The organism is Sphingomonas sp. P3_C6 (assembly GCF_056402595.1).
The window spans coordinates 112,023-162,796 of the sequence record NZ_JBFUHB010000007.1; the positions used below are offsets into that span (position 1 = coordinate 112,023).

Annotated in this window: 53 protein-coding genes, 1 tRNA gene, 2 pseudogenes and 1 riboswitch; of the genes and pseudogenes, 27 read left to right on the forward strand and 29 right to left on the reverse strand. The window is 65.5% G+C overall.

All coding sequences use genetic code 11. The features are described 5' to 3' along the window. Positions 1–156 precede the first annotated feature (156 nt). The 3 genes from AC1DT7_RS10185 to AC1DT7_RS10195 all read right to left on the reverse strand — a co-directional run bounded on the left by AC1DT7_RS10185 (position 157) and on the right by AC1DT7_RS10195 (position 4,120). A complete protein-coding gene (locus tag AC1DT7_RS10185) occupies positions 157–2,988 on the reverse strand; it encodes a M16 family metallopeptidase (protein WP_478035830.1) in 2,832 nt (943 codons plus the stop codon). Positions 2,989–3,067: 79 nt separating this feature from the next. Beyond that, complete coding sequence (locus tag AC1DT7_RS10190; protein WP_478035831.1) at positions 3,068–3,571, reverse strand: EF-hand domain-containing protein; 504 nt, start codon at positions 3,569–3,571, stop codon at positions 3,068–3,070. Positions 3,572–3,688: 117 nt separating this feature from the next. After that, the gene (locus AC1DT7_RS10195; protein WP_478035832.1) at positions 3,689–4,120 is read right to left on the reverse strand and encodes a winged helix-turn-helix transcriptional regulator; all 432 of its coding nucleotides are present in this window, start codon (positions 4,118–4,120) and stop codon (positions 3,689–3,691) included. A gap of 111 nt (positions 4,121–4,231) precedes the next feature. Here AC1DT7_RS10195 and AC1DT7_RS10200 point away from each other — a divergent pair, with 111 nt between their 5' ends. After that, positions 4,232–4,978 carry an SDR family oxidoreductase gene (locus AC1DT7_RS10200; protein ID WP_478035833.1) on the forward strand — a complete coding sequence of 249 codons (747 nt, stop codon included), beginning with the start codon at positions 4,232–4,234 and terminating at the stop codon, positions 4,976–4,978. A gap of 156 nt (positions 4,979–5,134) precedes the next feature. After that, a complete protein-coding gene (locus AC1DT7_RS10205) occupies positions 5,135–5,737 on the forward strand; it encodes a 2OG-Fe(II) oxygenase (protein ID WP_478035834.1) in 603 nt (200 codons plus the stop codon). A 132-nt stretch (positions 5,738–5,869) separates the two neighbouring features. On the opposite strand, the gene AC1DT7_RS10210 is transcribed toward AC1DT7_RS10205, so the two are convergent. Further along, a complete protein-coding gene (locus tag AC1DT7_RS10210) occupies positions 5,870–8,263 on the reverse strand; it encodes an FtsX-like permease family protein (protein WP_478035835.1) in 2,394 nt (797 codons plus the stop codon). Further along, positions 8,260–8,931, reverse strand: a complete 672-nt coding sequence (locus AC1DT7_RS10215; protein ID WP_478035836.1) for an ABC transporter ATP-binding protein — start codon at positions 8,929–8,931, stop codon at positions 8,260–8,262. The genes AC1DT7_RS10210 and AC1DT7_RS10215 overlap by 4 nt, the downstream gene beginning before the upstream one ends. A gap of 172 nt (positions 8,932–9,103) precedes the next feature. Between AC1DT7_RS10215 and AC1DT7_RS10220 the strand changes: the two genes are divergently transcribed. From AC1DT7_RS10220 to AC1DT7_RS10235, 4 genes are all read left to right on the forward strand, one after another. Continuing rightward, positions 9,104–9,634 (forward strand): response regulator, encoded by a 531-nt coding sequence (locus AC1DT7_RS10220; RefSeq protein ID WP_478035837.1) that lies wholly within the window; start codon positions 9,104–9,106, stop codon positions 9,632–9,634. 43 nt (positions 9,635–9,677) lie between these two features. Then, on the forward strand, positions 9,678–10,850 hold the full coding sequence (locus AC1DT7_RS10225) for a sensor histidine kinase (RefSeq protein WP_478035838.1): 1,173 nt from the start codon (positions 9,678–9,680) through the stop codon (positions 10,848–10,850). A gap of 213 nt (positions 10,851–11,063) precedes the next feature. Continuing rightward, positions 11,064–11,651, forward strand: coding sequence for a glycine-rich domain-containing protein (locus AC1DT7_RS10230; protein WP_478035839.1), 588 nt, complete (start codon positions 11,064–11,066; stop codon positions 11,649–11,651). Position 11,652: 1 nt separating this feature from the next. After that, a complete protein-coding gene (locus tag AC1DT7_RS10235) occupies positions 11,653–12,480 on the forward strand; it encodes a TIGR04222 domain-containing membrane protein (RefSeq protein ID WP_478035840.1) in 828 nt (275 codons plus the stop codon). Between the two features lie 16 nt (positions 12,481–12,496). Here AC1DT7_RS10235 and AC1DT7_RS10240 read toward each other — a convergent pair whose 3' ends face one another. Continuing rightward, the gene (locus AC1DT7_RS10240; protein WP_478035841.1) at positions 12,497–12,697 is read right to left on the reverse strand and encodes a hypothetical protein; all 201 of its coding nucleotides are present in this window, start codon (positions 12,695–12,697) and stop codon (positions 12,497–12,499) included. A 1-nt stretch (position 12,698) separates the two neighbouring features. Beyond that, a complete protein-coding gene (tgt, locus tag AC1DT7_RS10245) occupies positions 12,699–13,838 on the reverse strand; it encodes a tRNA guanosine(34) transglycosylase Tgt (protein ID WP_478035880.1) in 1,140 nt (379 codons plus the stop codon). Positions 13,839–13,910: 72 nt separating this feature from the next. Here tgt and AC1DT7_RS10250 point away from each other — a divergent pair, with 72 nt between their 5' ends. Further along, positions 13,911–14,630 carry a hypothetical protein gene (locus AC1DT7_RS10250; protein WP_478035842.1) on the forward strand — a complete coding sequence of 240 codons (720 nt, stop codon included), beginning with the start codon at positions 13,911–13,913 and terminating at the stop codon, positions 14,628–14,630. Between the two features lie 154 nt (positions 14,631–14,784). On the opposite strand, the gene AC1DT7_RS10255 is transcribed toward AC1DT7_RS10250, so the two are convergent. From AC1DT7_RS10255 to AC1DT7_RS10300, 10 genes are all read right to left on the reverse strand, one after another. Beyond that, complete coding sequence (locus AC1DT7_RS10255) at positions 14,785–15,690, reverse strand: bifunctional helix-turn-helix transcriptional regulator/GNAT family N-acetyltransferase (protein ID WP_478035843.1); 906 nt, start codon at positions 15,688–15,690, stop codon at positions 14,785–14,787. A 43-nt stretch (positions 15,691–15,733) separates the two neighbouring features. Continuing rightward, positions 15,734–16,537 carry a nucleotidyltransferase domain-containing protein gene (locus AC1DT7_RS10260; RefSeq protein WP_478035844.1) on the reverse strand — a complete coding sequence of 268 codons (804 nt, stop codon included), beginning with the start codon at positions 16,535–16,537 and terminating at the stop codon, positions 15,734–15,736. Between the two features lie 3 nt (positions 16,538–16,540). Next, complete coding sequence (locus AC1DT7_RS10265) at positions 16,541–17,245, reverse strand: HAD hydrolase-like protein (RefSeq protein ID WP_478035845.1); 705 nt, start codon at positions 17,243–17,245, stop codon at positions 16,541–16,543. Between the two features lies 1 nt (position 17,246). Beyond that, entirely contained in the window at positions 17,247–17,777 is a 531-nt protein-coding gene (locus AC1DT7_RS10270; protein ID WP_478035846.1) for an EF-hand domain-containing protein, read from the reverse strand. A gap of 240 nt (positions 17,778–18,017) precedes the next feature. Continuing rightward, entirely contained in the window at positions 18,018–19,076 is a 1,059-nt protein-coding gene (queA, locus tag AC1DT7_RS10275; protein ID WP_478035847.1) for a tRNA preQ1(34) S-adenosylmethionine ribosyltransferase-isomerase QueA, read from the reverse strand. 37 nt (positions 19,077–19,113) lie between these two features. Then, positions 19,114–19,860, reverse strand: coding sequence for a peptidylprolyl isomerase (locus AC1DT7_RS10280; RefSeq protein ID WP_478035881.1), 747 nt, complete (start codon positions 19,858–19,860; stop codon positions 19,114–19,116). Between the two features lie 157 nt (positions 19,861–20,017). Beyond that, positions 20,018–20,518 carry a pantetheine-phosphate adenylyltransferase gene (gene coaD / locus AC1DT7_RS10285; protein WP_478035882.1) on the reverse strand — a complete coding sequence of 167 codons (501 nt, stop codon included), beginning with the start codon at positions 20,516–20,518 and terminating at the stop codon, positions 20,018–20,020. A gap of 91 nt (positions 20,519–20,609) precedes the next feature. Continuing rightward, positions 20,610–21,215 (reverse strand): GH25 family lysozyme, encoded by a 606-nt coding sequence (locus AC1DT7_RS10290; RefSeq protein ID WP_478035848.1) that lies wholly within the window; start codon positions 21,213–21,215, stop codon positions 20,610–20,612. An 80-nt stretch (positions 21,216–21,295) separates the two neighbouring features. Beyond that, positions 21,296–22,195 (reverse strand): polyprenyl synthetase family protein, encoded by a 900-nt coding sequence (locus AC1DT7_RS10295; protein ID WP_478035849.1) that lies wholly within the window; start codon positions 22,193–22,195, stop codon positions 21,296–21,298. A 4-nt stretch (positions 22,196–22,199) separates the two neighbouring features. Further along, on the reverse strand, positions 22,200–22,439 hold the full coding sequence (locus tag AC1DT7_RS10300; protein ID WP_478035850.1) for an exodeoxyribonuclease VII small subunit: 240 nt from the start codon (positions 22,437–22,439) through the stop codon (positions 22,200–22,202). A 105-nt stretch (positions 22,440–22,544) separates the two neighbouring features. Between AC1DT7_RS10300 and AC1DT7_RS10305 the strand changes: the two genes are divergently transcribed. Both AC1DT7_RS10305 and AC1DT7_RS10310 read left to right on the forward strand, forming a co-directional pair. Beyond that, a complete protein-coding gene (locus AC1DT7_RS10305) occupies positions 22,545–22,802 on the forward strand; it encodes a ribbon-helix-helix domain-containing protein (RefSeq protein ID WP_478035851.1) in 258 nt (85 codons plus the stop codon). Then, positions 22,799–23,065, forward strand: a pseudogene (locus AC1DT7_RS10310) (type II toxin-antitoxin system RelE/ParE family toxin); the annotation flags it as partial. The gene AC1DT7_RS10305 and the pseudogene AC1DT7_RS10310, both read left to right, overlap by 4 nt. A gap of 12 nt (positions 23,066–23,077) precedes the next feature. On the opposite strand, the gene AC1DT7_RS10315 reads toward AC1DT7_RS10310, so the two are convergent. Genes AC1DT7_RS10315 through AC1DT7_RS10325 form a run of 3 tightly spaced genes read right to left on the reverse strand, consistent with a single transcriptional unit; the run spans position 23,078 to position 26,778 of the window. Further along, positions 23,078–24,787 (reverse strand): long-chain-fatty-acid--CoA ligase, encoded by a 1,710-nt coding sequence (locus AC1DT7_RS10315; RefSeq protein ID WP_478035852.1) that lies wholly within the window; start codon positions 24,785–24,787, stop codon positions 23,078–23,080. 39 nt (positions 24,788–24,826) lie between these two features. Next, entirely contained in the window at positions 24,827–25,024 is a 198-nt protein-coding gene (locus AC1DT7_RS10320) for a hypothetical protein (RefSeq protein WP_478035853.1), read from the reverse strand. A 53-nt stretch (positions 25,025–25,077) separates the two neighbouring features. Next, entirely contained in the window at positions 25,078–26,778 is a 1,701-nt protein-coding gene (locus tag AC1DT7_RS10325; protein WP_478035854.1) for a GGDEF domain-containing protein, read from the reverse strand. Between the two features lie 164 nt (positions 26,779–26,942). Here AC1DT7_RS10325 and AC1DT7_RS10330 point away from each other — a divergent pair, with 164 nt between their 5' ends. Both AC1DT7_RS10330 and AC1DT7_RS10335 read left to right on the forward strand, forming a co-directional pair. Then, positions 26,943–27,467, forward strand: coding sequence for a rhodanese-like domain-containing protein (locus AC1DT7_RS10330; protein ID WP_478035855.1), 525 nt, complete (start codon positions 26,943–26,945; stop codon positions 27,465–27,467). A 93-nt stretch (positions 27,468–27,560) separates the two neighbouring features. Continuing rightward, positions 27,561–27,998: a UrcA family protein gene (locus tag AC1DT7_RS10335; protein ID WP_478035856.1), complete on the forward strand. Its 438-nt coding sequence runs from the start codon at positions 27,561–27,563 to the stop codon at positions 27,996–27,998. A gap of 67 nt (positions 27,999–28,065) precedes the next feature. On the opposite strand, the gene clpA is transcribed toward AC1DT7_RS10335, so the two are convergent. Continuing rightward, a complete protein-coding gene (clpA, locus tag AC1DT7_RS10340) occupies positions 28,066–30,381 on the reverse strand; it encodes an ATP-dependent Clp protease ATP-binding subunit ClpA (protein WP_478035857.1) in 2,316 nt (771 codons plus the stop codon). Between the two features lie 124 nt (positions 30,382–30,505). Further along, a complete protein-coding gene (locus tag AC1DT7_RS10345) occupies positions 30,506–30,703 on the reverse strand; it encodes a DUF1192 domain-containing protein (RefSeq protein ID WP_478035858.1) in 198 nt (65 codons plus the stop codon). 75 nt (positions 30,704–30,778) lie between these two features. Here AC1DT7_RS10345 and AC1DT7_RS10350 point away from each other — a divergent pair, with 75 nt between their 5' ends. The 8 genes from AC1DT7_RS10350 to AC1DT7_RS10385 all read left to right on the forward strand — a co-directional run bounded on the left by AC1DT7_RS10350 (position 30,779) and on the right by AC1DT7_RS10385 (position 38,123). Next, entirely contained in the window at positions 30,779–31,780 is a 1,002-nt protein-coding gene (locus tag AC1DT7_RS10350) for an NAD(P)H-quinone oxidoreductase (protein ID WP_478035859.1), read from the forward strand. Between the two features lie 112 nt (positions 31,781–31,892). Further along, on the forward strand, positions 31,893–32,510 hold the full coding sequence (locus AC1DT7_RS10355; RefSeq protein WP_478035860.1) for a glutathione S-transferase family protein: 618 nt from the start codon (positions 31,893–31,895) through the stop codon (positions 32,508–32,510). Between the two features lie 86 nt (positions 32,511–32,596). Continuing rightward, complete coding sequence (locus AC1DT7_RS10360) at positions 32,597–33,487, forward strand: UDP-2,3-diacylglucosamine diphosphatase (protein WP_478035861.1); 891 nt, start codon at positions 32,597–32,599, stop codon at positions 33,485–33,487. 5 nt (positions 33,488–33,492) lie between these two features. Further along, entirely contained in the window at positions 33,493–34,518 is a 1,026-nt protein-coding gene (locus AC1DT7_RS10365; protein ID WP_478035862.1) for a glycosyltransferase family 4 protein, read from the forward strand. A gap of 106 nt (positions 34,519–34,624) precedes the next feature. Further along, entirely contained in the window at positions 34,625–35,305 is a 681-nt protein-coding gene (locus AC1DT7_RS10370) for a cell cycle transcriptional regulator TrcR (protein WP_478035863.1), read from the forward strand. A 215-nt stretch (positions 35,306–35,520) separates the two neighbouring features. Then, positions 35,521–36,609 carry an MBL fold metallo-hydrolase gene (locus tag AC1DT7_RS10375; protein WP_478035864.1) on the forward strand — a complete coding sequence of 363 codons (1,089 nt, stop codon included), beginning with the start codon at positions 35,521–35,523 and terminating at the stop codon, positions 36,607–36,609. 281 nt (positions 36,610–36,890) lie between these two features. Further along, entirely contained in the window at positions 36,891–37,358 is a 468-nt protein-coding gene (locus AC1DT7_RS10380; RefSeq protein WP_478035865.1) for a dienelactone hydrolase family protein, read from the forward strand. A gap of 129 nt (positions 37,359–37,487) precedes the next feature. Then, complete coding sequence (locus AC1DT7_RS10385) at positions 37,488–38,123, forward strand: glutathione S-transferase family protein (RefSeq protein ID WP_478035866.1); 636 nt, start codon at positions 37,488–37,490, stop codon at positions 38,121–38,123. 50 nt (positions 38,124–38,173) lie between these two features. Here the strand turns inward: AC1DT7_RS10385 and AC1DT7_RS10390 are convergent, their stop codons facing one another. The 3 genes from AC1DT7_RS10390 to AC1DT7_RS10400 all read right to left on the reverse strand — a co-directional run bounded on the left by AC1DT7_RS10390 (position 38,174) and on the right by AC1DT7_RS10400 (position 40,421). Further along, complete coding sequence (locus tag AC1DT7_RS10390; RefSeq protein WP_478035867.1) at positions 38,174–38,365, reverse strand: DUF1289 domain-containing protein; 192 nt, start codon at positions 38,363–38,365, stop codon at positions 38,174–38,176. A gap of 7 nt (positions 38,366–38,372) precedes the next feature. After that, positions 38,373–39,848 (reverse strand): DEAD/DEAH box helicase, encoded by a 1,476-nt coding sequence (locus AC1DT7_RS10395; RefSeq protein WP_478035868.1) that lies wholly within the window; start codon positions 39,846–39,848, stop codon positions 38,373–38,375. A gap of 123 nt (positions 39,849–39,971) precedes the next feature. Next, a complete protein-coding gene (locus AC1DT7_RS10400) occupies positions 39,972–40,421 on the reverse strand; it encodes a hypothetical protein (RefSeq protein ID WP_478035869.1) in 450 nt (149 codons plus the stop codon). A gap of 89 nt (positions 40,422–40,510) precedes the next feature. Between AC1DT7_RS10400 and AC1DT7_RS10405 the strand changes: the two genes are divergently transcribed. After that, positions 40,511–41,959: an FAD-binding oxidoreductase gene (locus AC1DT7_RS10405; protein WP_478035870.1), complete on the forward strand. Its 1,449-nt coding sequence runs from the start codon at positions 40,511–40,513 to the stop codon at positions 41,957–41,959. A 58-nt stretch (positions 41,960–42,017) separates the two neighbouring features. Beyond that, positions 42,018–42,791: a SapC family protein gene (locus tag AC1DT7_RS10410; RefSeq protein ID WP_478035871.1), complete on the forward strand. Its 774-nt coding sequence runs from the start codon at positions 42,018–42,020 to the stop codon at positions 42,789–42,791. A gap of 428 nt (positions 42,792–43,219) precedes the next feature. On the opposite strand, the gene AC1DT7_RS10415 is transcribed toward AC1DT7_RS10410, so the two are convergent. Continuing rightward, positions 43,220–44,077 (reverse strand): N-formylglutamate amidohydrolase, encoded by an 858-nt coding sequence (locus AC1DT7_RS10415; protein WP_478035872.1) that lies wholly within the window; start codon positions 44,075–44,077, stop codon positions 43,220–43,222. 137 nt (positions 44,078–44,214) lie between these two features. On the opposite strand from AC1DT7_RS10415, the gene cpdR reads away from it, so the two are divergent. Both cpdR and AC1DT7_RS10425 read left to right on the forward strand, forming a co-directional pair. After that, positions 44,215–44,592, forward strand: coding sequence for a cell cycle two-component system response regulator CpdR (gene cpdR / locus AC1DT7_RS10420; RefSeq protein WP_478035873.1), 378 nt, complete (start codon positions 44,215–44,217; stop codon positions 44,590–44,592). Positions 44,593–44,663: 71 nt separating this feature from the next. After that, a tRNA-Val gene (locus tag AC1DT7_RS10425) sits at positions 44,664–44,738 on the forward strand. 52 nt (positions 44,739–44,790) lie between these two features. Here the strand turns inward: AC1DT7_RS10425 and AC1DT7_RS10430 are convergent. Beyond that, a complete protein-coding gene (locus AC1DT7_RS10430) occupies positions 44,791–45,048 on the reverse strand; it encodes a hypothetical protein (RefSeq protein ID WP_478035874.1) in 258 nt (85 codons plus the stop codon). 106 nt (positions 45,049–45,154) lie between these two features. Then, positions 45,155–45,355, forward strand: a riboswitch (cobalamin riboswitch). A 238-nt stretch (positions 45,356–45,593) separates the two neighbouring features. Here AC1DT7_RS10430 and AC1DT7_RS10435 point away from each other — a divergent pair. Genes AC1DT7_RS10435 through AC1DT7_RS10450 form a run of 4 tightly spaced genes read left to right on the forward strand, consistent with a single transcriptional unit; the run spans position 45,594 to position 50,288 of the window. After that, positions 45,594–47,489 carry a TonB-dependent receptor plug domain-containing protein gene (locus tag AC1DT7_RS10435; protein WP_478035875.1) on the forward strand — a complete coding sequence of 632 codons (1,896 nt, stop codon included), beginning with the start codon at positions 45,594–45,596 and terminating at the stop codon, positions 47,487–47,489. Then, a complete protein-coding gene (locus AC1DT7_RS10440) occupies positions 47,489–48,562 on the forward strand; it encodes an ABC transporter substrate-binding protein (RefSeq protein WP_478035876.1) in 1,074 nt (357 codons plus the stop codon). Before AC1DT7_RS10435 ends, AC1DT7_RS10440 begins: the two co-directional genes overlap by 1 nt. Before the next feature lie 14 nt (positions 48,563–48,576). Further along, complete coding sequence (locus tag AC1DT7_RS10445) at positions 48,577–49,521, forward strand: FecCD family ABC transporter permease (RefSeq protein ID WP_478035883.1); 945 nt, start codon at positions 48,577–48,579, stop codon at positions 49,519–49,521. Beyond that, positions 49,512–50,288 (forward strand): ABC transporter ATP-binding protein, encoded by a 777-nt coding sequence (locus tag AC1DT7_RS10450; RefSeq protein ID WP_478035877.1) that lies wholly within the window; start codon positions 49,512–49,514, stop codon positions 50,286–50,288. The genes AC1DT7_RS10445 and AC1DT7_RS10450 overlap by 10 nt, the downstream gene beginning before the upstream one ends. Positions 50,289–50,392: 104 nt before the next feature. Here AC1DT7_RS10450 and AC1DT7_RS10455 read toward each other — a convergent pair. After that, a pseudogene (locus AC1DT7_RS10455) lies at positions 50,393–50,548 on the reverse strand (IS630 family transposase); the annotation flags it as partial. A gap of 28 nt (positions 50,549–50,576) precedes the next feature. Beyond that, a partial coding sequence (locus tag AC1DT7_RS10460; protein ID WP_478035878.1) for an integrase core domain-containing protein occupies positions 50,577–50,774 on the reverse strand: 198 nt, incomplete at its 5' end.

Here is a 50,774-nt window from a genome sequence, read left to right on the forward strand (position 1 = left end):
CTCTCTGGAGATCGCGACCCATCCAATCGCGACCTCGTCCCCCAGGACCTGTCCCGGGCGCCAAGGTTCCGCGTACGCAACTGAAGCGTGTGTGCGGAAGCTTGGATGCCGGAACAAGTCCCGCATGACGGACGGAGAAATGACGCCTTGAAGAGGTTATTTCAGCGCCGCCGTGTCCAGTTTCAGCGCGCTGGCCGGGATCAGTTCCAGGTTCGGATAGGCCTTGCGCAGGGCATCGATGAAGTCCTTCGCATCGCCGACCACGACGATGCTCGCCCGGGCCGGATCGAGCAGGCTGGCCGCGGCGGCCTGGACCGCGGCCGGATCGACCGCGGAAACCTTGGTGGTGAAGGCCTTGAGCTCGCTCAGCGGCACGTCCTGCACAACATAATTGCCGAGCACGTCGGCAATGCCGTCGGTCGTCTCCACCCCGCGCCCGAAATCGCCGATCAGTGTCGCCTTGCGCGGTTCGAGCTCGTTCGCCGGCACTGGCTCGGTGCCGAGCCGCTTCATCTCCGCGACCATGATCGCGACCGTCTCGGGCGCGGTCGGGTTCTTGGTCTGGGTGCGTGCCGAGATCGAACCGGGTTCGCGCCGCGCCGACAGCGAGCTGTTCGCACCGTACGCCAGGCCGCGCTTGATCCGGATCTCCTGGTTGAGCCGCGACGAAAATCCGCCGCCGAGCACGGTGTTCGCGACGCTTGCCGGATAGAAAGCGGCATCGCGGCGCGCGATACCCGGCCGCGCGACGACCACGCCTGCCTGACCGGCGCCGGGCATGTCGACCACGACCACGCGCGGCTCGGGTAGCGGCTGAGCCACCGGAGCGGTCGCCACTTGTTGCCCGGTGGAACGCCAGCCGGCAAAATTCTTCTCCACCAGCGCGCTGGCAGCGGCGGGGGTGATGTCGCCGACCAGGATCAGCGTCGCCTGGCCGGGCTGCCATGTCCGGCCATAAGCAGCGCGGATGTCGGCGGCCCTGATCGCCTTGAGCGATTCGGGCGTACCCGACAGCGCATGGCCATAGGACCGGTTGCCGAAGACGGCACGCGCCGCGACCAGGTTGGCAAGCTGCGCCGGATCCTTGATGGTGACCGAGACGCCGTCGATCTCCTGCGTGCGGGCGCGCTCGATCTCCTCATCGGCGAAGGCGGGATTCTGCGCGACATCCGCCAGGATGGCCAGCGCGGGCGCCGCCTGATCCGACTTGACCGTCACGTCGATCGACGATCCGTCCCAGTTCGCGCTGCTGCCGATCGATCCGCCCAGCGCCTCGATCTGCGCGGCGATCTGGGTGGCCGAACGGGTCTTCGTCCCCTTGGTCAGCAGGCCGGCGGTGAGGTTGCCCAGGCCGGCGCGGTCGGCCGGGTCCGACGCACCGCCGCCTGCCGTGACCAGCGAGGCGGTCAGCAGCGGCAGGTCATGCTTCTCGACCACCAGCACGTGCAGGCCGTTGGCAAGCCTGAACTCCTGCGGAGACGGCATTGCGGCGGCGACGGGCGCGCCGGCGGCGGGCGGGGCGATCCGCTCGCTGTCCGGCGCGGGCGTGACGATGGCGACATCGGACGGCGCGACCAGCGGCGCGACCTGGACGGTAGAGGCGATCGTCACCGTGTCGCCCTTGGCACCCGCCGGCGCGCTCTCGGCCGGCAGATAATGGATCGCGGCCGAGCGTTCGTCGCGAAGATATTTGCGGGCGACACGCTGGATATCGGCCGTCGTCACCTTGGCGATCTCGGCGATCTGCCGGTCGGAGGCGCGCGGATCGCCATTGATGATGACCGAGGTGGCGAGCGCCGACGCCTTGCCCTCGGCCGTCTCACGGCCGCGCAACACGCCGGTCAGGATCTCGTTCTTGGCCTCGGCCAGCTCGGCTGCGGTGACGGGCGTATCGCGCAGCCGCGCTACCTCGCGCCGCAGTGCCGCCTCGCCGGCATCGGCGGTCTTGCCGCCGGCCAGGATCGCGAAGACGGCGAGATTGCCGGGGCCCTGCTTGGTGTCGAGATAGGTCTCGGCGCTCTGCGCGAGCTGGTCGCGATAGACGAGGGTCTCGTACAGGCGTGAGCTTTCGCCCTGCGACAGCACCGCGTTGAGCACACCCAGGGCGGGAATGTCGGGATCATTGTCGGACGGCAGGGGATAGCTGATCATCACCGCCGGCAGCGGCGTGTTCTGTTCGTAGACGGTGACATGCGTCGCCTTGGTTCGCTCCGGCTCGGTGACGGTCACGCGCGGGATCGGGCGGTCGGGTTTCTTGATGCCGGCGAAATACTGATCCACCCAGGCGTCGAGCTGCTTCGGGTCGAAATTGCCCGAGACGACCAGGATGGCATTGTCCGGCCGGTAATAAGTCGCGTGGAAGGCGCGGACATCGTCGATCGTCGCGCTTTCCAGATTCTCCAGGCTACCGATGCCCGGCCGCGCATAGGGGTGCCTGGTGTAGGAAATCTCCGGGAAATAGATCGAGAACAGCTTGCCATAGGGTTGCGCGAGCGTGCGCAGGCGAAGCTCCTCCTTCACCACGTCGCGTTCGGAGGCGAAGCTCTTGGGTTCGACCACCAGGCTCGCCATCCGGTCTGCCTCGGCGAACAACAGGCGCCGCAGATGGTTGGCCGGCACCACCTCGTAATAATTGGTGTAGTCGTCATTGGTGGAGGCGTTGTTGTAGCCGCCGACATCCTCGGTCAGCCGGTCCATCTGTTCGGAGACGAGGTTGCGCGTCGCCTTGAACATCAGATGCTCGAACATGTGTGCAAAGCCCGAGCGGCCGGCGGGATCATCCTTCGATCCGACATCGTACCAGACCTGCACCGAGACGTTGGAGGTGCCAGTGTCGCGGATCGCATAGACGCGCAGGCCATTGGCGAGGGTCCGTTCGGTGAAGTCGAGCGGCTTGACCGCACTTGCCGGCGCCGGTGCCTTCTGGGCCTGGGCTGAAAGGGGAAGCAGGGCGGCGCCGAGCAGAAGGGCGGCACGGTAAAGGCGCATGGACGACTCCGGTGACGGGAGAGATGATGGTCGAAGGTGTCGCCCGGGTCTGGCAGTGTCAATCAGATGCGTCGGCCGCCTAGCGGCCGGCCGGTTTCCTCGCAGGGTTGGCGGGGCCGTTCGGCCCGACCGGGCCGATCGCCACCGCATCGTTGCTGGCCGCGCGCTTCTCGGCGAGGGTCACGATGCCATCATGGTTGGTGTCCATGGCGTCGAACGCGGCCAGGGCGCGTGCGCCGGCTTCCTTCCGGCTGAGCTTGCCGTCGTGATTGGCGTCGACCGCGTTGAAGGCGGCGGTCGCCGCGTTGAGCAGGCGCTGCGCTTCCTCGGGCGTGGGCGCGCCGGGCGTCCCCGGTGGCGTGCGGTTCAGCACTATGCCCATGCGCTTGCCGAACTCGGCCCGGCTCATGAAATTGTCCTTGTTGGTGTCGGCCCGGTCGAACACCTCCTTCACCTGCGCCTCGATCTGCGCGCGCGTCACGGCGGTGGCCGCCGGCCCTGGCTTCTTCACCTGGGCAGAAAGCGGAAACGCGGTCGTCAGGGCGGCGATGGCGGCCAGCCCGGCGAGATCGATGGAACGCATGACAATCCTTTCACAGGCGCCGGCAGACCGGCGCGAGACGGTTCTCTAGGGCCGCGATAGACGCGGCAAGCTATCTGGCGCGTGAACGCGCCGGGACGAGGCCGAGGTCCGGCGGGATCAGGAGGTGCGGGCGTCGAATGCCTGCCGCGCTTGCTCGACCTTCTCCAGATGATCGGCAGCCCAGATCCACACCCCGCAAAAAGCGGCCCCGAGGCTCATGCCGAGCTCGGTCAGGCGATACTCCACCCTTGGCGGGACGACCGGATGGACCGTGCGGATCAGCAGCCCGTCGCGCTCCATCTGGCGCAACGTCTGGGTCAGCATCTTCTGGCTGATGCCGCCGACGAGCCTGCCGACCTGAGTGAAGCGAAGCTCGCCCTGTTCGGCGAGGACCTCGAGGATCAGCATGGTCCATTTGTCGGCGACGCGGCCGATCAGCTCGTTGACGAGCTGCTCGACACGAGGGTCGACATCGTCGGGCGGCACCTGCGCAGTCTGCTCGCGGGCAACGGCGATCTCGGCGTCGCTGAAGGGAAGATGCGCGACCATGTCCATACTCTCTTTCGGGTAAGTATAAATCTTTTGGGTGCCTTCTTTCGTTGAGAGAGCTTGAGCGTACATCCGCCCCGGTATCAAGCTTCAATCGTGAGGAGACCGATCATGAATCCCACCGGCAACACCATCCTGATCAGCGGCGGCACCTCCGGCATCGGGCGTGCGCTGGCCGAGGCGTTCCAGCGCCAGGGCAACAACGTCATCATCGCCGGCCGCCGCCAGCAGCTGCTCGACGAAGTGACCGCAGCGAATCCGGGCATGGCCGGCTATGTACTCGACGTCGAAGATCCCCAGGCGATCCTGGACGTGACCGCGCGGATCGCCGCGGAGCATCCGGCGCTCAACGTGCTGATCAACAATGCCGGCGTGATGACGGCGGAGGACGTGCCGGGCGGCACCTATCTCGCCACCGCCGAGGCGACCATCACCACCAACCTGCTCGGGCCGATCCGCCTCACCGCGGCGGTGCTGCCGCATCTCCGCCGGCAGGCGCAATCGGCGATCGTCAACGTGACGTCGGGCCTCGCCTTCGTGCCGCTGGTCGCGACGCCGACCTATAGCGCGACCAAGGCGGCGCTCCATTCCTACACCATGTCGCTGCGCCGCCAGCTTGCCGACACGACGATCGACGTGATCGAGCTGGCGCCCCCGGCGGTGCAGACCGACCTGATGCCCGGACACGCGCAGGATCCGCACGCCATGCCGCTCAAGGCCTTTATCGACGAGACGATGGCGCTGTTCGGCCAGCAGCCGACACCGGCCGAGGTCCTGGTCGAGCAGGTCAAGTTCCTGCGCAACGCCGAAGCCGAAGGCCGGTTCGAGCAGACCCTCGCGGCGGTCAATGGCGGCTGATCGGCCTTCCGATCGTCTGGCTGACTGATGGGGCGGTTCCGGGAGGGGCCGCCTCCCGTTCCTGAAAACTCATGGGACGTTCTCGCGATGCGCGCTTCTCCATGAGCCGCTCATGTTCGGGTTGCGCGCGGACAAGGTCGGCCGCAAGACCTTCCCATGAATTGGCCGCCCCATTTCGTACTGGATCTCAACAACCGGAATGTGCTGCCGCACGATTGGTCGGCGCAGGTTCGTGCCGCGACTCACGCGCCCGAGCGCCTGATCGTCCGATCCGGCGCCGACATTACCCCAGGCGACGAGACATTCTCGATCCTCGAAGGCGCAGACGTCCGTGCGCGGTTCGATTGGCTCTGGCGTCTGTATCTTGGCCCGATCCGCGCCTTCGTCGCCGATCGTTTCGGCCGCCCGGTTTATCCAGCCAATCGGATCAGTTCGGCGATTACCCTGAATATATTGGAGGGCGTTGGCGCGGAGGCCGATTGGCATACCGACGCGAACCAGGTGACCGGCGTGTTCTATGCCGCGGTGCCTGAGTTGGGCGCCGGCGGCGAACTGGAGTTTCGCCGCCCCGGATGGCCCGTTGCGCAAATCCACCCCCGCGCAGGCACGTTCATCTGCTTCCCCGGCTCGATCGAGCACCGCGTCGTGCCGCTTCGCTCTCCAGAACCAAGGCTGGCTTTCGCGATGTTGTTTTACGACAGTGGCATAGACCAGCCGTTCGCAAGCCTCGACGACCGCCACGAATTGAGCGTCGTGTGAGATTCGACAGGCGGGATCTTTTGGGAATTACGCGACGTCACCGTAACTCCGTAATCTCTTTAGACAACCGGAGTTGGTCGATAAAGGACGGGCATCTTTTGGCGATATAATAGCCAAAAGAAGTCGTTCCCATCACTCGTACCGCAGGGCTTCAATCGGGCGCCGCCTCGCGACATTCAGTGCCTGCAGCCCTGCGCTGCACAGCGTGATCGCCAGTGCCGCCAGCGCTGCGGCGGGGAAGAGCCACGGGTGGAGAGGCACCCGGTAGGCGAAGCCGTTCAGCCAGCTTCGCATCATCCACCATGCGCAGGGCCAGGCGATGACGTTCGCCCAGAGCACCGGGCGGCTCAGCCGGGCGAGCAGCAGAATCAGCACCTGATCGGTCCGCGCGCCCAACGCTTTGCGTATCCCAATCTCCTTGGTGCGCCGTTCGGCGGTCGCAATCGCCATTCCGGCGATGCCGGTCGCGGCGAGCAATGCCGCAACGCCGGAAAATAGCTCGAATATCCAGGTGCCGCGCTCAAGATCGCGATAGAGTTCTTCAAGGTGATCCGAGACGAATTTCCGCTGGATCGGCTGCTGCTGACCGGTTTGCCGCCACAGCCGATCGATCGCCGCCAATGTCTCGGGGATGTCGCGGCCGGCCAGCTTGACGACAACCATGCCCAAGCCGTTCCCGTCGGTCGGCCGGTCCGGATAGATGGTGGGCTTGATCGGGGTCTTGACCGACAGCAGGCTGAAGTCGGGCACGACGGCGACGATCTGCGCACCTTCGGTGACGCCGGGCTGAGCGGATGTGACCGGTATGAGCTTGCCGATCGCGGCGCTCGCGCTGCCAAGGCCGAAGCGCTGCACCGCCGTCTGGTTTACGACGATATGCCGGGTCTGCTCCTCGCCATCGGGCGGGAGCACGGCCAGCGATCCCGCGATCGGCGCGATCCCGAACAAGGCGAAACTCGAGGGCAACATGCCGATCGTGTCGGTCGAGATGCTGTCATCGCCGATCGGCGCGAAGTAGAACATCGGATATTCCAGCAGGCCCTGCCCGGTGCACGACGTACCGCGCACGCCCGGCAGCTTCGCGACCTCCTGGCGGAAGCTCTCGGGACACGGCGCAGTGATGGTGAGCAACTGGTCCACGTCGAGGCGCAGCGCCTCGGTCATTGCGAAGCTGCGTTGCTGGTAGACCACCGCGAGCGCGATCATCAGCCCGATCAGGATCGCGAATTGCACCGTAACGAGCAGGTCGGCCACCACCGATCGTCCCTTCATGCGTACGCCGCGGTCCCGCAGCAAGGCAGCGGGCGACAGGCCGGACAGAATGAAGGCGGGATAGGCGCCAGCCGCGAGGCCGAGCGCCACCGCGCCGGCGGCCAGCCACAGCAGCAGCGTCGGATGGGTGAGATAGTCGAACCGCGCGTGCGTCTCGAACAAGGCGTTGAGGCTCGGCAGCGCGAGCTCGACCAGGGCAGCGCCGAGCAACGTGGCGATCAACACGGTCGCGACCGCTTCACCCAGGAATTGCGCCGCAATCTGGCCACGCGTGGCACCGCACGCCGCGCGGACGCCGATCTCCCGCCAGCGTCGCGCCGACAATGCGGTGCTGAGGTTCACATAATTGGCGACCGCGATGAACAGGATCAGGGCCGCGACCAGACTGCCCACCACAAGCCGCTCTTGCGCACCGGGATGAAGCCCCGGATGCAGCGCGATCGCGTCGATCGGTACGAGATGCATGGCAGAACGGCTCCGCATGAACACAGGCATCAGGCCGTCGATCAGAGGCTTCAGCCGGCGTTCTGCGGCTGCGGGAGACGCCCCTTGCCGTAGCCGGAGATAGGTACGCACATAGAGGACAAACTGGCCAGTCGCTTCGGATGGACCAAAGTCCGCCTTCGCCGACTTGCCAGACGCGAAAATACCCCTGTCGAGATCGGTCGTCCCGACCGGCAGATCGGCGATCACCGCGCGCAGGACCATCGGCACCCCGTCTACATCGAGCACGGCGCCCAGAGCGTCCGTCCGTCCGAACAGTCGGATCGCCTCGCTTTGAGTCATGACGAGACCATCCGGGAGATTCAGCGCCGCCTTGGGCCGGCCCGCGACGACAGGCAGCCGCAGAACGTCGAACATCTCCGGATCCGACCAATAGATTTTTGCGCGGGTCGCCTCGCCGTTGCGGCGCAACGCCACCTCCGCTTCGGACAGGCGGCCGACGGCTTCGACGTCGGGCAGGTTCGCCCGGATCAGCCCGGCCGCGCGGCCGTGGGTGATGTCGTTCACCAAGGGCGCCATTCCCTTCCCGGTCATGACGGATATGCCGATATAGGTGCGTTCGTGGTCTGGCACGAAGCCGTTGAACCCGAGCGCGTCGCGCGCGACGAGTGCCAGCATGAGCGCTCCGGCCAGCCCGATTGCCAGCCCCGCAACCGCGATCGCCGAAAGCAACCGGGTCGCGTGGAGATTGCGGGCATAGGCCGTCGCGAAGTGACGGCTCCTGCTCCAGAAGCCGATCGCCCCGCTCACAGCTGTGTCTCCCCGACGATGCGCCCGTCGAGCATCTCCACGATCCGCTGCGCGGCGGCAGCGTCGCGATGGGAATGGGTGACCATGATCACCGTCGTTCCCGATCGCGCGACCTGCTGGAGCAGCTCCATCACTTGTTCACCATTCGCGCTGTCGAGATTGCCGGTCGGCTCGTCCACCAGGATCAGGCTCGGCCTGGCGGCAAGCGCGCGGGCGATGGCCACACGCTGCTGCTGCCCGCCGGACAATTGCTGCGGACGGTGACCGGCGCGATGGGTCATGCCGACCTGATCCAGCACTCCCGCGATCCGATCTTTCGGTATCGCCTCGCCGTGACGATAGAGCAGCGAGACCTCGACATTCTCCGCCACGGTCAGGTCGTCGATCAGATTGAAATTCTGGAAGACGAAAGCGATGTGCTCGCCGCGCAGCCGCGCCAGCTTCGCTGCAGGCAATCCGGTCACCTCTGTACCGCGCAGGCGATAGGATCCCCCACTTGGCCGATCAAGCAGCCCGAACACATTGAGCAGTGTCGATTTGCCGCAACCCGATGGTCCCATCACCGCCAGGAACTCCCCCTCGGCCACCTCCAGCGAGACCGCGTCGAGCGCGCGTGTCTCGACCTCTGACGTGCCGTAGGTTTTGGTGATTTCGGTCAGGGTCAGCATGGGCGTTCCGCGAGAAGACATCGCTTAAGCATAACCGAATAGTCCCTGCAGAAAAAATTAGCTTGAACAGATAGTTATCCGGAACGCTATGATCGGGGGCGGCGGTGGGCGTCCGATTTCGGACGGGTTTGACGGCGCCCCAGCGCACGCTAACCTGAGAGGTATGGAGCCCATGCCATCCCTGCTGATCATCGACGATGATGCCGATGTGCTGGAGGCGGCACAGTTGGCGTTGTGGGACCATGCTGTGCTGATCGACGCCGCTTGCTCGCTCGACGCCGCCGAGGATTATATGCGGCAGACCGATTATGATTGCGTGCTGCTCGACATGAACTTCGCCGCGGGCCGGCGCAGCGGAGCTGAAGGTATCGATGGCCTGGACCGGATCGGATCGATCGATCCGATGGTCTCGGTCGTCATGATGACCGCTTATGGCGCCGTAACGCTGGCGGTCGCGAGCCTGAAGGCGGGCGCGCACGACTTTCTGTTGAAGCCATGGAAAAATGACGCCCTGATTGCGGCGGTGACCACTGCCGCCACGCGGACACGCACAATGCGGGCACCGACCACGCTCGATGCGCTCGAGCGCTCGGCGCTGATGGAGACGCTTCAGCGCCACAAGGGCAATCTCACGCAGGCGGCGCGTTCGCTGGGCCTGAGCCGGCCTGCGCTCTACCGCCGTATAGCCAAGCATGGCCTCTAGGCCGGAAACACGCCTCGCGCGGATTTCCGCGACCGGCTGGCGGTTGCTCTTCATCGGGATCCTGGTGGTAGCCCTCGCACGAGCGTGGACGGCGCAATATTATCTTGCGGCCGTGGCGATCGTCCTGGCGTCTGTTCTGGTCTTCTTCGATCTCTGGCGGTTGTTGAAGCCCGAGACCGAAGCCACGGACGGGCCAGTCCAGCCTGCAGTCGCCCGAGCGCCCGCACAGCTCGAGGCTGCGCTGGCGCTGATCGACACCGTCACCGTCGCGCTGTTCGTGCTCGGGCCGGACGATCGCGTCCGCTTCATGAACCGCGCGGCACGCCGCCTCGCCCGACATGACGCCGGGCGGCTGCAGGACGTTGCCGTGCTGGGGGAGAGGGGCGCTGCTGCTATCCTGAAGCTTCCCGTTGGTGGCCGACAGCTGATCGCCAGCGAGGACGGCCGTTCGCTTCTGGCGTGGGTCGGTTCGATCCATCACGCGGGGGCTGCTGAGCCGCAGCGGCTCATCTCGCTCCAATCGGTGGCGGGCGAACTAGATGCCGTCCAGGTGGGTGCCTGGCATGCGATGACGCGGGTACTGGCGCATGAGATGATGAACTCGCTCACGCCGATCGCGTCGATGGCGGAGAGTGTCGAAAGTCTCGCCGCTGCAGGCGATCACAGCGCGAAAATTGCGAGCGCCGTCGCGACGATCGGCCGCCGAAGCCGGCATCTGATGGATTTTGTGGAGCGCTATCGTGCGATTGTCGACCTTCCACGACCGGCTCTCCAAGAGGTTCGCGTCGTCGATTTTATGGCGGGTTTAGACCAACTGATCGGCCCTGAGCTGAGGAAGCGAGCAATCCTTTTCGAGGTCCACCCCGGTCACGATGCGTTGGCCTGCTTCGACCGCGCTTTGGTAGAACAAGCCGTTATCAACCTGATCAAGAATGCGGCTGACGCGATCGAGCATGTCGCGGAGCCGATCATAGGACTGGCCGCAATCTACGATGCCGATGCCCTGATCATCCAGGTCAGCGACAACGGTCACGGAATCGAAGATGAACTGCTCGCCGATATCTTCGTCCCCTTTTTCACGACCAAATCCGGCGGTGCAGGCATTGGGCTCGCGCTCGCCCAGCAGGTCGCACTTGCCCATGGAGGCGGACTTACCGCGCATCGGGCTCTCCCTGCCGGCAGCGTGTTCAAATTTCGCCTACCTGCCCCGCGGTAAGCACTGACCGGAAACAGTCGATGCGAGTGGTATTTTACGCATGACTTCTTCTCGACTCATGCGCGGCTATCACCAATGCCCGCAGATGGGCGGTAAGTGCCGATCGGTGCTCAGGCCCATAAGTCGTTTGATGGGCAAGCCTCTTGCCGGAAGGCCGAGGTCAGGTCAGTCAGTCATTGAATTTTAACTCCCACTATGTTAGTAGGGTTTTAGATGAGCGAGACCAATCGTCCGTCAGCCTCCTGCCCGGATCACCCGGTCTGGGCCTCGCTTTTTCCTTACATCATCGGCCCCGACGACGCGGCGCTCTCTTTCACGGCGCGGCTTGCGCGGGAGAATGGGTGGAGCCCGGCTTATGCCGAGCGCGTGATCGGAGAGTATAAGAAATTCTGTTTCCTTGCCGTCACCGGCGACCGGGAGGTGACGCCTTCCGATGCGGTCGACCAGGCATGGCACCTGCACCTGACCTATAGCCGGGATTATTGGGAGCGTTTCTGCCCCGATGTCTTGGGTCGTCCGCTGCACCATGGCCCGACCGCTGGCGGCGCGGGCGAGCGGGGGCGCTTCTTCGAGCAATATGCGGATACGCTGAAGCGGTACGAGCAGGTCTTTGGCGAGGCGCCGCCGGCTGACATCTGGCCAAGCGGGGCGCGGCGGCTGATCGACGATCCACGGGCGCGCCGGGTCCATCCACGCGACGCCTTCATCATCCCAAGACGCACGGCGATTTTTGTGGCGCTGACCCTGCTGATATTGGCGGGGGTCGCCGTTGCGTTCCTGGTGTCAGGCAGAGGAGCATAGAATGTCTCTCGGACCCTTCGACATGACCGGCGGGCCTTTCCTCAAACTCTACATCATCCTGTTCGCGGCGACGGTCGTCGCTGGCTTCGTCATCCCGCGCTGGCTGCGCCCGGAGGGAAGATCGGGCCGCGTCACCGACACGGGCCAGCTTGCCTATCTGGCGGGCGGCGCGACCCGCTTCGCCGATGCGCTGGTCACCCGATTGCTGGCGGTGCGGGCGCTGGTGATGGTCGGCAAGAAGAGCTTCCATGTCGCGCGACGCGGCGTGGGCGACACGCCCGCCGAGCGCGATGTGCTGGCCATCCCCGGCGAGGTGCGCTGGCCGGTGATCGAGCAGGCGCTGAAACCTTACGCGCAACCTGCGCGCCGGAAGCTGGTCGCGGCCGGGCTGATGATGGACGAGGCCGTGACCCTGCAGATGCGCTTCTGGCAGACATTGCCCTATCTGCTGCTGCTGGCGTTCGGCAGCATCAAGCTGCTGGTCGGTGTCGAGCGCGACAAGCCGGTCGGCTATCTGACGATGCTGCTGATCCTGACTGCGGTCTTCGCGCTGATCCGCTGGGGCGCGGTCGATCGCCGGACCCGGGGTGGCCATGAGGCGCTGGCCAGGGCACGGCAGGAGGCGGAGCGCCTGCGCCGGGCGCCGACCTCAGGCGAAACCGGTCTGGCGGTAGCGCTGTTCGGTACCAGCGTGCTGATCGGATCGGCCTGGGGCGACTTCCACACCTTCCGCACCGCAAGTTCGAGCGACGGCGGAGGCAGCGGCTCGAGTGACAGCGGCGGCGGAGGTGGTTGTGGCGGCGGTGGCTGTGGCGGTTGCGGCGGGTGACCGCCGCCCGCATCAATCAGCGTTTCTGGCGCGACCTGTTGGCGTAGAGCAGGGCCGCGGCGATGGCCGCCGATCCGATACCGAGCCCGATGGTGGCGATCGGCCAGCGTTTAGCCTTGGCAGTGTCCCCGGTTGCAGCCGCCGCTTCGCGCTGCGCCTTGGCGGAGCGGGTCGCTGCGAGGATTTCGTTGGTGTCGTCCTGATCGTCGGTAGCCAAGTCACTCTCCCTTGGGCGGGCCAGCATAGTCCCGTCTGAACGCATCGGCAAAGGCCGTGATCCGCCGTTCCGATATCGCCCCGCGAAGATCGGCCATCAAGACCTGATAAAACCAGAGATTATGCTCAGTCATCAGCATGGCGCCGAGAATCTCGCCGGCGCGGACGAGATGGTGGAGATAGGCGCGGCTCCAGGTGCCGCAGACCGGGCAGGGGCAGGCGGGGTCGAGCGGGCCGGTATCCTCGGCGAATTTCGCGTTGCGGATGTTGATCGGCCCGGTGCGGGTGAAGGCCTGGCCGGTGCGGCCCGACCGGGTCGGCAGGACGCAGTCGAACATGTCGATGCCGCGCTCGACCGCGCCGACGATGTCGTCGGGCTTGCCCACGCCCATCAGGTAGCGCGGCTTGTCGGCGGGAAGCTGGCCCGGCGCGAAGTCTAGGCAGCCGAACATTGCTGCCTGCCCTTCGCCGACCGCGAGGCCGCCGACCGCATAGCCGTCGAAACCGATATCGATCAGCGCCTGCGCGCTTTCGCCGCGGAGCTGTTCGTCGAGTGCGCCCTGCTGGATGCCGAAGATCGCCGCGCCTTCGGCATGGGCGCCGCCACCGTCGAACGCGTCGCGGCTGCGCTTCGCCCAACGCATCGAGCGCGCCATGGCGGCTGCCTGGACTTCCTTGGTCGAGGTGGTCGGCACCAGCTCGTCAAAGGCCATGACGATGTCGGAACCGAGCAGCCGCTGAATCTCGATCGAGCGTTCCGGCGACAGCGTGTGGCGGGTGCCGTCGAGATGGCTCTTGAAGGTCACGCCGTCTTCGGAGCGGGTGGTCAGGTCGCTCAGGCTCATCACCTGATAGCCGCCCGAGTCGGTCAGGATCGGCCGGTCCCAGCCCATGAAGCCGTGCAGCCCGCCGAGCCGCGCGACTCGCTCCGCACCGGGGCGGAGCATCAAGTGATAAGTGTTGCCGAGGATGATGTCGGCGCCGGCCGCCCGGACATCGGCCGGCTTCACCGCCTTGACGGTGGCGGCGGTGCCGACCGGCATGAAGGCGGGGGTGCGGATGGTGCCGCGGCGCATCGCGATCTCGCCGGTGCGGGCCTTGCCGTCGGAGGCGTGGATGGTGAAGTCGAAACGGGGGGGCATCGCCTGCCTGTAGCGGCGGAAACCGGCGGATGTCGACACGCATCGGTCAGCGGGCCTAGACGTTGGCGCATCATGGCCGACGAAAAGACTGAAGCGCTGCGCGAGATGGCGCGGCACCGGGGGCTGAAGCTGAAGACGTCGCGGCGGCGCAAGCCGGGCGGCGATTTCGGGCTGTTCGGCCTGGTCGACGCGGCGGATGCACCGGTGCTTGGTATTGCCGACAAGGGGCTCGGGGCGAGCGCGGCGGAGGTCGAGGCGTATCTGCGCGATGCGATGCGGGCTACGTGGAAGAGCTCAGCCGGGACGGTTCCGGCGAGGAAGAAGGTGGTGCTGCCTGAGTCTGAGCCCGAGCCCGAGCCCGAGCCCGAGCCCAAAGCGGAGTCCAAACCGAAGCCGGCTGCCAAAGGCGAGCTGGCTCCAAAGCCAAAGCCGGCCCGGAAACCCGAGCCAAAACCCAAACCCAGGTTCAAGGTCGCGGTGGCCAACCTCTTCGCGAAGCTGCCGACGGCGAAGCGGGCCGAAGCCTTTGCAGCGTTGCTGGAGCGTCCCGGGGTGCGTGTCGAACGGATCGTGTCGAACGGACAGGCGACGCCGGAGGATGAGCCCATGGTGCAGGAGCAGGACGAATGGGTCGTGCTGCTGCAGGGCGAGGCGGGGATCAGGATCGAGGATTCGGTGGCGGTGACGCTGAAGCCGGGCGATCATCTGACGATCGCAGGCGGGCAGCGGCATTGGGTGACCTATACCGCGGAGAGCGAGCTTACGGTCTGGCTCGCGGTGCATGTGGGCTGAGTTCCCTCCTTTCTTCCTCCTTTCTTCGTTCCCCGGCGGAGGCCGGGGCCCAGTTGGGAAGGCTGAAGTAACGGAGCGCGGCGCTCGCCAATGAGGTCCCCCAACTAGGCCCCAGCCTTCGCCGGGGAACGGGAGAAGGGGGAAGGTCAGAAAGCTAAAGCACCAGTTCCCAGATCTCGCCCTGCTCCGGCTTGCCGAAGCTATGGTGAATCTCGGTCTTTACGATCTCGAACCCCGCACCCGCATAGATGCGCCGGGCGCTGAGCAGCACGCTGTGGGTCCATAGCCGCAGCGTCGTATAGCCTGCCTCGCACGCGAAGGTGACGCAGCGGGCGACCAGGTCTCCGCCGATGCCCATCCCGCGTGCCCAGGGCTCGACATAGAGCAGCCTAAGCTGGGCGACCCCGTCGCCGGCATCGACCACGAAGATCGACCCTGCCATCACGCCGCCGCTCTCGGCGACCCAGCATTGCTCGCGGCCGGGGCGATAGTCGCGGAGAAAGGTCGAGGTGACGTCCCCCAGCAGGACCTCCATCGGGGCGGCCCAGCCATGGCTTTCGTTGTAGAGGATCGCCTGGCGTGCGGTGATCATGCCCATGTCGCCGGCGCGAAAGGTGCGGACCGAATACCCGCCCGCCTTGCCCGCCGACAGCAGGCCGCGCGCCGTGTCGAGCGCCGAGACAAGCACGCGCCGGTCGATATCGGGCAGCTGCGTGATGCGCTGTTCGAGCACCTCGCGCTGGCGCTTGTCGAGGTCGGCGAACATTTCCTGCCCCGCCGCGGTAAGGGTGATGGGCCGCCGCCGGGCGTCCTCACCGCGCGCGCGCTCGATCCAGCCATTCGCCTCGAACTTGCGGAGCATTCGGCTCGCATAACCAGCGTCCAGTCCTGTCGCCTGTTGCAGCTCGATCGCCACCGGCTGGTCGCGCGTCGCGATCTCATACAGCAGCCGGCCTTCCGCGAGCGACAGGGCGCTGCCGAGGAAGCGCTGGTCGAGCGCGCCGGAAAAGCTGGTGTAGAAGCGGTTGAACGCGCGCAGCGCGGGAATGGTCGTGTCCATGCCCCCGTTGATGTGCCTGATACTTGACGATGGCAAGTATTTGTCAGGGCGGCGCGAACCGTTCGAGCATGTCGTAGAATGCCGCATCTGCCGCCGCCTGCGACCGCGTATCGACGATCCCCTTCGGCTCGGCTTCGGCGATCGCATATTCGGCCTCGACGAAGGCGACGATCTCGGCAGGCATCGGAGCGAGCCCTAGCTCGCGCGTTTCCGCCTTGCGCGCGATCAGGTCGGCGATGATCGCGCCGACCTGGGCCGGCGGGTCGCACTGGGCGATCAGAGTCGGGAAGTGCATCGGCGGTGTCGCGCCGGGATGATGCCGCATCCAACGCAGCACCGCGGCGGGCCGCAGGATGTAGAAGAGCCGCTTGATCGCGATCCCGCCATCCTCGCTGCCGCGCTTCCATTGCTGCATGCCGAGATGGAGATAGTGCCGGCGGACCAGCGGGAGCGGCGCATGGGCGTCGGCAAAGGCGAGCAGGGAATCCCTGAACCCCGGGTCGCCGCGATAGGCGATCGGCGAGCGCAGCCACTCGATCGCCACCGCGTTGCCCTTCACGATCAGCCGCAGCGCCTTGGCGACGTCCCAGCCATTGACGTCCAGCAGCCCGTCGAGCGGCGTCTCGATCACGTCGCGCTTTGGCCAGAGGGTCAGATAATCCTGCCGCCGCCGGACGAACAGGAAGCGGCAATCATAATCGCTGTCAGGCGAGGCGAAGCCCCAGGCGCGGCTGCCGCTTTCTATCGCCAGCGGCATCGCGACCCGATCGTCGCGCACGATCGCTTCAAGCCGCGCATCGATCGCCGCGACGGTCGCCGCGTCGAAATCGTCGGGTATTGACCGCATGCCTCAGGCCCGCCGCTGCTCGCCACGATCCGCGCGCGCATCGCCGAGTAGCAGCCGGGCAACTTCGTCGGGATGCTCGAAGCACAGGTCGGGCCGGGCGTTCACCAGTGCCTCCCGGTGCGCATAGCCCCAGAGCACGGCGGCGGCGGTGACGCCGGCCTTGCGTGCGGCGGCGATGTCGCGTGTCTCGTCGCCGATCGCGATCGTCTCATAGGGCTCGACCTGGCTGCGGCGGAGCACCCGGCGATAGCGCGGCGCCTTGCCGAACAGCGAGGCCCCGCATTCGAGCCAGTGGAACCGGGCGACATTGGCCGGTCCCAATATGGCCCGCGCATTCGCCTCGGAATTGGAGGTGACGAGGGCAATCTTCATGCCGGCATCGGACAGGCCCTGGAGCAGCGGTTCGACGCCCTCGAACAGCGAGATGCGGTCGGTCTGCTCGGCCAGCAGCGCGTGAAGGTAACGGCCGATGCCCGGCAGCTTCCAGCGCGGGATGCGCAGATAGCGGATCACCTCGCGCGTGGTGCGGCCGCGCAGGGTCTCGATCTCTTCCGGTGTGACCCGGCGAAAGCCGAAGCGCTGGGCGAGATGGTCCGACACCGACAGGAACCAGTCACCGCTATCGGCCAGCGTGCCGTCGAAATCGAAGATCACGAGGCGGTAGCGTTGCGCCATGTCGCGATCGGTCGGCGTGGAGCAGAAGTTCACGTCATTGCCTCGCCGGTTTGGCGCCGCGCTTGCCCCGCGGATCCGGGCGCTCGCCGACGGCCGTGGCCTTGATCGTCAGCAGTTCGGCGCGGGTGAGCATGCCATCCTTGTTGGTATCGAAGCGCGCGAACAGCGTGTCGAATTGCGCCTCCAGCTCGGCCAGCGTGATGCGGTTGTCGCCGTCGGCATCGACGGTGAAGGGGCTGGGTAGGGCATTGCGATCCCCGAGCCACATCAGCGCCCAATCGCTATAGCCGATATAGCCGATCGACCCGCTATTGCCGGTGTCGATGCTGGCGAAGCTGTGCTTCACACAGGCGGCGAGTTCGGCACGGGTCACCTTCGCATCGCCATTCGCGTCGCAGGCGGCGATCATCAGCGCGACCGGCTCGGCGATGATCGTTGCCTGGGGCTGGCCGTTCGGTCCGCCGCGCGGCAGCGTCGGCACAGGCGGCGTGGCCTGCTGCGCCGACGCCGAGGCGCCCGGAACGCAAAGGCTCGCCAATGTCAGGGCAAGGATCTGCAGGCGCATCTTGGAAAGGCCTTTCACGGAAATCATCGAACTGCCGCAACCATGGTTGGGAACGATAGCCGGTTTGGGGCGGCTGGCGATAGGTTGTTGTGCGGTGCGGCGTGTGGCGAGAAGCCTGTGAGCGGGTGTAAGCCTATGGGCGGGCAGGCCAGTTGCGTTTCGTACCGCGCAGCATCCGCCATTCGCGCCCCGCTTCATGCATCCGCGCACAAACGCGCGGAGCCTAGATTCGCCGCGTGGTTACGGCACCAGCAGCGATGCATCGCCATAGGAATAGAACCGATACCCCTCGTCAATCGCGTGCGCATAGGCGCCCCGCATCCGATCGAGCCCCATCAGCGCGCTCACCAGCATGAACAAGGTCGATTTCGGCAGATGGAAATTGGTTACCAGGCCGTCCACACCCTTGAAGCGGTAGCCGGGGGTAATGAAGATCGCGGTGTCGCCCTCGAAGGGGTGGATGGTGCCGTCCTCTCCCGCTGCGCTTTCGATCAAGCGCAGGCTTGTCGTGCCGGCGGCGATGATGCGGCCGCCGTTGCGGCGCACCTGGTTTAGGCGGTCAGCGGTCGCCGCGTCGATACGACCCCATTCTGCGTGCATCTTGTGGGCGTCGGTGTCCTCCGCCTTGACCGGCAGAAAGGTGCCCGCGCCGACGTGCAGGGTCAGCGTGGTGTGGCCGATGCCGGCCTTGTTCAGGCTATCCATCAGTGCGGGGGTGAAGTGAAGCGATGCAGTGGGGGCGGCGACCGCGCCTTTCTCCGCCGCGAACATCGTCTGATAATCCTCCGCGTCCTGCGCATCGGCGGCGCGGCGGGCGGCGATATAGGGCGGGAGCGGCATGCGGCCGGCGCGCTCCAGCAGCAACTCGACCGGGTCGTCGCCGACGAAGGTCAGCGCCAGGCTGCCGTCCTCGCCCCTGTCGCTCACGACCGCACTGACGCCGGCGCCGAAATCGACGCTGTCGCCTTCACGCAGCCGCCGCGCGTTGCGGAGGAAGGCGCGCCAGCGGCGGATTCCCTCGCGCTTGTGCAGGGTCGCGCCGATCCGTGCCACCGGGGTGCCTTGCACACCGTCGACATCGAGGGGGACGCGCCTGCCCTCAAGCTGGGCGGGGATCACGCGCGTATCGTTGAACACCAGCAGGTCGCCCGCGCGGAGCTGGCCGGGCAGGTCGGTGACATGGAGGTCGCGTGTTTCGGCACCGTCGAGCACCAGTAGCCGCGCGGAATCGCGCGGTGACGCCGGCCGGAGCGCAATACGCTCCGGCGGCAGATCGAAATCGAACAGGTCGACCTTCATGGGAGCGGCCTCTTTGCCCGCCCGGTGACGGCGTTGCTTACTTCGCTTTGGGGGTAGCGGCCTTCGCCTTCGGAGCGGGCGCCCTGGGCGCCGGCTTCTTCCCGGCAGCCGCCGGCACCTTCACCACCATCGGCGCGGGCGCGTCGGTCAGCGACAGGGTCGGTGCAGCCACCACGGGTGCGGGCGGCGGCGCGACATAGGCCGGGGGATTGTCCGATCCGATATAGGCGTGAAGGATCTTGGTCGGGTTCGCCGGCGGCTCGCCGCGCTGGATCGCGTCGACATAGTCCATGCCTTCGATCACGCGGCCGAACACGGTGTATTTATGGTCGAGGGTCAGGCGCGGCTGGAAGACGATGAAGAACTGGCTGTTCGCGCTGTCCTCATTGTCGGCGGTGCGCGCCGCGGAAACCGATCCGCGCACGTGCGGCAGGAAATTGAACTCCGCCTTCATGTCCGGCAGCTTCGAACCGCCGGTGCCGTCGCCCTTGGGGTCGCCGGCCTGCGCCATGAAGCCATCGATCACGCGGTGAAAGGTCAGCCCGTCATAGAAATGCTGGCGGGTGAGCTCTTTCACGCGGTCGACCATCTTCGGCGCGGCATCAGGGCGGAGCCAGATTACGACTCGGCCACCGGTGGACAGGTCGAGATACCACAGGTTCGCCGGATCCTTGCTGGGCAGCGGCATGCGCCCGGCGATCTGGGTATCCAGATTCTGTGCGGTCGCCGTGCCCGCGAAGAGAAGGGCGGATACACACGCGATCAGGCTGGCAATAAAACGCATCATATCCCCGTAACATCCTGGCCCTGATACTTCGGGCCCGTAAGGCGTAGCAGCGCGCTTAGAGCAAATCCCCGCTTGCGCCAATCTGAACATCCCGCTGCACCAGTCCTCATCCGATGCAACCGTGGCACTCGTGTGGCAGCGATGTCGAAATCGGTCAGCTTCCCTTGCGGCCGATCTTCTCGACCCGGGCGGCAACGTCGGCGGCAACGGCCGGAGAGACGAACCGGTCGATCGGCCCGCCGTACAGCGCGATCTCCTTCACCAGCCGGCTGGCGATCGGCTGAAGCGACACGTCCGCCATCAGGAACACTGTTTCCACGCGCGGATTGATCTGCTGGTTCATGCCCGCCATCTGATATTCATATTCGAAATCGGCAACGGCGCGCAGGCCGCGCACGATCACCCGAGCGCCTTCGCGTTCGGCAAAGTCCATCAGCAGCGAATCGAAGCTGACGACATGGATCTCCCCACCGATCCCGGCGACCTCGCGCTGGACCATCGCCATGCGTTCCGCCAGATCGAACATGGGCGATTTGGACGGGTTGGTCGTCACGCCGATGACGAGCCGGTCGACCAGCTTCGCGCCGCGCCGGATGATGTCCATATGCCCGAGCGTGACGGGATCGAAAGTGCCCGGATAGACGCCGGTACGGATGGTCATGTCGACTGCCTTTGCCAAGCACGCTGGGATAGGAATGTATCGGGGACGAGGACTGCTGGGGCCGGATGCGGGTGTCAAGGCCGCATCATGTCGGGCCTCGCATCACGTTCCAGTCGACCTTGCCGGTGATGCCGCGCACCCGGCGGAAGCTCGATGCCTGCCAGATCGCCCAGGGGCGGGCGCCCCAATCGGGCTCGAGCACCAGGCGTCGAAGCCAAAGGGGGCGCTTCACCCGGTCGCTCAGCGCATAAGCGTCGTCGAACTCGCGGGTGAGGTACAGCGTCACCGGCCGGCCGAACCGTGCCTCGACCGGGCGGATGAAGGCGGCAAGCTCGGCCATCAGCGCCGCGGGCGACGGGCGCGCCGCACAATTGCCGCCGAATTCCAGGTCGATGACGGGCGGCAGCATCGACGCGTCGATCGGCACGGTCGCGACGAAATTGGCAGCCTGCTCCGCGCCCGGGCGGCACAGGGTGAAGAAATGATAGGCGCCTCGCGCGATACCGACACGCCCGGCGCCCGCCCAGTTCTCGGCGAACCGCCGATCGCGGTGATCGCCGCCCTCGGTCGCCTTGATATAGGCAAACTCGACGTCCTGCGCCGGAAGAGCAGCCCAGTCGATCGGGCCTTGGTGATGCGACACGTCGATGCCCTGGCGGGGATAGGCCTGTTCCGACGGGCGCCAGTGCAACGCATATTGCCAGCCGCCGAGCCCGATCGCGGCGACCAGCAGCGGCGCGGCGAGATGGCGCGCGAGCGAGTATTTTTTAGCTATCGGTCGCGTTCCAAGGTGAAGCGGGCGATCTCGCGCAACAGGTCGGCCTCAGGACCGAAACCCTGCAGATGCTGGATCGCCTGGTCAACCAGCATGCGCGCCTGCTCGCGGGCCCGGGGGACGCCGAGCAGCGACAGGAAGGTCTCCTTGCCTGCCTCTCCGTCCTTGCGCAGCTTCTTGCCAGCCGTCGCCTCGTCGCCTTCGACGTCGAGCAGGTCGTCGGCAATCTGGAAGGCCAGCCCAAGGTCGCGTGCATAACCGCGCAGGGGGATGCGCCCTTCCGGCGGAACTCGGCCGAGGATCGCCCCGGCCTCTACCGAACAGGCGATCAGCGCGCCGGTCTTCATCGCCTGCAGCCTGGTGACGGTCGGCAGGTCGAAACTGGCCTTCTCCGCTTCAAGGTCCATCATCTGGCCGCCTGCCATGCCCGAGGGGCCGGCGGCGCGGGCGAGATCGAGCACGAGTTCGCTACGTACGAAAGGGTCGGGATGAGTCGCCGGATCGGCGAGGATCTCGAAGGCCAGCGCGTGCAGGCTGTCGCCGGCCAGGATCGCGGTCGCCTCGTCGAACATCTTGTGCACGGTCGGCTTGCCCCGGCGCATATCGTCATCGTCCATCGCCGGCAGATCGTCATGGATCAGCGAATAGACATGGATGCACTCGATCGCGGCGGCGGCCCGTCCGGTACAGTCGCGATCGACCCCGAACAGCCGAGCGGTGGCGAACACCAGCAGCGGGCGCAGCCGCTTGCCGCCGCCGATCGCGGCGTGGCGCATCGCGCGGTAGAGATCGGCCCGGGGATCGTTGGGGATCGCCAGAAAGACGTCGAGCCGACGATCGATATCGGCACCGACCTGGGTGAGGGCCGCCTGAAGCGACAGGGATGCAGCCGTCATCGGGTCAGCCGGCGGCGAAGGGCTGAGTGCCGGTGGCACGGCCTTCGCTATCGAGCCGGATCGCCTCGATCCGTGCCTGTGCGGCGTCGAGCCGGTCGGCGCAGCGGCGCCGCAGCTTGTCGCCACGCTCATACAGGCTGATCGCCTGGTCGAGCGGGGCCTCGCCGGTTTCCAGCCGCGAGACGATCGTCTCCAGCTCCTTCAGCGCGTCCTCGAACGACAGCTCTTCAATGGGTCTCTCCATCGTGCCGCTATGCGGCAGGCGGGCAACGAGGGTCAAGGACGGGTGAGGGGGTGTTGAGCAGACTCGGCCTCGGGACTATATGATAAAATCATATTGGAGGTCGTCATGGCGAGCAAAGCTGTCACCGTTACGCTTGGAGATATGGCCGAACGGGCAAGGAAGCATGTCGAGTCCGGGCGTTTCGCTTCGATGAGCGAGGTGATGCGTGAGGGGTTGCGGGCGCTCGACCGACAAGAAGCCATGCTAGACGAATTATATCGCCGCAAGATCGATGAAGCCTTGGCCGATCCCAGGCCAATGATGTCGGCCGACGAAGCGTTCGCTGAACTCGACCGCCGTGTGCAAGCGCGTCGGAAAGGGTGAGTTTTAGGGTTCGCTATAGCCCGGCAGCGGTCGATGATCTCGACGGGTTAAGGGCGTGGGTCGAAAGCGAGTCCGACTTCGATACGGCGGCGGGCTATCTCAAACGAGGCCGCGCTCGCATCGCTACCCTGGAGAACTTTCCGAACCGCGGACAGCCGCGGGATGATCTGAGGCCTGGCGTCCGAACGCTGAGCTTCGAAGGCCGCCAGCTCATCTTTTATTCTGTTTCGGCCGAATCGGTCGATATACTCCGCGTCGTAAGCACGGCGCGCGACTTAAGCCTCCTTTGGAACACCCGACCCCTCCGCCATCACCTCGGCCACAAGGTCCTTGCGGCTGAGCTTGCCGATCATCGTCTTGGGCATGGTCAGCCGTATCACGACCTGATCGACCCGTTCGTGCCGCCCAAGCTGCGGGTTGAGCCAGTCGCGCAGTTCCTCGCCGGTCACGGTCGCGCCGTCGTTCAGGGTGACATAGGCGCGGGGATGCTCGCCGCGATAGGGGTCGGGCAGGCCGATCACCATCGCCTCCTTCACCGCGGCGTGATGGTGTAGCACCGCTTCGATCTGGCTCGGGAACACCTTGAAGCCCGACACCGCGATCATGTCCTTCAGCCGGTCGACGATCTTGATGAAGCCGTCGGCATCGATCGTCCCGACATCGCCGGTGCGCAGCCAGGTCCGGCCGGCTGCATCCGTCACGAATACGTCTGAATCGGCGTCGGGCCGGTTCCAATAGCCCTTCATGATCTGCGGGCCCGCCGCGACGATTTCGCCCGGCTCGCCCTCGGGCGGCGGCTGGCTCGGATCGCCCTTGTCGACCAGCTTCACATAGGTGCCCGGGATCGGCTGGCCGATCGTGCCCGACTTGCCCTCGCCCTCATAGGGATTGGCCGAGATCACGCCCGAGCTTTCGGACAGGCCATAGCCCTCGACCACGGTCGACCCGGTAGCCGCTTCGAACTTCCGCTTCAGCTCGGCCGGCAGCGGCGCACCGCCCGAGATGCAGATGCGCAGCGAGGAGAAATCGGTCTCGGCAAGCTTCGGGTGATCGAGCAGGGCCTGATACATGGTCGGCACGCCTGGCAGGGCGGTCGCCTTGGTGCGGTCGATCGCCGCCAGCACCTGACCCGCCTCGAAACGCGGCAACATCACGATGCAGCCGCCGTTGAGAACGGTACGGTTGAGGACGCAGGTATTGGCGAAGACATGGAACAGCGGCAACACGCCGAGGATGCGGTCATGCTCGTTCGGATGCGGATCGAGACCCATCACCTGGCGCGCATTGGCGCTGAGATTCTGATGGGTCAGCATCGCGCCCTTGGGCGTGCCGGTGGTGCCGCCGGTATATTGGATCAGCGCAACGTCGTTGACCGGATCGATCGCCGCGGCGGGGTGGACGCCGTCATTCGCGATCAGCCCGGAAAAGGCCATGATTCGCGGATCATGCGGCCGCTTGGTGACTTCGCCGCGCTTGAACAGGCGATAGAGCATCGATTTCGCTGCCGGCAGCGCGCCGGCGATCGAGCCGACCACCAATCGCTCGAGGCTGCTCTCGTCGAGCACCTTCAGCGCGGTCGGTAGCAGCGCGCTGGCCGACAAGGTGAACAGCAGCTTCGTACCCGAATCGGCGACCTGATGCTCGAGTTCGGCCGCCGTGTAGAGCGGCGAGAAATTCACCACGGTCGCGCCGAGCTTGAGGATGCCGTAATAGGCGGCGGCGTAATGCGGGACATTGGGCAGGAACAGGCCGATGCGGTCCCCCGGACCATAACCGAGTGCCTTCAACCCCGCCGCGACCCGATTCGCCCCGTCGAGCGTCTCGGCATAGCTATAGTGTCGCCCGAGGAAATCGATCAGCGGCGTGTTGCCGCCGCGCGCCGCCGCTTCGTCGAAGAATTCGACCATCGATTGCGGCGGATATGAGCTGTCCCACCGGGTGGGATGGCGATAGGAATCGCGCCAGGCGCTTTCTGGGTCGGTCATTGACAAGGGTGTAAGCAACCGACTCGCACGGTACAAGCGTCAGGCCAGGCGCTTTTCGGTCCAGGTGATGAGCACCGAAACGGCCACCAGCCCGAAATCGACCGCTGCCTGGAAGCTGCGCGGCGCGCTGTCCGACCGGTCGTGCGTGAGGATGCGCAGATCGGCCGAAGGGTGACGCATCGCCATGATCAGCAGCGCGATCGCCACGATTGCCAGCCCTGTACGACGATTACGCATGATGTCTCCTGCGCCGGGAACATAGGCGCGGGGCCGTGCCGGGGCAAGCAGCCTCAGGCGGCGATTCGGCCCGAATTCCTGGCGCCCGGCTGCGTGCAGCGCGCGCGGTCGCGGCCCGCGGCCTTGGCTTCGAAAAGCGCCCGGTCGGCGCAGCGATACAGCGCCTTCCAGTCGGTTTCCTTCAACAGCGGCCCGCTGCACGTACCAATGCTGGCGGTCACCGAGAGATCGTATGGCATGCGCGACGCGCGAAGCCGGGCAAGGATGTCCTCGGCTTCGACCGCAAGCCCGACCGGTGTGATGATCGCGAATTCCTCGCCGCCGATGCGGGCGATCAGCGCCTCGGGCGGGACCGACTGGCGCAGCGTGCGGGCAAAGACGCGCAGGACCTCGTCGCCGCCGTCATGGCCGATCGTCTCGTTGACCCGCTTGAAATGGTCGATATCGGCCACCAGCAGTATCTGGTCGCCCTCGCGCCCGATCGCGTGCCGCAGAAAGGCACGGCGGTTGAACAGGCCGGTCAGCGGATCGGTGTCCGCGAGCAGCCGCGCCGCGATCTCCTGCTCGCGCGCCTCGTCGCGTTCCAGGCTGAGCAGGCGGATTCGATAGGCGATGGCCAGGCTCGAGAAGAGCGCCTCCACCGTCATGGTCAGGATCGTCGAATTGTCGAGCCAGAAGCTCCAGCTGATGGCGTTCAGCGCGCCGGCGACGCGGAAGCAGGCGAGGATGATCGGCGCGGCCCAGGCGAGCGCGAACATCCACAGATAATTGCTCCGTGTCCGCCAGCCGCGCCACAGGATCGGTATGACGATGCCGAGCTGCGCGAGGAAGACGAGCGCAAAGAAGCGGTCGAACAGGGGGATATGCCGCGGCGCCAGGGTCGCAAGCAGCGCGACCGTCGTCAGCATCAGCACGCAAATGGCGTTGCTCGCCCGTGCCAGCCATCCGGCGAAGACGCGCGGTTCGAAGAAGCTGCGGGCGAACAGCGTCGCTCCCACTGCCGCCATGCCGAGCGACGCATAGTTGATGCGGAGCCGGTCGTTGTTGATGATGTCGGGCCATATCCAGACAAGTACGCCGGACGACGATGTCGCATAGAGCATCAGCGCGAGCAGCATGCCGCAATAAGCAAGCTGGAAACGGTGGCGCAACGCGCCCCAAAGCGCGAGATTGTAAACGAGCAGGGCGATGCACAGGCCGGCGAATCCGGCATAGACGGCGCCCATCGTCAGATTGGCGTTGGCGCTCTCCGTCGGGGTCGCGATTCTCGCGCCGACCAGGATTCCGCGCAGATTCGCCGAGCCCTCGACATGCCAGAGCAGGCGGACGAGCGGCGCGCTGCGCTGGGGCAGGCCGCGCTCGATGATCGCGCCGAGCTGGAGGTGCCGGCTCGCGGCGTGGCCGTCGGTCACCGCCGAGACGATCGTGCCATCTGCATAGAGCGCGTGAACCGTCACGCGTTCCTGCCACAGGCTGGCGATGCGGACATCCACCGGACCGTTCGCGCGCACCGGGGCGGACAAGGCCCAATAGTCGCCTGGTCCAAGCGATGTCTGGCGGACGTCACAGTCGAATCGGGTCGGCTCGGCGAACAATGTCCGGGGCTCCATGCCCGGCCCGGCACGCGTCACGCAGACCGTAACCGGCTGCCCGGCAAGTCCGGTTTGCGCAGCCGCGGGCGCCGCGCACGCGAACGCGGAAACGAGCAATGCGCCGACCGACGCCAGCAGCCTGAAAACCCACCCCTTGAGCATGGGCCGGCGTGTAGGCTGCAGATGCCGAACAGAAGGTAAAGGCCGGCATCATAGGTTGGACGAAAGTCTGATTTCGATGCCCAGATCGGGCGGGTCGCCCGTTCAGGCCAGATCAAGCCTGGTGGTCGCACGCCATGACCGACTTGTTTCCGGGAATGGCCACCATGCGCAGATGCTCGCTCACCCTCATCGCGTCCCTATGGCTGGCCGCTGCGTCGCCGGCATTGGCGGAGGAGGCGCCGGCGATCGTACCCGGCGCCAACCCGCTGATCGATTATTCAGCTTATGTCGCCCTGACGCAAAAGGTCGGCCCCTATCGCGCCAAAAGGCTGCTCGGCCTTGCCGAATTCCGCCGGCGCGCCGCGAGTGAGGGGGCACTGTTGCTCGATGCGCGTTCGGCCGAGGCGTTCAGCCGCGGGCATATCGACGGGGCAGTGAATTTACCCTTTTCGGATTTCACCGCCGAGAGCCTCGCGCGGCTCGTCGGACCGGATCGGTCTCGTCCCATCTATATCTATTGCAACAATAATTTCCGGAACAATGTCGCGCCCGTGGTGACCAAGTCGATCCGGCTCGCGCTCAATGTCCAGACTTTCGTCAACCTGGTCGGTTATGGCTATCCGGAAGTGTGGGAGCTGGGCGAGGCAGTCGATATGAACGATCCTGCGGTCGGTTGGGTTCGCGGATAGGCCTGCCTGTCCGAAGACGGACAGGTGTTGATGCTTGTCTTTCCACGCCGCCGGGCTTTTACTGTTAACCATCTTCGACGATGGGAGACGGGCATGATACGGGGATTGCTGCTGTTCGCCGCGATGGCGGGGCTCACCACAGCCGCCCACGCCTATGATCGCTACGAGACCCGGTCGATCCCGGTTGCGGCGGTCGATCTCGATCTGTCGACYAGCGCCGGCATCGCCGAGCTCTATCGTCGGGTCGAGCGCGCCGTGAACCGGATCTGCGATGGCGACCGGGATTGCCGCGACGATACGTGGGCCAGCACCGAGGAACAGGCCTCCGCCGCCATCGCCCGCGATCGCTGGATGCGCAGGCTCGCCCGCGAACGCGAGGCTGAACTACGCGCCTGTGGCTGGGGCGGATGCAGGGCGCCTGCGTCCGTCCGCTACCAGCCCGCGCCGCCACCGCCGCCACGCGCGGTCGTGCATGGCGGAACGAGGGTGACGGTCACCATCCAGACGACGCCGGGCTATTACGTGCGCTGATACGAAAAAGGCCGCGACGTTTCCGCCGCGGCCTCCTCGTTCGTTCGGGCTGCGTTCGTCCGGGGCCTTACTTCGCGTCGACGCTTTCCGCCTTGCCCTTCTTTTTCGGCTTCTTGGGCGGCGCGGGTACGATCTCGAACGCAAGCGCGCCGTCCTTCATCTTCACGCTCACCTCGCCGCCATGGACGAGCTTGCCGAACAGCAGTTCCTCGGCGAGCGGCTGCTTGATCTTCTCCTGGATCAGGCGGCCCATCGGGCGAGCGCCATAGAGCTTGTCGTAACCCTTCTCGGTCAGCCACGCCTTTGCGGCATCGTCGAGAGTGATGTGGACGTTGCGGTCCGACAGCTGAAGCTCGAGCTGGAGGATGAACTTCTCCACCACCCGCGCAACCACTTCGGTCGGCAGGTAACCGAACGGCACGATTGCATCGAGCCGGTTGCGGAACTCCGGCGTGAACATCTTCTGCACCGCCTGCTCGTCCTCGCCCTCGCGGGAAAGGTTGCCGAAGCCGAGCGTCTCGCGCGCCATGTCCGACGCGCCGGCATTGGTCGTCATGATCAGGATGACGTTCCTGAAATCGACGGTCTTGCCATGGTGGTCGGTCAGCTTGCCGTTATCCATCACCTGCAACAGGATGTTGAACAGGTCCGGATGCGCCTTCTCGATCTCGTCGAGCAACAGCACCGAGTGCGGCTGCTGATCGACCGCGTCGGTCAGCAGGCCACCCTGATCATAACCGACATAGCCCGGAGGCGCGCCGATCAGCCGGCTGACCGAGTGACGCTCCATATATTCCGACATGTCGAAGCGCTGGAGCGGGATGCCCATGATCGCGGCGAGCTGCTTGGCGACCTCGGTCTTGCCCACGCCAGTCGGGCCGGTGAACAGATAATTGCCGATCGGCTTGTCGGGATCGCGCAGCCCGGCACGGCTGAGCTTGATTGCCGAGGCGAGCTTCTCGATCGCCGCATTCTGGCCGAACACCACCCGCTTGAGGTCTGTCTCGAGGCTTTCGAGCGCCTTGGTGTCGTCGGTCGAGACCGATTTCGGCGGGATGCGCGCCATCGTCGCGATCACGGCTTCGATCTCGCGCGTGGTGATGGTCTTCTTGCGCTTGTTGAGCGGCACCAGCATCTGCATCGCACCGACCTCGTCGATCACGTCGATCGCCTTGTCCGGCAGCTTGCGGTCGTTGATGTAGCGCGCGCTGAGTTCCACCGCCGACTTGATCGCGTCGGGGGTGTATTTCACCTTGTGATGGTCCTCGAACGCGCTGCGCAGACCGGTCAGGATCTTGACCGTGTCCTCGATCGTCGGCTCGTTGACATCGATCTTCTGGAAGCGCCGCAGCAGCGCGCGGTCCTTCTCGAAGTGGTTGCGGAACTCCTTGTACGTCGTGGAACCGATGCAACGGATGGTGCCGCCCGAAAGCGCCGGCTTGAGCAGGTTGGACGCATCCATCGCGCCGCCGCTGGTCGCGCCGGCGCCGATCACGGTGTGGATCTCGTCGATGAACAGGATCGCGTCGGGCAGTTTCTCGAGTTCGTTGACGACGGCCTTCAGCCGCTCCTCGAAATCGCCGCGATAGCGCGTGCCGGCGAGCAGCGCGCCCATGTCGAGCGAATAGATGACCGCGGGCAGCAGCACCTCGGGCACGTCGCCCTCGACGATCTTGCGCGCCAGGCCTTCCGCGATAGCGGTCTTGCCCACGCCGGGATCGCCCACATAGAGCGGGTTGTTCTTCGACCGGCGGCACAGGATCTGCACAGTGCGATCGACCTCGGGCCCGCGCCCGATAAGCGGATCGACCTTGCCGTTCTTCGCCTTCTCGTTGAGATCGACGGTGAACTGCTTGAGCGCGCTTTCGCTCTTGCCCTTGCCGTCAGGCTTCTGCGCCTTTTCTTCCTCGGCGCCCTTCACTTCGCGGGGCTCCGGGGCGGCGCCACCCTTGCCGACGCCATGCGAGATGAAGCTGACGGCATCGAGACGGCTCATGTCCTGCTGCTGGAGGAAATAGACGGCATAGCTCTCGCGCTCGCTGAACAGCGCGACGAGAACGTTGGCGCCGGTCACTTCGTCGCGGCCCGAGGACTGGACGTGAAGGATCGCGCGCTGGACGACGCGCTGGAAACCCGAGGTGGGCGAAGGATCGGTCGCGGCATCGACCTTCAGCGCCTCGAGCTCGGTGTCGAGATAATGGGCGAYGGTGGCCTTGAGCTCTTCCAGTTCGACCCCGCACGAGGTCATCACCTTGGAGGCGTGCTCGTCGTCGATCAGGGCGAGCAGCAGATGCTCGAGTGTCGCATATTCGTGGCGCCGCGAGGACGCGGCTTCGAGCGCCTTGTGGAGGGTTGTTTCCAGCGCTGATGCGAAAGAAGGCATTACTTTACTCCATGCGGGCCGCAACGTGACGGACGGCCCTTTCCTCTTATGTCGGAAGGCGGGGCGCCCGCATCAAGCTCTTGACGAACGCTCCGGCCTGATCGCCGCGCCGGAGCCTCGCTGCTCATCGCTTGAATAGATCGTTGGCGCTTGCCCTGTGGTTAACGGCACGCGTCAACCTGGCCTTCGTCCTGGTGATTTCCGCCTCGAGCGCCTCGATGCGCGCGGTGCATTCCTCGACCGAAAGGGGATCGAGGTCTTGCCGTGCAAGCTCGGTAAGCGGATCGCCCGCTTTTCGTGCGAGAATCTCGTCCGGGTCCATGGCATGGAACGTTGACCCGGCAGGCCGCGATGTCAATAAGGCCACTCGATTCCGCGACGGGGGGTGGGCGGATTTATGGTTAATATACCAACGACGATGCAGGCGATCGATCCGGATGTTCCCGGCGGTCCCGAGGTGATGCGCCTGGTCGAGCGGCCGGTGCCGCTGCCGGCCGAGGGCGAGGTGCTGATTCGCGTCGCCGCGGCCGGCGTGAACCGTCCCGAGGTGATGCAGCGCAAGGGGCTGTACCCGCCGCCGCCCGGCGCACCCTCGATCCTGGGCATGGAGGTGTCGGGTACGATCGTCGCGGTGGGGGAGGGCGTTCAGTCCGAGTTGGTCGGCCAGTCGGTCTGCGCGCTGATCAGCGGTGGCGCCTATGCCCAATATGCCGTCGCGCCTTATGGCCAGTGCCTGCACGTGCCCGAGGCGCTGTCGATGGTCGAGGCGGCGGCGATGCCGGAGACGCTCTTCACCGTCTGGACCAATCTCTTCGAGCGCGGTTATGCCAGCGAGGGCGACACGGTGCTTGTCCATGGCGGCACCAGCGGCATCGGCACAATGGCGATCGGCCTTGCAAACCTGTTCGGGCTGACCATCATTGTCACTGCCGGGTCGGACGAAAAATGCGCCGCGGCGAAGGCCCTGGGGGCCGATCACGCGATCAACTACAAGACGCAGGATTTCGTCGCAGAAGTGAAGGCGATCACCGGCGGCAAGGGCGTGGCGGTGGTGCTCGATATGGTCGGTGGCGATTATCTGCCTCGCAACCTGCAATGCCTCGCCGATGATGGCCGCCACGTCTCGATCGCGGTGCAGGGCGGGCTGACCGCGACGATCCCGATCTTCGAGATCATGCGGCGGCGGCTTACCCTGACCGGCTCGACGCTCCGCCCGCGCGACACCGCGTTCAAGAGTCTGGTCGCCGAGGAACTGGCCCGCACCGTCTGGCCCTATGTCGAGGAAGGGCAACTGAAGCCGGTGATCGACCGCACCTATCCGCTGGCCGATGCGCCCGCCGCGCATGAGCGGATGGAATCGGGCGACCATATCGGGAAGATCGTGCTGACGATGGAGTGAGGGCCCGCCGGGCTCGGGCGATCCACAATGGCTGCTTGTCGATCGTCCGCCGCATTTGATTTGACGCTCCGCGCCGTCGCGTCATGAGGATGGCGCAAAAGGGGAGTGCCACATGTCCAGCCTGATCCTCCACGAATATGCTGCGTCCGGAAACTGCTACAAGATCCGGCTGACGGCCGCGCATCTCGGCATCCCGCTCGAGCGCCGCGAATATGACATCATGAAGGGCGAGACCCGGTCGGACGCGTTCCTTGGCGGCGTCAGTGCGAATGGCCGGATCCCGGTCCTCCAGGTCGGCGACGATTATCTGCCCGAAAGCGGGGCTGCCTGCCTATATCTGGCGGACGGATCGCACCTGATCCCGCAAGATCGCTATGACCGTGCCGACATGTTCCGCTGGATGTTCTGGGAACAATATAATCACGAACCCAATGTCGCGACCCTGCGTTTCTGGCGGTTCTTCATCGGGGAGGCCGGGCTGAACGACGTGCAGCGGGCACATATCCCGGCAAAGCAGGCGGCTGGCGAGGCGGCGCTCGAGCTGATGGACGATCATCTGGCGAAGACGCCCTTCTTTATCGGCGACCGGCTGACCCTCGCCGATATCGTACTCTACCCCTATACCCATGTCGCCGAAGAGGGTGGTTTCGACCTTGGGCGCTATCCGGCGATCACCACCTGGCTGGCCCGTGTGGAGGCCGAGCCACATCATATTGCGATGAAAGCGTAACCTGCCTTTCACATAAGGAGAATCAAGCTGTAACATAAAACAGCCATAGCGCAGGCCTGTCAGGGGCTTTGCGGGATATTGCCAAGATGGATGCCATCACCAGAATCGCGATGGACAATAGCATCGCTGATTTCGCTGACTTCGTGCACTCCAAGCCATCGATTCCGGAACGCGAGGTCACCGAGCGCCGCACGTACCGGACGATCTGGATTTCCGATATTCATCTGGGAACCCGTGGCTGCAACGCCGACATGCTGATCGACTTTCTCGATCATGTCGACAGCGAGCGGATGTATCTTGTCGGCGACATCATCGACGGCTGGCGGCTGAAGAAGAAATTCTACTGGCCTGCGTCGCACAACGACGTGGTGTGGCGGATCCTGAAGCGCGCCAAGCGCGGCACCGACGTAATCTACATCCCCGGCAATCATGACGAGGTGATGCGCCAGTTCACCGGGCTCGATTTCGGCGGCGTCTCGATCCGCCGCAAGGCGATCCATGAAACCGCCGATGGCCGTCGGTTGTTGGTGCTCCATGGCGACGAGTTCGACATGATCACGCTGACGCACAAATGGCTCGCGCATGTGGGCGATGCGGCGTATGAATTCATGATGGCGCTCAACAGGTTGGTGAACGCGTATCGCCGCTTCTTCAAGCTGCCCTATTGGTCGCTGTCCAAACACGCCAAGGCCAAGGTGAAGAACGCGGTGGAGTTCATCTCCAACTATGAGGAAGTGATCGCTCAGGCGGCCGGCGCGCGCGGCGTCGATGGTGTCGTCTGCGGTCACATCCATACGGCCGAATTCCGCAATATTGGCGGCATCGAATATTATAATGACGGCGACTGGGTCGAGGGCTGCACCGCTCTTGTCGAACATTTCGACGGAAGGATGGAGCTGCTCCACTGGGCCGACGAGATCGCGGCCAGGGAGATCGCGCCTCCCGAATCCGCGAAGATCGAGATGCTGGCGGCCTGACGAGCGTGCGCATCGCGATCGCCACTGATGCGTGGACCCCCCAGGTGAACGGCGTGGTGCGGACGCTGCAGGCCGTGCGCGCTGAGCTCGAACGGCAAGGCCATGTCGTCATGGTCGTCTCCCCCGACCTGTTCTATTCGATGCCCTGCCCGACCTATCCGGAGATCCGCCTGGCGTTCGCGCGGACCCATGCGGTCGGCCGGATGCTGGCCGACTTCAACCCACAGGCGATCCACCTCGCGACCGAGGGGCCGGTGTGCCTTGCGGCGCGGCGCTGGTGCCTGATGAACGAATTTCCGTTCACCACCGCTTATCACACCCAGTTTCCCGATTATGTCTCGGCGCGGACCGGAGTGAATCCGGAATGGGTGTGGCGCTACATCCGCTGGTTCCACGCGCCGGCCCAGTCGATCCTCGCCTCGACGCCGTCGATCGCCTCGACGCTCAAGGAGCACGGCCTCGGCAAGGTGCGGCACTGGGGTCGGGGGGTCGATCTCTCGACCTTCTCCGCAGCGAGCGCCCCGGATCCGGCGCTTGCCGCGCTGCAGCGGCCGATCCAGCTCTATGTCGGCCGGGTCGCGGTCGAGAAGAATATCGAGGCGTTCCTGACCAGCGACCATCCCGGCACCAAGGTGATCGTGGGTGACGGCCCGGCACGGGCGTCGTTGGAGGCGCGGTATCCCGAGGCGAAGTTCCTCGGTCCGCGTTTCGGCGCCGATCTGGCGGCGGCCTATGCCAGCGCCGATGTGTTCGTCTTCCCGAGCCGGACCGACACGTTCGGGCTGGTGATGATCGAGGCGATGGCCTGCGGCGTGCCGGTCGCAGCATATCCGGTCACCGGCCCAATCGACATATTGAACGATGCGGTCGGCGCGATGGACGAGAATCTGACACACGCGATCGCGCAGGCGCTGACAAGGGATCGGAAGGTCTGTGCGGCCTATGGGCGGACCTTCACCTGGGAAGCGAGCGCCCGTCAGTTCCTCAGCGCGCTGGTACCGGTCGACGCCGACGAGGCGATCGCCGCCTGAGCCTTGCCTCCCTGTTCAAGGAAGACTAAGTCAACGTCATTGTGCGGCCGCTCCGAAAGGGGCGGCCCTTATTATTTGCGCTGTTAGTGCTTTTGAGGAGTTTCCGGTGGCCCAGCCGCTCATGCCCCACGCGACCGCCTCCTGGCTGGTCGACAATACGTCGCTCAGTTTTGAGCAGATCGCCGAATTCTGTGGCCTGCACATCCTGGAGATCCAGGCGATCGCCGACGATACTGCCGCGACCAAGCTGACCGGGCGTGACCCGGTTCGCGCTCACGAACTGACTCAGGACGAGATCGACAAGGGTCAGGCCGATCCCGACTATCGTCTCATCATGCTGAAGGGGCCCGAGCAGGTCCGTCGCACCAAGGGCCCGCGCTACACCCCGGTATCGAAGCGGTCGGACAAGCCGGACGGCATCGCCTGGATCATCCGCAACCATCCGGAAATCTCGGACGGCGCGATCGGCAACCTGATCGGCACCACCCGCACCACCATCGCCGCGATCCGCGACCGCAGTCACTGGAACATCGCCAACATCACGCCGAAGGACCCGGTCACTCTGGGCCTGACGACTCAGCGCGAGCTCGACGCGGCGGTGGCGAAGGCAGCCAAGGCGGCAGGCATCGAGGCCCCGGTCGACACCCGTCTCGAGGGTGACCGTGAGGCGCTGATCACCGAGCTGCGCGCCCAGCGCGACCAGCTCGCGCGCGATGCGGAGGCAGCCGAAGCGGGTGAAGAAGCACCCCGTGCCGAGCCGACCGCGGAGACGCTGTTCCGTCGTTAATCCTTTAGACCCCTCCGTTGGGGGAGGGGTTTGGTTGGGCCGTAGCGAGCAGGCTATGGCCGTTTCCCGATTTTCTCCGTTCGTTTCGAGCGACGTCGAGGAACAGTCACGCAGCGCGGGCTTCGGTTTCTCTACTTTGCTCGACACGAACGGTGCAGAGGCGCGTCGACAATTGGCGCGTGACTTGGCCGTAGTTCCGTTGCTATCCGCAACCTATGGCAACCGTTTCCCGCTCCGATGCCGCGTTCGTCGCGGACGAAAGCTTCGTCCCGACCAGCCATAAAGGGCTGACCTACCCCTTTGGTGGCGCCGAGCCGGCGCCGGGTGCCGTCATGACGGTGGCCCCCGGCATCCGCTGGGTTAGGCTGTCCGTTCCGGGCCCACTCAAGCACGTCAATTGCTGGCTCGTCGACGATGGGGAAGGCGTCGCGCTGGTCGATGCGGGCATGAACCTGCCCGACGCGCGCGAGGCGTGGAAGGCGGTGTTCCGCGGCCCGCTCGCCGGGTTTCGCGTCACGCAGATGATCGGCACGCATTTCCATCCCGATCATATCGGGCTCGCCGGTTGGATGTGTTCGCACCACGCCGCACCCATGGTGATGACGCGGGGCGAATGGCTCACGCTGCGGTCGGTGATGCTCGATGCGCGCGAGAGCGTGCCCGACGAGATGATCGCCTTCTGGCGCGCCGCCGGCTGGAACGACGAGCAGGTCGATCACGCCAGCGAACGCGGCTGGTCGGGTTTTCGCCGCCTCGTGACGCCGCTGCCGCTGAGCTATCGTCGCGTCAAGGATGGCGACAGGCTTGCGATCGGCGGCAATGACTGGCGGATCGTGGTCGGATCGGGCCATAGTCCGGAACATGCCTGTCTGTTGAACGATGCTGCCGGCGTGCTGATCGCTGGTGACCAAGTGCTGCCGCGCATCAGCCCGAATGTCTCGCTCGGCGTGACCGAGCCGGAGGCGGATCCACTCGGCGAATGGTTCGCCTCGATCGCGAAGCTCCGCCTGTTGCCGGATGACCTCCTTGTCCTGCCCGGACATGGCGATCCCTTTACCGGTCTCTACGCCCGACTGGATGCGATGGCCCGCGAGCATCACGAGCGCCTCGACGAACTCGAGGTCTTTATTGCCGAGCCCCGCCGCGCAGTCGATTGCTTCGGCCGACTGTTCCGGCGTGCGATCGGCCCCGACATGCTGGGCATGGCGACCGGCGAGGCGCTTGCGCATCTTCGTCGCCTTGAAATCGAGGGCCGGGCGGCGAAGGAGGTTCGCGACGGCGTGTGGTGGTACCGCTCGATCTGAGGTCGCGCGCGGGCTGATCCGGCGGGAAAATACTGATCCGTTTTGGTGGCGCTTTGCGCTTTCAACAATGGCACATCGGTGGAATATACCGCCAGATCATGCCGGTGCGTACCAGGAAAGGTGGCTCCGTTGTCTCTTCAAGTATCTGAATAGTAAGAAGACTGCATTTTACCGGGAATGGAAGGTCGTCGTCGCAACGTGCATCCGATCTGGTTGTATTTCGACCTTTCAGCGGTTACGCTTTTCTTGATCCGCACAGGGGCGGCGTAAGGGAGGCTTCCATGTCAGATATCAACGATCAACCCGTGGCCGGTTTCGGAGCGTTGGGCCGCAAACCTGTCGGTCGCCGTGGCGTCGTGGTCGCGCTTTCAGCAGCCCCGGCGGTATTCGGTTTCGCCGGTTCCGCGTTCGGCGCCGTGACCGACGACAGCCTCAATGCCCGGAATATCCGCTATGCTCTGCGCGGTGGCAAAGTGCTTGAAGGCTATTTCGCCTCTCCGCGCGGCAAGGCCAATCTCGGCGTGGTCGTGGTGATGCCCGATCAGGTCGGCGCCGATGCAAAGGCACAGGAAACCGCGCGCCGCTATGCGCGTGCCGGCTATCTGGCGATCGCGCCCGATCTTGGTGCGACCTTCGAGGGTGGTAATCGCGATGCGATGGTCGCCCAGATGATGAAGACCGTGCCCGAACTGAAGCGCCTGTCGCACAGCAACAGCAAGGTCTCCAGGATCAGCGTCGTCGCCGCCTGAGAGGCGCGATTCGACGTTCAGGGCCAATTTTCCGACCGGCGTCAGGGGCGACCTTGACGCCGTTCGCTTGTCGGGTTCTATCTATGTTCCGCGAGGCCGATTCGACCGGAACATGCCTGGGAGGACGAGATGGCAACCCAACTGACTTTCTACACCAATCCGATGTCGCGCGGGCGGATCGCCCGATGGATGCTGGAGGAGACCGGCGCCGAATATGAGACGATCGTGCTCGATTACGCGTCGACGATGAAGCAGGAGCCCTATCTCTCGATCAACCCGATGGGGAAGGTGCCGGCGATCGTCCATGATGGACATGTCGTCACCGAATGCGCTGCGATCTGTGCCTATCTGGCGGACGCCTTTCCCGATGCGGGGCTGGCGCCGCCCACCCAAGACCGCGCCGATTATTATCGCTGGCTGTTCTACGCGGCGGGACCGGTCGAGCAGGCGGTCACGAACAAATCGATGAACTTCGCGCCCAACGACCAGCAGCAGCGCATGGCGGGCTATGGCAATTACGACCTGGCCGTCGATACGCTCGAAAAGGCGGTGTCGATGCATCCCTATATCGCCGGCGACAGCTTCACCGCGGCGGATGTCTATGTGGGGTCGCAGGTCGGCTGGGGGACTCAGTTCGGCACCCTGCCAAAGCGCGACGCCTTTGCCGCCTATCTGGAACGCATCACGTCGCGCGACGCCTATAAGCGCGCCAACGATATCGACAATGCGCTGATGCCCGTGGCGGAGCCCGAGCGGGCTGAGTGAACGGCGTCCGCTGACGCCCCTTTTTTTGAGGCCCTCGCCTTCAGGGGGCTTTAAGGTCGCCGGCCCGGCAACGCCGCCATCACCTCATCACGCCAAGGCGCGCTCCCGCTCGACCAGCCGGCGATCTCGTCGATCGTTCGAGCGCAGCCGACGCACAGCCCCGTGGCCGCGTCCATCTCGCAGATGTTGACGCAGGGACTGTCGATCCGCCGGACTGGCACCGCTTCGACGATCCCGTCCATTCGAAGCTCAGTAGGTCAGCTTCGCCATCAGGAAGTCGGGCAGAGGCCCATTCCAGCCCTCGTCGGGGCCGTCGTCCTGCGATCCGCGCGCGGGACGATCGTCGCGCGCCGGGCGTTCCTGGCGCGGCGGGCGGCTGTCGCGGGCCGGCCGCTCTTCGCGGGGTGCGCGTGCCTCGCGTGGGGCACGGGCGGGCCTTGCGGGGCGCTCTGCTTCGGCCTCGACCTCGACCGCTGGTTCGATATCGGCCGGCTCGGCCTTGGCGGCCCTCGTCCTGGCGGGCTTTTTCGGCTCGGCCTTGGGCGCCTTGGTAACGGGCTTGGCCCTGCTGCCGCGGCCACGTGGGGTGGCGGCGGATGCGGGCTCGTCCTCGGCGCCTTCGAAGCGCTCGATCTTCAGGCCCGTCAGCTTCTCGATGTTCTGGATATTCTCGGCATCGTCCGCCGTCACCAGCGTGAAGGCAACGCCGGTCGCGCCCGCGCGGCCGGTGCGGCCGATACGGTGGACATAATCGTCGGGATGCCAGGGTGCGTCGAAATTGAAGACGTGGCTGACGCCTTTGATGTCGAGCCCGCGCGCCGCGACGTCGGAGGCAACCAGGATATTGACGTCGCCGGCCTTGAACCGGTCGAGCTCGGCGATGCGCTGCGATTGCTCCATGTCGCCATGGATCTCGCTCGACCGGAAGCCCTGGCGCTGCAGTGCCTTGTTCAGGTCGCGCACCGTCGTCTTCCGGTTCGAGAAGATGATCGCCGTCTTCACGTCCTCATGCTCGAGCAGTTCGACGAGCTTGTCGCGCTTCTTCGAGGCGGAAACGGGTACAAGCCACTGCTTGATGTTGATGTTCGCGGTCGCGGGGCGCGCGACCTCGATCGTCTTCGGGTTCGACAGGAACTTGTCGGCCAGCTTCTTGATCGGCGGCGGCATCGTCGCGGAAAAGAGCAGGGTCTGGCGCTGCTTGGGCAGCTTGGTGCAGATTTCCTCGATATCGGGGATGAACCCCATGTCGAGCATCCGGTCCGCCTCGTCGATCACCAGCAGATTGCAGCCGGTCAGCAGAATCTTGCCGCGGCCGAACAGGTCCATCAGCCGGCCCGGCGTCGCAATCAGCACGTCGACGCCCTTTTCGAGCGCCTTTTGCTGGTCGCCCATCGACACGCCACCGATCAGCAGCGCCATGGAGAGCTTGTGGTACTTGCCGTATTTTTCGAAATTCTCGGCCACCTGCGCGGCTAGCTCGCGCGTCGGCTCGAGGATCAGCGAGCGCGGCATGCGCGCGCGGCTGCGGCCTTCGCCCAAGATGTCGATCATCGGGAGCACGAAGGCTGCGGTCTTGCCCGTGCCGGTCTGCGCGATGGCGACGATGTCGCGCATCATCAGGACGCTCGGGATCGCGCTCGCCTGAATTGGAGTCGGCTCGGTATAGCCGGACTCGTTCACGGCTTTCAGAAGTTGGTCGGATAGGCCGAGGTCGGCGAAAGTCATGCGGTGTCCGGAAAAAAGCCAGGTCATCGTGGCCGGGCTAGCCCCTGAGCGCTTGCCGATAAGGGCGAGATTGTCAAGAAAAAGGGGCGTTTGCACTCTATTGGGGCCGCCCGAAGGCGATTTTTAGCGCTTCACCTTGGCCACCAAGCGCTTGAATTCCTCGATCGGGCAGGACCCGCCGGATCGCGAACGGATCGCGTCGCGATCGGCGCAGACCATGCCGTCCGGCGTCGGTTTCAGGTAGTAGCTTGAATAATAATCGAGCGGCGGACAATCGTCGTCGAGTTTTGCCCGGACCCTCGATCCGTCGTCGATCATCAGGTCGATGCTGTCGGGTGCCGAGATGGCGGCGCCGACGAGATCGCCCATCATCACGCATTTCGGGCCCTTCTTCTCGGACCAGGTGACGGACGACAGGGGCTGGACCGGCTGTCGCGGAGGAACCGACATGCGCGGGATGCGGATGATGATCCGCTGGTGCACCGTCAGCTGCGCAACCTCGACCTTCTCGATGCGTGACTCGTCGACCGACGCCCCCGGAGCGAGGGCGAGCAGGATCAAGGCGAGAATCACCGGTTGTGACATTGCTTCGCGGCGTTAACCGAAATGCTTGAACAGTGCATGAATTGGCGTGCCACTTGGTGCGTGGTAGGGCGTCGGCCATGACGCCCGCCCAACATAGTCTGACCGAATCGGTCCGCGAGAAGCTCGGTCCCAAGGCCGTGATCACCGACGACTCAGCGATCGCCCCATGGGTCAGCGACTGGCGAGGACGCTATCATGGCGCGACGCCGGCGATCCTGGCGCCCGACAGCCGTGACGGCGTGGCGACGATCCTGACGCTGGCGCGTGACCTGGGCGTGCCGCTGGTACCGCAGGGCGGCAATACCGGCATGGTCGGCGGCGCCACTCCTGGCGCTGATGGCTCGGCGCTGATCCTGTCGCTGCGGCGGATGAACCGGATCCGCTCGATCGAGCCGGAGAATGGGCTGGCCGTGGCGGAGGCCGGCGTGATCCTCGCCGATCTCCATAATGCCGCGCTCGACCGTGGCATGCGTTTCCCCCTGACGCTCGGCGCGCGGGGCAGCGCGACGATCGGCGGCCTCTGCTCCACCAATGCCGGTGGCACCCAGGTGCTGCGCTTTGGCACGATGCGCAGCCTGGTCGCCGGTGTCGAGGCGGTCTTGCCCGACGGCAGCGTCCATGACGGGCTGGTTGCGCTCAAGAAGGACAATCGCGGGTACGATCTCAACCAGCTGCTGGTAGGCGCCGAGGGGACACTCGGCGTCATCACGGCGGCGACGCTACGCCTCGTGCCGGCCATCGCGGCACGCGCGGTCGCCTGGGCCGGGGTGGCCGATCCGGCGATTGCGCTCGCGCTGCTGCGCCGGCTGGAAGCGGGTACCGACCGAATCGAGAGCTTCGAGATCGTGCCCGATACGACGCTGCAGCTGGTGCTGCGGCATATCCCGGGTACGCGAGCGCCGCTTTCCAGCCAAAACGACTGGCATGTGCTGATCGAGGCGGTGACGACCGATCTCGCGGCCGAATCGCCCACCGACCTGCTCGAGCGGCTGCTCGCGCCCGCCATCGCCGACGGCCAGGTGGCCGATGCGGTGATCGCCGCAAGCGAAGCGCAGGCGGATGCGTTCTGGCACATCCGCGATTCGATCTCCGAGGCCGAGCGCAACAACGGGCCGGCCGTGCAGCACGATATCTCCGTGCCGGTGTCCGGCATGCCGCGCTTCATGATCGAGGGCGGGGCGGCGTGCGAGGCACGGTTCCCCGGTACCGAGGCGATGGCGTTCGGCCATCTCGGTGACGGCAACGTGCATTTTCACATTCGCGCGCCGCACGGCGTCGACCCGGCTCGCTGGTATGCCGAGGAGGCGCCGGTCGTCACGCGTTTCGTCAACGATCTGGTCGTCGCCGCGGGCGGCTCGATCTCGGCCGAGCATGGTATCGGCCAGATGAAGCTCGCGGAGCTCGAACGCCTGTCATCTCCTGCGCGTATGTCTGCTCTGCGGGCGATCAAGGCTGCATTCGATCCGGGGGCACTTATGAACCCGGGTAAGCTCGTGGCGCTTGCGCCCGCGTCGCTGGCACCATAGAGCCGGGCGCCGTCCGGCACGCACAGGCCGTTACATTCAGTCCCGATGGAGAGTTTTCATGGCCAGCGCGCCGCAATCGCAACTTCCGCTGTTCTATAACGCGCTCGAACCGCTTTCGAGCGAGACGCACGTCAACTTCAAGATGCGCCCGATGGCCCAGGCGAAGTTCCTCGTCGGCCAGCATGCCATTCCGATCACGGTCGACGAATTCCCGCTGGCGCAGCGCCATTTCCCGATCGTCTTCACCGAAGGCGATGATTCGGTGCCGCTCGCGCTGATGGGCCTGAACGAGGGCATCAACGTGTTCGTCGACGCCGAAGGCGCGCTGACCGAGAATTTCATGTACGTGCCCGCCTATATCCGGCGCTACCCGTTCATGCTCGCCCGCCTGCGCCCGAACGCCGACGAGCTGTCGCTGTGCTTCGACCCGACCTCCGACAGCATCGGTGGCGATTTCGACGGGCAGGCGCTGTTCGACGACGGCCAGCCGTCCGAAGTCACCAAGAACATCATGCAGTTCAACGAATCCTTCGAGCAGGCCGGCGCCCGTACCGCGCAGTTCATGCGCGACCTGAAGGAGATGGACCTGCTGATGGACGGTGAAACCACCATCCAGGCAGACGGTATCGAGCAGCCGTTCATCTATCGCGGCTTCCGCATCGTGAACGAAGAGAAGCTGAGCGACCTGCGTGGCGACCAGTTGCGCAAGATCCACAAGAACGGCATGCTGCCGCTCCTGTATGCGCATCTCTTCTCGCTTGCCCTGATGCGCGACATCTTCAGCCGTCAGATGCAGCTCGGCCTGGTGCCGCCGCAGCTTCCGGCCGCCTGATCGGCGCTGAGCAACCTCCCATTCCGGTCGCTACTCTCGACGAGCGATTCGGCCTGAGGACAGCGTCTCTCCTTATCTGAGCCTTCGACCCTCCGGTGCGACTCGTGCCGGCGGGGTCGGGGCTTTCGCATGTAAGGGGGGCGCCGGGTACGCACCCGATTCATCCTGCTGCGGCACCGCGGCATTATTTTCTGTCGTGAATGGTACCGTTCACGCAATTAACGCGCGAAAGCGGCTGCTGCCGCCAAGCACATTCAAACCGGCTCTTTTCGCTCTTGAAGCGCCAAAACCGGGCTCCTATATCTGTTTAGCGCGGCGTCGTGTCCCCCCTTTCGCGGGGCCGTGCGACACACCTCCGGGTGTGTCTCCTCCCTGAACCTTGGCCACCGCGTGCTGCATTGCACGCGGTGGTTTTTTTATGATTCTGCCTATTCGGCGGCGATCGCGCCGGGCAGGGCCAGGGTCTCGTCCGCCACTGCATCGATCATCCGCCGCAGCAATGTCGCCATCGCCGTCAGCCCGTCCCCCGGACCGTCGAGCGCGGGGTCGAGGTAAAGCGAGCGGTCGAACTCGATCTGGATCGCGTGGATGCCGGTCGCGGGCCGGGCCTGCGCGTCCAGGATATACCCGCCGGCATAGGGTGCGTTCAGCGCGACGGATATCCCGTCGGCGAGGATCTCGTTTTCCAGTCGATGAACGAATCGAGACGCGGCCGACCGGCCAAAACGGTCGCCCAGCACAATCCGCGCCGTTCCCTGCGCCGGTGTCAGCGGCGGCATCGAATGAACGTCTAGGAGCACCGCGATGCCGAAGCGTGTGCGGGCGCGCTTCAGCGCCTCGGCCAGGGCGGCGTGATAGGGCCGGTGGTCCGTTTCGATCCGCGCCATTACCTCGTCGCCGTCGAGCCGCCGCCGCCAGATGTCGCCGGCGCCTGAAACCCGGCGCGGAACGAGGCCGAGTCCGCCACGCATCCTGGCCGACTGGATCGGCATCGCCTGGCGGCTTGCACCGTCGTCGATGCCGGGGTCGCGTTCCTGCTCGCTGCGGTTGAGGTCGATCCAGGCCCGGGCGACGCGCTGCACCAGCATCGTCTCGTTGGCACGTGCCAGGATGGCCACGGCGTCGATGTGGCGGTCCTCCAGCGGCGTCAGCGCCACCACGGGCACCCGCAGCGCAGCACGCAATGCCAGCGGATACTCGCGCCCGGCGTGCGGCACTGACAGGATGACCGGGCTCTCCGGCTCGTCGGGGCCGTATCGGTCGAAGGAAAGGGCGCTCTCGGCCATTGTCTTCAGCCTAGGCCGGGTGCCCCTCCGCCGCAATCGCGCTTTGTGCCGGAACGGCATGGCAGGGCCGGTCCGAACGCTGGAAAATCTTAAGAGCTTGGCGCATATGCTCGGGCCACCAACTGAGCGGGATCGCGATGATCAGAATATTGCTGGCCGAAGACGACCGGGTGATGCGCGAATATCTGACGCGTGCGCTCGAGCGTTCGGGATATGCCGTCAGCGCGGTCGATCGCGGCACAGATGCGATTCCGCTGCTTGAATCGCAGCAGTTCGACCTGCTGCTCACCGATATCGTCATGCCGGAAATGGACGGCATCGAGCTTGCGCAGCGCGCTGGCGAGATGTGCCCGGATCTGCGCGTCATGTTCATCACCGGCTTCGCGGCGGTCACGTTGAAGGCAGGCAAGACGATGCCGCAGGCCCGCGTTCTCTCCAAGCCGTTCCACCTGCGCGACCTCGTGCTCGAGGTCGATCGCATGTTCGAAATGGAGAATGCGACGAGGGGTCTTTGAATGAAGGGTGCGATTTCGTGCATGGCCGCTTGCGCCATCCGATAACCCTCGTTAGAGGGCGCAACTCGCGTGGGCGTGTAGCTCAGTGGTAGAGCACTGTGTTGACATCGCAGGGGTCGCAAGTTCAATCCTTGCCACGCCCACCATTTTAAAAAGCCCGCAAGGTTTCAGGACCTTGCGGGCTTTTTTATCGCCGTCTCAGTCAGGTTCGCGCTGGGCGCCGGATTCGACCGCACGCAGCATGCGTGAGCGGAACTTCACCCGTTGCCAGAAGGTCGCGTCCTGCAGGCGCCTTTCCTTGATCGCGTCGCCGGTCAGCTGGTCGAGCATCGCGTCGCTCATTTCGGCGTCCCCACTGGCGAACTCGCCCGAGATTTCGTCGAAACGGTCTCGCTGCTCCTGCGCCGTGTAGGTGCGGGGAACGAACGCCGTCGTCCGGGCCGAGGAACCGTTCATGTCAGGACCGCCTTGATGGAATCAACGGTCCGGACCGGCGGCGTGTTCCCGCGTTGATGGCGCGCGCCACGGGGCACGTCGCTTGCGTCCCCGCCCGCGCGCCGATAAGGGCGCCAGCGTGACGGGTTCCCGGCAAGGGGAACAATAGGGAAGTCGGTGCGCGGAACGGTCCGCAATTCCGATGCTGCTCCCGCAACTGTGACCGGATAGCAGATGCTCCCAACTGCCACTGGGCGAAGGCCCGGGAAGGCGGAGCATCAGGCGAAGACCCGGAAGTCAGGAGACCTGCCCGCCACAGTCGATCCATCGCGCGGGCGGGATGCACCGGGCGGTCGAGGGCATTGCCTCGAGCGAGCGACATGAACCGGGCCATCGGGGCCGGATGTCGCCTGAGGCGCGTCCGGCATTCGCGGCCCCATGTAGAGGGGTAGATTATGTCCATCAATTCCACGGTCAACGACAACGCTATTTCCTCCCATTCCGGAGATATGCGTAACGATCGTTGCGGACTCGCACTTTTTCGTCGTCACCGGCTTGGTAACCAATTGAGCCTCCTGGCAATCCCCGTTGCGTTGTTGTCCGCTGCGCCGGTGTCCGCGCAGGAGGCGGGCGAGGAGTGCAAGGCCGGGTCGGACGACTGCATCGTCGTCGCCGACCTGCGCGCGGGGCCGGACATCGTCGTCGCGGCGCGCGTCCCGCAATATGCCAGCCAGATCGGCCAGTCGGTCACGGTCATCACCCGCGACCAGATCGAGCAGCGCCAGACGGTCGCCGTTTCCGATCTGCTGGCGACCACGCCCGGCATCACCGTTTCGCGTAACGGCGGACTTGGGACCGTCACGGCAGTGCGTATCCGCGGCGCGGAAGGCGAGCAGACACTGACCCTGATCGACGGGGTGCGGGTCAATGATCCGTCCTCACCCGGGGGCGCTTTCGATTTCGGCTCGTTGCTCGCCGGTTCGATCGACCGGATCGAGATCCTGCGTGGGCCGAACTCGGTGCCCTGGGGTAGCCAGGCGATTGGCGGCGTGGTGAACATCGTCACCGCGCGTCCAACCGAGGGCCTGCAGGGCCGCGGCAGCGTGGAATATGGCTCGTTCGACAGCGTCTTCGCCAATGCCGGCATTTCCGGCGGCCGCGGCCCGGTCACTGCATCGCTCACCGGCGGCTATGCCCGTACGGACGGCATCTCGATCGCCGCGAACGGCACCGAGCCCGATGGCTATCGACGCTACGGCGCGACCGGTCAGGTCGGCATCGCGTTCACGGACGAGATCGGGGTGGATCTGCGCGGCTATTACGCGCACAGCAAGACCGACTTGGACGGCTTCGCCTCGACCCCGCCTTATGGCCTGATCGACGATCCCGAATATTCGACGTCGCAGGAGATCTACGGTTATGCCGGGGTCCATGCGAATTTGCTCGACGGGCGATTCCGCAACCGCGCCGCCTTCACCATCGCCGACATCAACCGTGACAATTTCGATCCACGGGCCGGTTCGGACGCCATCTTCTTCGGCCGCGGCCGGAGCGAGCGTTATGAATATCAGGGCGATTTCCAGGCCGCGCGGCAGCTCCGGCTCGTTGCCGGCGTCGAGCGGGAGAACAGCAATTTCCGCACCGACACCGACAGTCACGCGAGCCACATCACCAGCTATTACGGCCAGGCCATCGTAACGCCGATCGACATCCTGACCGTCACGGGTGGCCTCCGCCGCGACGAGAATGCCGATTTCGACGGGCATACCAGCTATAGCGTCAATGCGGCCCTAGCGCTGCCCGAGGGGACCATTTTTCGCGGCAGCTACGCCGACGGTTTCAAGGCGCCGACGCTGTATCAGCGCTTCGCCTCCTTCTACGGCACAATCGACCTGAAGCCGGAGGTTTCGCGCAACTATGATTTCGGCGTCGAGCAGCGTCTGTTGAGCGGTGCGGCGACGATCGGGGTCACCTATTTCCACCGCGATACGAAGAACCAGATCGATTTCGATTCGGTCACCTTCACCTACAGCAACATCGTTCGCACGCGCGCCAAGGGTGTCGAAGTGGAACTGTCGCTGCGACCCACCGACGCCCTGACGCTGACCGGCAATGTCAGCTATATCGACAGCGAGAACCGGTCGCCCGGCCTCAATTTCGGCAAGGATCTGGCACGGCGTCCGAAGGAGACGGCCAATATGTCGGTGGACTATCGGCTGCCCTTCGGTCTCTCGGTCGGTGGAACGGTCAGCATCGTCGGAGACAGCTTCGACAATGCCGGCAACACCACCCGGCTCGATGGCTATGTCTTGACCGGCCTGCGCGCGGAAATGCCGATCGGCGATCGCTTCTCCGTCTATGGCCGGGTCGACAATCTGTTCGACGAGAAATATCAGACGGTCGCGAACTATGGCACGGCCGGTCGTGCCGCCTATGGCGGTATCCGCGTGAAGCTCCACTGATGACCCTCCGTTCATCAGAACGGAAAATCGGGCGCGCGGTCCTGCCGCTGCTCCTGCTTCTCGCCGGGTGTTCGCCCGCGCGGCCGCCGGGCGGCGGCGGGATCGTTTCCACCAATCCCTGTTCGGATGCGGTCCTGATCGATCTGGTCCCGGCCGGTCGCATCGCCGCGATCAGCCATTATTCGCAGGATCCCGGGGCGACCTCGATCGACCTGTCCGTGGCGAACCGCTTTGCCTCCACCACCGGCACTGCGGAGGAAGTGATCGCGCTCAAGCCCGACCTGGTGGTGACGAGCAGCTTCACGCCCGCCAGCACGCGCAACGCCTATGACCGTGCCGGGCTGAAGACCCTGGTGCTCGATTATCCGTCGACGATCGAGCAGAGCAAGGCGCAGGTCATGCAGATCGCTGCCGCCGTCGGGGCCGAGGCGCGGGGCAGGGCGCTCAACGCGCGAATCGACGCCGCCGTTCTTTCTGCTCTTCCCCGGCGAAGGCCGGGGCCCAGTTGGGAAGGTGGAAATAAGGGAGCGTCGGCACCAGCCAAAGGGCCTTCCGATACTGGGCCCCGGCCTTCGCCGGGGAAGAGGGAAGAAGCGAATCCCTCGGCACTCCTCTTCATCTCCGGAGACCTCGCCAACGGGACGGGCACCCTGCTCGACGAATTGCTGACCAGGGCCGGCTTCCGCAACGCCGCGGCCGATTACGGACTTGCCTTCACCAGCACCCTCCCGATCGAGACCATCGCCATGAAGCCGCCGCGCGTGATCTTCACCCCCGGCCCGTCGCGCATGGCGGGGCTGCGCGGGCGTGTCCTCGCGCGCACCGGTGCGACAGTGTCGGAGGCGGCGTTTCCCCGCACCCTGGTCAATTGCGGTGGGCCGACAATCATCCCGGCCATCACCCGCCTCGCGGCGGTTCGGCGCTCACTGAACATGCTTGGTCGGAGCGAAGGCTCGTTAACCCCTCTCCCAGCGGGAGAGGGGCAAGCTGCGCAGCAGCGCGGGGTGAGGGTGACGCAAATCACCCGCACCCTCCCGGCGCTTCACTCTCTCCCGATGGGAGAGGCAAAGTGAAGCTCAAGCTGTTTTTGCTCTCCCTGCTGGTCGTGCTCGCCTTCGGGCTCTCGCTGATCGCGGGCAAGGTCTGGATTCCACCGAGCGCCTGGTTCTCCGGCGATCCGCGGTTCGCCATCATCGTCGAGCTTCGCCTGCCGCGCGCGCTGCTCGGCCTTGGTATCGGTGCGGCGCTCGGCCTGTCGGGTGCGGTGCTGCAGGGCTATCTCCGCAACCCGCTCGCCGATCCGACGGTGGTCGGCGTCTCGGCCAGCGCCGCGCTGGGCGCGGTGGCGGCGATCGTCTTCGGCATCGCGGCCAACCCGCTCATCCTGTTCGCCTGTGCCATGCTCGCGGCGGGCGGCGCGATGGCGCTGCTCGCCGCGCTGACCTGGCGTTCGCCAAGCCCGGTGCAGTTCATCCTGGCCGGCACCGTGCTGGCCAGTCTGGCCGGTGCGCTTACCGCCTTCCTCATCTCGATCGCGCCCAATCCCTATGCGGTCGCCGAGGTGATCGACTGGCTGATGGGCGCGCTGACCGATCGCAGTATCGAGGATGTCCGCATCGCCATGCCGTTCATGGCGTTGGGCGCCATCCTGCTGTTCCTCACCGGCCCGTCGCTTGACGCGCTGACCCTGGGCGAAACGGCGGCGCGGTCGCTCGGCGTCAGGCTCGGCCGGCTCCAGGCGCTGGTGGTGCTTGGCACCGGCCTCACCATTGGCGCCGGCGTCGCGGTGACCGGCGTGGTCGGTTTCGTCGGCCTGGTCGTGCCACATATGCTTCGCCCGATCTTTGGCCACCGGCCGTCTGTCCTGCTGCTGCCGAGCGCCCTGGGCGGGGCGGCTTTGGTCCTTGTCGCCGACAGCCTGTGCCGCCTGGCCCCCGGCGCGGGCGAGGTCAGGCTCGGCGTGGCGATGGCGCTGCTCGGTGCGCCCTTCTTCCTGATGCTCCTGCTCAAGGGTCGCACGTCATGGAACTGAGTATCCATGGCCTCGGCGTCACCCTGTCGGGCCGCACGGTGCTCGATGGCGTCAGCGCGGTACTCCGCCCCGGCCGGGTTACCGCGATCCTCGGCCCCAATGGTGCGGGCAAGTCGACCCTGATCAAGGCGGTGGCTGCGCTTATAGTCCCGACCACCGGCTCCGTCCGGCTCGGCGACCGCGACGTCGCCGCCCTGGCCCCCCGTGAGCGGGCGCGGTGCATCGGGTATCTGCCGCAGGATGCGCGGGTGCAATGGAACATCACCGTAGCCGACGTGGTCGCGCTCGGCCGCGCCCCACACCGCGCGCCCTTTGCCGGGCCGGATGCACAGGATGCCGAGGCAGTGGCACGGGCAATGGTGGCGACCGAGACCACTCATCTTGCCGATCGCCCGATCAACGAGCTGTCGGGTGGCGAACGTGCGCGTGTGCTGCTCGCCCGTGTCCTTGCCGGCGAACCCGACTGGCTGCTCGCCGACGAGCCGCTGGCCGGCCTGGATCCGCGCCACCAGTTCGATATCCTCGACCGGCTGGGCGAGGTCGCGCGACAGGGGAGTGGAATCGCGATCGTGCTGCACGACCTGCTCCATGCCGGCCGCGTGGCCGACGATGTGCTGCTGCTCCACCAGGGCCGGGTTCTGGCGAGCGGGGAGGCGGGCGCGGTGCTCACGCCGGAGAACCTGCGTACTGCTTTCGAGATCGAGGTCAGCGTCCAGCGGGATGCACAGGGGCGGCTGACCTGCCTGCCATTGGGCCGGGTGGGCTGAGCGGGCGGTCGACCGCTATCCTCACGGGGTGGGGTGGGGGTCAGGAGACACTCGCGCATGTCGCAGACGAATTGATCATGCTGAGTATCTAGAGTCGGATGACATTAGCTTGATCCGTATCCGGAGTTGAGCAAGTAATTGCGGCATTCATCTGGGCTGAAGGTGTCTAGTATGGAGCCGATGCGTCGCCAGGTTGCGTCGTGGGTACGCTCTGCGGCCTTGCGCAGCAGGTGCTTGAGCTTGGCGAAGACCTGCTCGATCGTGACGTGCTCCCCCGAGTGTTACCACTCAGACATAGAGTCCATGCCCATTTTGCTGGCTGGTTGCTGATATGGCAACGGGCATGGGGGCATGCCCCCATGCCCGTTTGCCGGCGATCTCGGCGGGTGTTTTTCCGCCCAGTTTCGAGTGTGGCCTGACGTTGTTGTAGTCGTCACGCCAGGCCGCCAGTACCCGGCGCGCATGCGCCAGTGACCGGAACAGCGT

What these genes read in the sequence shown, in the direction of transcription:
- AC1DT7_RS10320 (WP_478035853.1), bottom strand. Translation starts at nt 25,024, where the DNA reads ATGCGTAATCGTCGTACAGGGCTGGCAATCGTGGCGATCGCGCTGCTG.
- AC1DT7_RS10450 (WP_478035877.1), top strand. Translation starts at nt 49,512, where the DNA reads ATGGAACTGAGTATCCATGGCCTCGGCGTCACCCTGTCGGGCCGCACG.
- AC1DT7_RS10280 (WP_478035881.1), bottom strand. Translation starts at nt 19,860, where the DNA reads ATGCGTTTTATTGCCAGCCTGATCGCGTGTGTATCCGCCCTTCTCTTC.
- AC1DT7_RS10390 (WP_478035867.1), bottom strand. Translation starts at nt 38,365, where the DNA reads ATGGACGGGATCGTCGAAGCGGTGCCAGTCCGGCGGATCGACAGTCCC.
- AC1DT7_RS10395 (WP_478035868.1), bottom strand. Translation starts at nt 39,848, where the DNA reads ATGACTTTCGCCGACCTCGGCCTATCCGACCAACTTCTGAAAGCCGTG.
- AC1DT7_RS10195 (WP_478035832.1), bottom strand. Translation starts at nt 4,120, where the DNA reads ATGGTCGCGCATCTTCCCTTCAGCGACGCCGAGATCGCCGTTGCCCGC.
- AC1DT7_RS10270 (WP_478035846.1), bottom strand. Translation starts at nt 17,777, where the DNA reads ATGCGCCTGCAGATCCTTGCCCTGACATTGGCGAGCCTTTGCGTTCCG.
- AC1DT7_RS10200 (WP_478035833.1), top strand. Translation starts at nt 4,232, where the DNA reads ATGAATCCCACCGGCAACACCATCCTGATCAGCGGCGGCACCTCCGGC.
- AC1DT7_RS10215 (WP_478035836.1), bottom strand. Translation starts at nt 8,931, where the DNA reads ATGCTGACCCTGACCGAAATCACCAAAACCTACGGCACGTCAGAGGTC.
- AC1DT7_RS10385 (WP_478035866.1), top strand. Translation starts at nt 37,488, where the DNA reads ATGGCAACCCAACTGACTTTCTACACCAATCCGATGTCGCGCGGGCGG.
- AC1DT7_RS10185 (WP_478035830.1), bottom strand. Translation starts at nt 2,988, where the DNA reads ATGCGCCTTTACCGTGCCGCCCTTCTGCTCGGCGCCGCCCTGCTTCCC.
- AC1DT7_RS10440 (WP_478035876.1), top strand. Translation starts at nt 47,489, where the DNA reads ATGACCCTCCGTTCATCAGAACGGAAAATCGGGCGCGCGGTCCTGCCG.
- AC1DT7_RS10330 (WP_478035855.1), top strand. Translation starts at nt 26,943, where the DNA reads ATGCGCAGATGCTCGCTCACCCTCATCGCGTCCCTATGGCTGGCCGCT.
- AC1DT7_RS10325 (WP_478035854.1), bottom strand. Translation starts at nt 26,778, where the DNA reads ATGCTCAAGGGGTGGGTTTTCAGGCTGCTGGCGTCGGTCGGCGCATTG.
- queA (WP_478035847.1), bottom strand. Translation starts at nt 19,076, where the DNA reads ATGAAGGTCGACCTGTTCGATTTCGATCTGCCGCCGGAGCGTATTGCG.
- AC1DT7_RS10250 (WP_478035842.1), top strand. Translation starts at nt 13,911, where the DNA reads ATGGCCGACGAAAAGACTGAAGCGCTGCGCGAGATGGCGCGGCACCGG.
- AC1DT7_RS10300 (WP_478035850.1), bottom strand. Translation starts at nt 22,439, where the DNA reads ATGGAGAGACCCATTGAAGAGCTGTCGTTCGAGGACGCGCTGAAGGAG.
- AC1DT7_RS10360 (WP_478035861.1), top strand. Translation starts at nt 32,597, where the DNA reads ATGGATGCCATCACCAGAATCGCGATGGACAATAGCATCGCTGATTTC.
- AC1DT7_RS10410 (WP_478035871.1), top strand. Translation starts at nt 42,018, where the DNA reads ATGGCCAGCGCGCCGCAATCGCAACTTCCGCTGTTCTATAACGCGCTC.
- tgt (WP_478035880.1), bottom strand. Translation starts at nt 13,838, where the DNA reads ATGCCCCCCCGTTTCGACTTCACCATCCACGCCTCCGACGGCAAGGCC.
- AC1DT7_RS10315 (WP_478035852.1), bottom strand. Translation starts at nt 24,787, where the DNA reads ATGACCGACCCAGAAAGCGCCTGGCGCGATTCCTATCGCCATCCCACC.
- AC1DT7_RS10230 (WP_478035839.1), top strand. Translation starts at nt 11,064, where the DNA reads ATGAGCGAGACCAATCGTCCGTCAGCCTCCTGCCCGGATCACCCGGTC.
- AC1DT7_RS10305 (WP_478035851.1), top strand. Translation starts at nt 22,545, where the DNA reads ATGGCGAGCAAAGCTGTCACCGTTACGCTTGGAGATATGGCCGAACGG.
- AC1DT7_RS10295 (WP_478035849.1), bottom strand. Translation starts at nt 22,195, where the DNA reads ATGACGGCTGCATCCCTGTCGCTTCAGGCGGCCCTCACCCAGGTCGGT.
- AC1DT7_RS10350 (WP_478035859.1), top strand. Translation starts at nt 30,779, where the DNA reads ATGGTTAATATACCAACGACGATGCAGGCGATCGATCCGGATGTTCCC.
- AC1DT7_RS10220 (WP_478035837.1), top strand. Translation starts at nt 9,104, where the DNA reads ATGCCATCCCTGCTGATCATCGACGATGATGCCGATGTGCTGGAGGCG.
- AC1DT7_RS10430 (WP_478035874.1), bottom strand. Translation starts at nt 45,048, where the DNA reads ATGAACGGTTCCTCGGCCCGGACGACGGCGTTCGTTCCCCGCACCTAC.
- AC1DT7_RS10355 (WP_478035860.1), top strand. Translation starts at nt 31,893, where the DNA reads ATGTCCAGCCTGATCCTCCACGAATATGCTGCGTCCGGAAACTGCTAC.
- AC1DT7_RS10205 (WP_478035834.1), top strand. Translation starts at nt 5,135, where the DNA reads ATGAATTGGCCGCCCCATTTCGTACTGGATCTCAACAACCGGAATGTG.
- AC1DT7_RS10415 (WP_478035872.1), bottom strand. Translation starts at nt 44,077, where the DNA reads ATGGCCGAGAGCGCCCTTTCCTTCGACCGATACGGCCCCGACGAGCCG.
- AC1DT7_RS10190 (WP_478035831.1), bottom strand. Translation starts at nt 3,571, where the DNA reads ATGCGTTCCATCGATCTCGCCGGGCTGGCCGCCATCGCCGCCCTGACG.
- AC1DT7_RS10260 (WP_478035844.1), bottom strand. Translation starts at nt 16,537, where the DNA reads ATGCGGTCAATACCCGACGATTTCGACGCGGCGACCGTCGCGGCGATC.
- AC1DT7_RS10255 (WP_478035843.1), bottom strand. Translation starts at nt 15,690, where the DNA reads ATGGACACGACCATTCCCGCGCTGCGCGCGTTCAACCGCTTCTACACC.
- AC1DT7_RS10345 (WP_478035858.1), bottom strand. Translation starts at nt 30,703, where the DNA reads ATGGACCCGGACGAGATTCTCGCACGAAAAGCGGGCGATCCGCTTACC.
- cpdR (WP_478035873.1), top strand. Translation starts at nt 44,215, where the DNA reads ATGATCAGAATATTGCTGGCCGAAGACGACCGGGTGATGCGCGAATAT.
- AC1DT7_RS10405 (WP_478035870.1), top strand. Translation starts at nt 40,511, where the DNA reads ATGACGCCCGCCCAACATAGTCTGACCGAATCGGTCCGCGAGAAGCTC.
- AC1DT7_RS10235 (WP_478035840.1), top strand. Translation starts at nt 11,653, where the DNA reads ATGTCTCTCGGACCCTTCGACATGACCGGCGGGCCTTTCCTCAAACTC.
- AC1DT7_RS10380 (WP_478035865.1), top strand. Translation starts at nt 36,891, where the DNA reads ATGTCAGATATCAACGATCAACCCGTGGCCGGTTTCGGAGCGTTGGGC.
- AC1DT7_RS10375 (WP_478035864.1), top strand. Translation starts at nt 35,521, where the DNA reads ATGGCAACCGTTTCCCGCTCCGATGCCGCGTTCGTCGCGGACGAAAGC.